Origin of the sequence: Paenibacillus sp. EC2-1 (assembly GCF_049311625.1) — a bacterium.
Lineage (GTDB): Bacteria > Bacillota > Bacilli > Paenibacillales > Paenibacillaceae > Paenibacillus_AQ.
Genome location: NZ_CP186006.1, coordinates 2809118 through 2866788 on the forward strand (window position 1 = coordinate 2809118; position 57671 = coordinate 2866788).

Annotated in this window: 47 protein-coding genes and 1 other annotated feature (2 of these 48 running past the window's edge); of the genes, 5 read left to right on the forward strand and 42 right to left on the reverse strand. The window is 40.6% G+C overall.

Annotation, left to right across the window (positions count from 1 at the left end; all coding sequences use genetic code 11):
- The 17 genes from ACK8P5_RS13310 to ACK8P5_RS13390 all read right to left on the reverse strand — a co-directional run.
- Nucleotides 1–27 carry the 5' portion of a LamG-like jellyroll fold domain-containing protein gene (locus ACK8P5_RS13310; RefSeq protein WP_422656761.1) on the reverse strand. Its footprint begins 2046 nt before the window's first position, so the window shows 27 of its 2073 coding nt (coding positions 1–27); its start codon is at nucleotides 25–27; its stop codon lies off the left edge, out of view.
- Nucleotides 28–224: 197 nt separating this feature from the next.
- Nucleotides 225–1268, reverse strand: coding sequence for a hypothetical protein (locus tag ACK8P5_RS13315; RefSeq protein WP_422656762.1), 1044 nt, complete (start codon nucleotides 1266–1268; stop codon nucleotides 225–227).
- Between the two features lie 77 nt (nucleotides 1269–1345).
- The gene (locus ACK8P5_RS13320) at nucleotides 1346–2149 is read right to left on the reverse strand and encodes an ABC transporter permease (RefSeq protein WP_422656763.1); all 804 of its coding nucleotides are present in this window, start codon (nucleotides 2147–2149) and stop codon (nucleotides 1346–1348) included.
- A gap of 11 nt (nucleotides 2150–2160) precedes the next feature.
- Nucleotides 2161–2970, reverse strand: a complete 810-nt coding sequence (locus ACK8P5_RS13325) for an ABC transporter permease (RefSeq protein WP_422656764.1) — start codon at nucleotides 2968–2970, stop codon at nucleotides 2161–2163.
- Nucleotides 2967–3950, reverse strand: coding sequence for an ABC transporter ATP-binding protein (locus tag ACK8P5_RS13330; RefSeq protein WP_422656765.1), 984 nt, complete (start codon nucleotides 3948–3950; stop codon nucleotides 2967–2969). Before ACK8P5_RS13330 ends, ACK8P5_RS13325 begins: the two co-directional genes overlap by 4 nt.
- 28 nt (nucleotides 3951–3978) lie before the next feature.
- Complete coding sequence (locus ACK8P5_RS13335; protein ID WP_422656766.1) at nucleotides 3979–5154, reverse strand: radical SAM protein; 1176 nt, start codon at nucleotides 5152–5154, stop codon at nucleotides 3979–3981.
- On the reverse strand, nucleotides 5126–6232 hold the full coding sequence (locus tag ACK8P5_RS13340; protein ID WP_422656767.1) for a hypothetical protein: 1107 nt from the start codon (nucleotides 6230–6232) through the stop codon (nucleotides 5126–5128). Before ACK8P5_RS13340 ends, ACK8P5_RS13335 begins: the two co-directional genes overlap by 29 nt.
- Nucleotides 6233–6256: 24 nt before the next feature.
- Nucleotides 6257–7633 carry a hypothetical protein gene (locus ACK8P5_RS13345; protein ID WP_422656768.1) on the reverse strand — a complete coding sequence of 459 codons (1377 nt, stop codon included), beginning with the start codon at nucleotides 7631–7633 and terminating at the stop codon, nucleotides 6257–6259.
- Nucleotides 7630–7905: an acyl carrier protein gene (locus tag ACK8P5_RS13350; protein WP_422656769.1), complete on the reverse strand. Its 276-nt coding sequence runs from the start codon at nucleotides 7903–7905 to the stop codon at nucleotides 7630–7632. The genes ACK8P5_RS13345 and ACK8P5_RS13350 overlap by 4 nt, the downstream gene beginning before the upstream one ends.
- Before the next feature lie 296 nt (nucleotides 7906–8201).
- Complete coding sequence (locus ACK8P5_RS13355) at nucleotides 8202–8564, reverse strand: hypothetical protein (RefSeq protein ID WP_422656770.1); 363 nt, start codon at nucleotides 8562–8564, stop codon at nucleotides 8202–8204.
- A 63-nt stretch (nucleotides 8565–8627) separates the two neighbouring features.
- Complete coding sequence (locus tag ACK8P5_RS13360; RefSeq protein ID WP_422656771.1) at nucleotides 8628–9431, reverse strand: class I SAM-dependent methyltransferase; 804 nt, start codon at nucleotides 9429–9431, stop codon at nucleotides 8628–8630.
- Between the two features lie 187 nt (nucleotides 9432–9618).
- A complete protein-coding gene (locus ACK8P5_RS13365) occupies nucleotides 9619–10320 on the reverse strand; it encodes a thioesterase domain-containing protein (protein ID WP_422656772.1) in 702 nt (233 codons plus the stop codon).
- Nucleotides 10321–10502: 182 nt separating this feature from the next.
- The gene (locus ACK8P5_RS13370; RefSeq protein ID WP_422656773.1) at nucleotides 10503–12593 is read right to left on the reverse strand and encodes a CAP domain-containing protein; all 2091 of its coding nucleotides are present in this window, start codon (nucleotides 12591–12593) and stop codon (nucleotides 10503–10505) included.
- A gap of 139 nt (nucleotides 12594–12732) precedes the next feature.
- A complete protein-coding gene (locus ACK8P5_RS13375) occupies nucleotides 12733–15477 on the reverse strand; it encodes an endo-beta-N-acetylglucosaminidase (RefSeq protein ID WP_422656774.1) in 2745 nt (914 codons plus the stop codon).
- A gap of 198 nt (nucleotides 15478–15675) precedes the next feature.
- Nucleotides 15676–18120, reverse strand: a complete 2445-nt coding sequence (locus tag ACK8P5_RS13380) for a glycoside hydrolase (RefSeq protein ID WP_422656775.1) — start codon at nucleotides 18118–18120, stop codon at nucleotides 15676–15678.
- Nucleotides 18121–18153: 33 nt separating this feature from the next.
- Nucleotides 18154–20469 (reverse strand): glycoside hydrolase family 3 N-terminal domain-containing protein, encoded by a 2316-nt coding sequence (locus tag ACK8P5_RS13385; RefSeq protein ID WP_422661471.1) that lies wholly within the window; start codon nucleotides 20467–20469, stop codon nucleotides 18154–18156.
- A gap of 181 nt (nucleotides 20470–20650) precedes the next feature.
- A complete protein-coding gene (locus ACK8P5_RS13390) occupies nucleotides 20651–21181 on the reverse strand; it encodes a GNAT family N-acetyltransferase (RefSeq protein WP_422656776.1) in 531 nt (176 codons plus the stop codon).
- A 71-nt stretch (nucleotides 21182–21252) separates the two neighbouring features.
- Here ACK8P5_RS13390 and ACK8P5_RS13395 point away from each other — a divergent pair, with 71 nt between their 5' ends.
- Entirely contained in the window at nucleotides 21253–21807 is a 555-nt protein-coding gene (locus ACK8P5_RS13395; protein WP_422656777.1) for a nucleotidyltransferase family protein, read from the forward strand.
- Here ACK8P5_RS13395 and ACK8P5_RS13400 read toward each other — a convergent pair whose 3' ends face one another.
- Nucleotides 21808–22413: a pentapeptide repeat-containing protein gene (locus ACK8P5_RS13400; RefSeq protein WP_422656778.1), complete on the reverse strand. Its 606-nt coding sequence runs from the start codon at nucleotides 22411–22413 to the stop codon at nucleotides 21808–21810. It abuts the gene before it with no gap.
- A 158-nt stretch (nucleotides 22414–22571) separates the two neighbouring features.
- Nucleotides 22572–22806, forward strand: a binding site (T-box leader).
- Nucleotides 22807–22901: 95 nt separating this feature from the next.
- Between ACK8P5_RS13400 and ACK8P5_RS13405 the strand changes: the two genes are divergently transcribed.
- Nucleotides 22902–24251, forward strand: a complete 1350-nt coding sequence (locus ACK8P5_RS13405) for an amino acid permease (protein WP_422661472.1) — start codon at nucleotides 22902–22904, stop codon at nucleotides 24249–24251.
- Between the two features lie 422 nt (nucleotides 24252–24673).
- Here the strand turns inward: ACK8P5_RS13405 and ACK8P5_RS13410 are convergent, their stop codons facing one another.
- The 5 genes from ACK8P5_RS13410 to ACK8P5_RS13430 form a co-directional block, all read right to left on the reverse strand.
- A complete protein-coding gene (locus ACK8P5_RS13410) occupies nucleotides 24674–24820 on the reverse strand; it encodes a hypothetical protein (RefSeq protein ID WP_422656779.1) in 147 nt (48 codons plus the stop codon).
- 14 nt (nucleotides 24821–24834) lie between these two features.
- The gene (locus tag ACK8P5_RS13415; RefSeq protein ID WP_422656780.1) at nucleotides 24835–25323 is read right to left on the reverse strand and encodes a low molecular weight phosphatase family protein; all 489 of its coding nucleotides are present in this window, start codon (nucleotides 25321–25323) and stop codon (nucleotides 24835–24837) included.
- A 28-nt stretch (nucleotides 25324–25351) separates the two neighbouring features.
- Nucleotides 25352–25774 carry a hypothetical protein gene (locus ACK8P5_RS13420; RefSeq protein ID WP_422656781.1) on the reverse strand — a complete coding sequence of 141 codons (423 nt, stop codon included), beginning with the start codon at nucleotides 25772–25774 and terminating at the stop codon, nucleotides 25352–25354.
- A gap of 136 nt (nucleotides 25775–25910) precedes the next feature.
- Nucleotides 25911–26474, reverse strand: a complete 564-nt coding sequence (locus tag ACK8P5_RS13425; protein WP_422656782.1) for a hypothetical protein — start codon at nucleotides 26472–26474, stop codon at nucleotides 25911–25913.
- 106 nt (nucleotides 26475–26580) lie between these two features.
- Nucleotides 26581–27054, reverse strand: coding sequence for an NUDIX domain-containing protein (locus ACK8P5_RS13430; RefSeq protein ID WP_422661473.1), 474 nt, complete (start codon nucleotides 27052–27054; stop codon nucleotides 26581–26583).
- A 174-nt stretch (nucleotides 27055–27228) separates the two neighbouring features.
- On the opposite strand from ACK8P5_RS13430, the gene ACK8P5_RS13435 reads away from it, so the two are divergent.
- Nucleotides 27229–31311 (forward strand): S-layer homology domain-containing protein, encoded by a 4083-nt coding sequence (locus tag ACK8P5_RS13435; RefSeq protein ID WP_422656783.1) that lies wholly within the window; start codon nucleotides 27229–27231, stop codon nucleotides 31309–31311.
- Between the two features lie 352 nt (nucleotides 31312–31663).
- Here ACK8P5_RS13435 and ACK8P5_RS13440 read toward each other — a convergent pair whose 3' ends face one another.
- Together ACK8P5_RS13440 and ACK8P5_RS13445 are read right to left on the reverse strand one after the other, a co-directional pair.
- The gene (locus tag ACK8P5_RS13440; RefSeq protein WP_422656784.1) at nucleotides 31664–34060 is read right to left on the reverse strand and encodes a hypothetical protein; all 2397 of its coding nucleotides are present in this window, start codon (nucleotides 34058–34060) and stop codon (nucleotides 31664–31666) included.
- Between the two features lie 151 nt (nucleotides 34061–34211).
- A complete protein-coding gene (locus tag ACK8P5_RS13445) occupies nucleotides 34212–35489 on the reverse strand; it encodes an ABC transporter substrate-binding protein (RefSeq protein ID WP_422656785.1) in 1278 nt (425 codons plus the stop codon).
- Nucleotides 35490–35806: 317 nt separating this feature from the next.
- Between ACK8P5_RS13445 and ACK8P5_RS13450 the strand changes: the two genes are divergently transcribed.
- Nucleotides 35807–36619 (forward strand): helix-turn-helix domain-containing protein, encoded by an 813-nt coding sequence (locus ACK8P5_RS13450; protein ID WP_422656786.1) that lies wholly within the window; start codon nucleotides 35807–35809, stop codon nucleotides 36617–36619.
- A 92-nt stretch (nucleotides 36620–36711) separates the two neighbouring features.
- On the opposite strand, the gene ACK8P5_RS13455 is transcribed toward ACK8P5_RS13450, so the two are convergent.
- The 17 genes from ACK8P5_RS13455 to ACK8P5_RS13535 all read right to left on the reverse strand — a co-directional run bounded on the left by ACK8P5_RS13455 (nucleotide 36712) and on the right by ACK8P5_RS13535 (nucleotide 55984).
- On the reverse strand, nucleotides 36712–37668 hold the full coding sequence (locus tag ACK8P5_RS13455; protein WP_422656787.1) for a phosphotransferase: 957 nt from the start codon (nucleotides 37666–37668) through the stop codon (nucleotides 36712–36714).
- 107 nt (nucleotides 37669–37775) lie between these two features.
- Nucleotides 37776–39818 carry a family 16 glycosylhydrolase gene (locus tag ACK8P5_RS13460; RefSeq protein ID WP_422656788.1) on the reverse strand — a complete coding sequence of 681 codons (2043 nt, stop codon included), beginning with the start codon at nucleotides 39816–39818 and terminating at the stop codon, nucleotides 37776–37778.
- Between the two features lie 31 nt (nucleotides 39819–39849).
- Nucleotides 39850–40683 carry a carbohydrate ABC transporter permease gene (locus tag ACK8P5_RS13465; RefSeq protein WP_422656789.1) on the reverse strand — a complete coding sequence of 278 codons (834 nt, stop codon included), beginning with the start codon at nucleotides 40681–40683 and terminating at the stop codon, nucleotides 39850–39852.
- A complete protein-coding gene (locus ACK8P5_RS13470; protein WP_422656790.1) occupies nucleotides 40680–41561 on the reverse strand; it encodes a carbohydrate ABC transporter permease in 882 nt (293 codons plus the stop codon). The genes ACK8P5_RS13465 and ACK8P5_RS13470 overlap by 4 nt, the downstream gene beginning before the upstream one ends.
- A 99-nt stretch (nucleotides 41562–41660) precedes the next feature.
- A complete protein-coding gene (locus ACK8P5_RS13475; protein WP_422656791.1) occupies nucleotides 41661–42953 on the reverse strand; it encodes an ABC transporter substrate-binding protein in 1293 nt (430 codons plus the stop codon).
- Nucleotides 42954–43258: 305 nt separating this feature from the next.
- Nucleotides 43259–44833 (reverse strand): response regulator transcription factor, encoded by a 1575-nt coding sequence (locus ACK8P5_RS13480; protein ID WP_422656792.1) that lies wholly within the window; start codon nucleotides 44831–44833, stop codon nucleotides 43259–43261.
- A 1-nt stretch (nucleotide 44834) separates the two neighbouring features.
- Nucleotides 44835–46604, reverse strand: a complete 1770-nt coding sequence (locus ACK8P5_RS13485; protein ID WP_422656793.1) for a sensor histidine kinase — start codon at nucleotides 46602–46604, stop codon at nucleotides 44835–44837.
- Nucleotides 46605–46690: 86 nt separating this feature from the next.
- A complete protein-coding gene (locus ACK8P5_RS13490; RefSeq protein ID WP_422656794.1) occupies nucleotides 46691–47344 on the reverse strand; it encodes a M48 family metallopeptidase in 654 nt (217 codons plus the stop codon).
- Nucleotides 47345–47423: 79 nt separating this feature from the next.
- Nucleotides 47424–48539 carry a GerAB/ArcD/ProY family transporter gene (locus tag ACK8P5_RS13495; protein ID WP_422656795.1) on the reverse strand — a complete coding sequence of 372 codons (1116 nt, stop codon included), beginning with the start codon at nucleotides 48537–48539 and terminating at the stop codon, nucleotides 47424–47426.
- 28 nt (nucleotides 48540–48567) lie between these two features.
- A complete protein-coding gene (locus ACK8P5_RS13500) occupies nucleotides 48568–48801 on the reverse strand; it encodes a hypothetical protein (protein WP_422656796.1) in 234 nt (77 codons plus the stop codon).
- Between the two features lie 8 nt (nucleotides 48802–48809).
- Complete coding sequence (locus ACK8P5_RS13505) at nucleotides 48810–50012, reverse strand: Ger(x)C family spore germination protein (RefSeq protein ID WP_422656797.1); 1203 nt, start codon at nucleotides 50010–50012, stop codon at nucleotides 48810–48812.
- 13 nt (nucleotides 50013–50025) lie between these two features.
- On the reverse strand, nucleotides 50026–51585 hold the full coding sequence (locus tag ACK8P5_RS13510; RefSeq protein ID WP_422656798.1) for a spore germination protein: 1560 nt from the start codon (nucleotides 51583–51585) through the stop codon (nucleotides 50026–50028).
- Nucleotides 51586–51746: 161 nt separating this feature from the next.
- Complete coding sequence (locus ACK8P5_RS13515) at nucleotides 51747–52607, reverse strand: methyl-accepting chemotaxis protein (protein WP_422656799.1); 861 nt, start codon at nucleotides 52605–52607, stop codon at nucleotides 51747–51749.
- A gap of 27 nt (nucleotides 52608–52634) precedes the next feature.
- Nucleotides 52635–54092 carry an aldehyde dehydrogenase family protein gene (locus ACK8P5_RS13520; protein WP_422661474.1) on the reverse strand — a complete coding sequence of 486 codons (1458 nt, stop codon included), beginning with the start codon at nucleotides 54090–54092 and terminating at the stop codon, nucleotides 52635–52637.
- 155 nt (nucleotides 54093–54247) lie between these two features.
- The gene (locus ACK8P5_RS13525; protein ID WP_422656800.1) at nucleotides 54248–54976 is read right to left on the reverse strand and encodes a Stf0 family sulfotransferase; all 729 of its coding nucleotides are present in this window, start codon (nucleotides 54974–54976) and stop codon (nucleotides 54248–54250) included.
- Between the two features lie 14 nt (nucleotides 54977–54990).
- Nucleotides 54991–55587, reverse strand: coding sequence for an adenylyl-sulfate kinase (gene cysC / locus ACK8P5_RS13530; RefSeq protein WP_422656801.1), 597 nt, complete (start codon nucleotides 55585–55587; stop codon nucleotides 54991–54993).
- Nucleotides 55588–55720: 133 nt separating this feature from the next.
- Nucleotides 55721–55984 (reverse strand): CD3324 family protein, encoded by a 264-nt coding sequence (locus ACK8P5_RS13535; protein WP_422656802.1) that lies wholly within the window; start codon nucleotides 55982–55984, stop codon nucleotides 55721–55723.
- Nucleotides 55985–56366: 382 nt separating this feature from the next.
- Between ACK8P5_RS13535 and ACK8P5_RS13540 the strand changes: the two genes are divergently transcribed.
- Nucleotides 56367–57671, forward strand: partial view of an ABC transporter ATP-binding protein gene (locus tag ACK8P5_RS13540; protein WP_422656803.1) — the 5' portion only. It continues 432 nt past the right edge of the window; only the first 1305 of its 1737 coding nucleotides appear in the window; its start codon is at nucleotides 56367–56369; its stop codon lies beyond the right edge, outside the window.

Genomic DNA, 57671 nt, shown 5'->3' on the forward strand with positions numbered 1-57671 from the left:
AAACAGGCTTTTCATAGGTTGCTTCATGAATTCCCTCCTAGGAAAATGTTTTCGTCTCATTAATCCCACATAAAACAAAGTACTATTATTTGTTTTTGTGTGGAATCACTTCCATCTTACGATTCATTTGTAAACTTAATTACTTAATTATTAAAGATACCTGTAAAAAAAGAGTCCTGATAGAAATTCATCAGGACCCTCTATTAAGTTAAATATAAATCAAATCAAGCAAGGAGTAATGCAATCAATTTTTGAAGAAGAATAGGCTCTTCTTCCCGAAACTGTTCGAATCGGAGCTTTAATCTAGGAAATACTTCCCTGTCATAACGAATTTCATGACGAATATACTGATCTCTTAGCTTCTTTGCTCGGTTACTTATATCCTTGAAACCTTGAACGAGTTCCTCATCATATGGAATTACTCCCTCATCAATCAAGTATCCGATTCGTTCACTCATCAATTGTTTGTGTTCCCATAGAACATGAAGATGCCTGACATCATTTCGTCGAACCAGTCGGGAATCGTCTCTCTCTACAGCATCAAAGTACAGTTGGAGATAGTCGTAAATCTTAATTCCGAAAGCTTCATCTTGATCAAAGTTATAATTAATTCGATTTAGATGAGTCTCTCCATTTAAGTAATCACGTAGTTGATCGACCGCAGCCGTCTTATCAAAAGTATAATCTGAATGAGGAATACATTTATATAGATATGTATGGTGATCGAATGTACGCTTACTATCAAGTAACTGCTGCATGGAATGAACAGCTTCTTGAATTTCCCGAAATGGTATCTGTACATTCCGATATATTCCCTGATTGTCAAACATCGAAGCATAAAAGATCTCTTGTTCCCAATCAAAACCATATAGAAGCAGATGATGCGGGAAAGATTCTTTCTGATAGGATGCAGCTAGGGATAACCTTGATTCATCTATAAATACAACACAATAGTACCTACTTCGAATGAGATCTGCGAAAAATTTCGGGAAATCGTCGATATGTAAATGGTCTAGAATCACATAATTGACGGCACAGGTCAGTAGAAATGGATTATTATAATTCAGTTCGTTCGGCTTCCCCCTGAAAAAATCGACATAAAACTGTGTACTATTCTCCAAAAAATCTTTATTGCAAGATAACTGTATAAAATTACTGTAATACCAAGGTTTTGTTTCTTCATAACTACTAGTAATGGATAGCGTGTAGGCCCACCTCAAAAATCCCTTCAGTGGAGGATTCACAATCGGAAGCTGTACAGTGTTCATCGGATACTCCCCTTTTGACAAATTAATACGCATTCTTCCAAGGACATGTATTAGTGGACACTTGCATGATATTTCTCTTAACTGCTTGCACTACTATATCCCTTAACGGCCTGCTTCCAGAGCAGTCGAATAAGAGCAAACAACAAAATTGAAGCAAGCATCGCCAATCCCGTATGTAGCCAATTCAACTGCCCCAGTAGAAACATAGGTCCGAAATTGGTAATCAAGAATAATGGAATGACAAATGTTCCTATTCGGCGGACCCAAGACGGATAAATTGCCATTGGGAAATTATTAGCATCCCATACAGAATGTGAAATCTCCGAAACGGAACCTGTCTGGACGAACCAGAACGAAAGCAGTGCTGGAATAATCATCAAACAGTATGTGATAACTATAGAAACGATTAGCAGTAAAATAATACCGGCCAAGTGTAAAAATGTGAGTGGTATACTCATCGCGTACCAACCAATCCCCATCAAGATAAAACCAACGATAATATCAGGAATTGGAAGAGCCAGATCAATGTAGCGCATCGAGGCCATGAACTGCAGAGAAACCGGCTTTGTGAGCATTAAATCAAGGGAGCCGTCTTTTATATATTCCGGAATTTTCATGAAGTTAGTAAAGAATAGTCCCACATAAATACCTGTCACGACAGTATGCATCCCGATAAATAGAAGTAATCCTTCAGGAGGAATACCATCCACATGCAGATCTGTACGAAACACAACCAGCACATAAAGGAGCTTGGCTATCAAATATACAGATTCGACGATCAGACTCATCATGAAATTGCCGCGGAACTCCATTTGAGCAATAAGGCAGTTTTTGATGAATAGGCCATATAGACGGAAATATTTTTTCGTAATTTTAAACATACGCTCTTCCCCTACCCTCCCACTGCCGAATATTTCTTAATGGAAATTCGCCATGTGAGACGGGATAACCAAAAAAAGAACAGTATCCATCCAAACTGGATGAATAACCCTTCGTTCATTTGGGCTGAATCCATTTTCCCACTCAAAATATTGACAGGAAAATAAATGGTATACGGAAACGGTGTATACTGCAGTACCTTCACGACCGAATCTCCAAATATTTCGAGAGGAAACATGCCTCCACTTAAAATATTGACGAGCAAACTTGTAATCACAAAAAAATAAGATATTTCGTGCAGATAAAAAGCACTAGCACAGATAGAGTAAGCGATCAGAAAATTTAGCAAGAGCGCTCCCCAAAGCGTAAAGGCAAATAAGATCAACCGTATGGCTTGAAGTTCCATTACGCCTCCGGAAGAAGCAATCCATATAATGATAATGAGCAGTAATGCAGTAATACCGTAATAGATCGATTTCTGACCTAAAAAGGACATGAACCGATAACCGAAGTAACTGACTGGTTTGATCAAATACTTATTTAGGCCACCATTTTTAATATCATCAGCAATTTGGTTTTCAAACTGGGTCGCAATCAACTTGGATACAAGTCCTGATAATACGGTATACATAATAATTTGACTGTATGAATACGTGAATAGAGCCGTCTGCCCTGAATGTTCGTAAACGGCGGTCCAGATGAAATACTGAACGAGAATGGGAAAGACAGCGCTGAGTAGTCCAAGAAAGAAGTGAAGCCGATATTCCATCGAATGCTGGACGCCCATCGAGAATACAGCTGTATATAATTTGCGTCGATTCATCCAACCGATTCCTTGCGGTATAACATCGAAATACTCTCCTCGATCGGTACATCCTCAATCGTCCAGTCCATGATCGGGAATGTATCGAGCACAGCTCGTGACACTTCTTTCAAACGATATTTAGGTAATTCAAGTACTGCGTTGTATTCATCAGCACTAATGATTTTTCCGAATTTAGCTAATTTCTGTTCAGCGACAGGATCCGAGAAATGCAACCTTATAATTTTGTTCTCTCCAAAAAGATCATTGATCTTGTGAAGATCCCCATCATATAGAAGATTGCCCTCATTAATAATAATTGTCCTCTTGCATAAATCTTCGACATCCTTCATGTAGTGACTCGTAAGCAGGATCGTTGCACCGAACTGCTCATTATAGTATTTCAGGAACTCTCTCACTTTTTTCTGCGATGGAAAATCCAGACCAATCGTTGGCTCGTCAAGATATAACAGCTTCGGACGATGAATAAGTGCAGCGATCAGTTCCATCTTCATTCGTTCACCTAGGGATAACCGGCGTACCTGTACATCCAATAAATCCTGCACATCGAGCATCTCTGAAAGCTCTTCTAAGCTGCGGCGGTAAAGATCATCATCGATGTCATAAATACATTTATTCAAATAAATGGATTCACTAGCCGGAAGGTCCCACCATAGCTGGTTTTTCTGTCCCATGACAATAGAGAATAACCGTTTAAATTCATTCTTCCGTTCCCAGGGCACATAACCTAGCACATTCGCCTCCCCGCTAGTAGGATATAAAATTCCTGATAACATTTTGAGTGTCGTCGTCTTTCCTGCTCCGTTCGGTCCCAGGAACCCTACACACTCTCCGGGGCCGATATCAAAGGAAATGGATTTGACAGCTTCCTTTACAAGTGACTTCCGAGCAAATAAGTTTTTCAATGAATTTCTGAATCCAGCTGCTTTACGGTAATAAATAAATGTTTTATGCAATTCTCGCACATGGATATAATCCATCTCCACGCCCCCTGATCGTAAGTTCAATCTAGACCCCATTGTTGTATAGAAGCACACATTTCGAGCATATAGGCATTAAACCACAAGCTAAAATTTCACGTTGCTTCTTGAGATCTTCACCATGGAATATGTCTGCGACGCTTTGTTCGTATAGATTACCGACACTGAATTCAGGGAAGAACTTACATGGATTCACTTTTCCGTCGGGCATTACATCCATTCGATTCGAGATCGAGAAACATTTCGATCTGTTCATAGCAGGCTTCTCACTGCCACGGATAAAACCTTCTACTTCTTCGGGTTCAAGCGCAGGCTGGTAACGGATACGTACATTCCATACGCGTGAATTCACTTTTCTGAGTTCTTCTATAAGTGTGTCAAAATTTTCGGGAGAGATATGGAACGTGAAAGAGTGCCAACTATTCTTGTGGTTATCTGTAAAGCGGGAAGTAAGATGCGGGAAGTGAGCATCGAAATAGGTGTCCATTTTCTCAGCGGTATCGGAGGGAATATACCATGGGAAGCAAAAGTAGACGGAATCTACACCCATTTCTTCGAAGTATTCCATAAAGCTATATAACTGGCCGACCATCTGATCATTAACCGTCAAAGCTACGGATACTTTACCTTTATAAAGACCTTGCTGTTGCAGATCCAGGAGAAGTTGTATTGCATGAATTACTTTCTTAAAGGTGCCTTTTCCTCGAATCGCATCATTCTCCTTCTCAAAGCCTTCTAGGCTGATGAGCATGACCAGATTCTCCGACATTTTCAGAATAGAATCCAGCTTCTTCTCAATAAGGATTGCGTTCGTACAGATGGTTGTGTAGCGATCTTCTTTAGCAAGTAGTTCTGCAAGTTCATCGAATTTAGAGTAAAATAGCGGTTCTCCGCCCCATAAGAAGACACGTGATTTATTTTCTCTTGTTTCAGCAAGTAACTTTTCAACGACAGGAATTTCAATCTCGTCATTCTTCACTTCTTTGGCAAAACCATGATGGAAGCCTTCAGGATTCCATTCGAAACAGTGTTTACATCGTAGATTACAACCATTGTTGAGTTTAATTCCAATTTCATAAGGGACTGCTGCTGCATAAGTTGGATCAACACGTCGCTTTCTGCTCGTTTCCGCTAAAGGAACCAAGGTTCTTTTCATATTCCGAAATGTAATTGGATCAAACGTAACTGTTGTTTTTGGCTGCATAAGTTATCCTCCCAAAATGGTTGATTGTTGATCGTTGCTCTAGCAAGCGTCTGCAAATCTCCACCAGTAGATGTCTTGAGTAACCCTGATTTTTCCACTCTGTAAACCGGATACCGAAACCGCAGGATTCCCAATATGCAGCGTTATGTAGCTCATGGTCGCCGAACGGCTCCAACATAATGAACGGGATACTAAACGCCAATGAGTCATTTAATGTTGACCCTCCCGGTTTACTAATAATAGCTGCGTAATTTCGCATCAATTGAATATATTCGAAATAGTCCTGAAGTGGATACTCATGAAGAATACCATCTTCACGAACATAATGGATCATAGGTGGAAAAGTGTGCTGTCCTTGCTCATCTCGGCTCCATGGATCCCAAGAGACCTTGGTTCCATAATATCTTGTAATTCCATCATTCTCTTCGACCTCGGAGGAATCATAGACAATCACATCCAAAGCGTATCCGATTTCACGAAGTTCTGATACGGTGTCTTTATAGGTCCCGATCCCCCACCCACCACCATGAATCAGAATACGCCCAGATCGACAATGATAAGGTAATGGCTCTTCCTCATTAGAGTTAAGGTAACTGTATGGTGACAACTTCGAGGGGTCATAGAACCAGACATTGTTAAATCGCGGGTACAACTGCTTGTGTACCTTAAACGATGGTGTGTCTATGGCATCCATCCTTATCAGTTGAATGTCTACGGGGTTGTCTGCAACTTTTTCATAGCGCATGAGAATAGGTATCCAGAATCCAGTAAATACCGCAAAACAGGTGATTTTTGCTTCCTTCCATCTATTCAAAAGAGTCTGAACAGCTTCTTCATCGAGAGAAGAATCAATAGGTTTGGCCAGCTTATGTCCCATACGAGCAATGTTGAAATCTGAATGGAAGGCCTTTTTAGTGATTCGGATCTTGTCTCTGATTTCAGCATGATACAAATTCTCCAGCACATGAATCTCGGTTTCGATTCCTTTGCCTTTTAGAAATGTGTGAAGGTGCATAGCAGGAATATATGCTCCTAGAGAATTTCCTGACGCCAATAACGCAACCGAAGATGGGTCCATAGATAGCCCCCTGTGTCTTTAAATTTAGTTGTATACTTTTACAGACAAGCTCACAAGCATATGGTGAAGTCTTTCAAATAGCTCATGACGATGCTGATCATCCCGTGCAACCACAGATACATACAGCCGTCCTTTCGGAATGCCTTTTTTCAACTGTAATCCCTCTGAGATGCGTCGACGACGTATATTCTCATTCACCATCATGGTATTTGAGGATAAAGGAACGATCCCATATTCTCCTGGAACAATTAATAGAAGTCTGGATTCACGCATCAAGTGGAGTAAATTCTCGAATTCGAAGCCTTCTGGAAGACCGACGGACACATAAGTGAGCCAGCTATGAAGGCCGTATGGGTGCCAATGCTTATCCAGATACGCATTGATGAGACCCATAGACTTTCGAGCGTTAATCTCTACAATAGGTACAATTTCACCATTCTCCAGAATCATGGAGTCAAAGCAGACATAACCGTGATATCCATCCTCCACCAAAACCTGGAGTGCTTTCTCAATGACTTGAAAGTATCCCTTGCTAGATAATTCAACTCTAAAAGCCTCATCTGCATGAATAGATCCACCGTAGTTTTGAAGATGATTCATCATGAATTGAACGGAAATAAGCTCTTTATCTCCGTTGTTCTGAATGATCCAGTGTGAACTGAAGTCTGTTTTTTTGGTTAGCAGAGGCTCTAGCAGGAATAGAGATCGGAGTCCTCTATCCTCCTGAGTATGTATGTGCCTAGCAATTCTTTGCTGCATAGCCTCACTATCAATGAGTAAATTACCCTTACCAGAAACACCATAGGGATCTTTCAAAAGATATGGCCCTTGCATCAGAAGTGTGTTACCAATCGCCACCATTTCTTCTGCGGTATTCACCTCAGTCCCATAGCATTTCTGGTTGATATTGTCCAACAGACGATTTGAATATATCTTGGAGTTTACACGTACCACCGTCTCTAGATCTGGCAAAGCACCTGATAAACCCATAACTTGCAGATACTCCTCCGTACCCGCTGTAATCGCAAATGGAGAGAGAGCCTTAGCTTTATAGTTTGCAAAATGGTTGGCATGAGAAGTCGCCAGCTTAAAGATGCATCGATTAAATAAATTTAATTCGGGCAACGGCTCCTTCTCATTGTTCAAGTCATAACGATATTGGGTCTGAAAGGAGAAGCCTAACCCGCTGAGATAATCATGTAATGCTGGATTGATCTTGCATCGTGTGTATAAGACATCTCCATACTCGCAAAATGTAAAAAGTAACTCATCCATGCAGAGTACAATTGATTCCCGCTCCTTGTCAGGTACAGATGGCAGCTTTGTTAGATCCAAGTCCCGCCAACTTGTTTCGGGATCGAAGTTACCCATCACGATTTTGGAAACTTCATGAAGTTTCATGGGTTGACATTTTCGTACATTGGCAGCTCTTGCTGCTGACAGTGATTTAGGAAAGTAATAAAGGTTTGGATGGATTGGAGATGTTCGTAATCGAAGTTATCGTAGTCAATGATTAAGTTTAATTGTTCTTCAACTTTGAGCATAAATTGAATCATTTGGAGAGAATCGAGGCCGATATCGTTATTCAGATCGGTTTCAAGGGATAGCGATTGACGGAGTTCTGGTTGATCTTCTTTGATAGAGCACAAAATGTCTACGAGTTTATCGTACATAACTACACTCCTTTAAAATATTTGATGATGAATGGTTCACAGAATTCATATGATATTTATTCTATCTATGGCAAATGTCCGACCCCTCCTCATCCCATATTTACAATTATTATCTTTTTATAGTTAAAAAATGTCAATGATAAATGCAACAAAATGCTATTTTTAACAAAAGCGCGAATTCATACTTAAATAAGTAATAAAAAAAGTCGCTATATGGAACAGCTACATCTTAATGTTAGACTCATAATCAACATTGAAATGTACCATTCTTAATGGCGACTTTTTACTATAATCATTCATTTGATAGATTCAGAGATATGCCAGCACACTCCAGCGGGATCAATCAGGTTAATCTCCCGTTTTCCCCAGGGATATTGTTTAGGTTCGGTTAACTTAATCGGATATTTCTTCATTGAGTAAACAGATTGTAAGAGCGACCACCATTTATCTAAATCCTCAACTATAAGTTCTACCATGTAATTATCTTGAAACTCTTGATTAAAAAAGTTTTGGAGAAAGAATTCTTGTTCATCCATTTGAAAAATACTTAATCCTTCGTCCGAGTATATCTTCACAAAACCTAGATCTTCAAAAAAACATTGAGCCAGTATATAATCTTCGCCTGATGGTATAAATGGTCTAAGATTAGTAACTTTCATCTCATAATTTCCTCCTAAATGGAATTTATACTTATATATTAACTATACATGAAGACTGTCTCGTTAGGTATGTTTAGCCGCCTTTATCGATAACCATTGAGGAAGAGCTGCCAAAGGGTTCCGTTGCCAGTCACATAATTTATCAAGCTGTTCTTGTTTATGTATACCGACTGTATATTCAGATTCATCAACCCAAAATGAGCCATCTTCAGCATACATTTCTTCAAGTTGATGTATGCAAAGACCCGATGATATCATCGCATTCATTAAGTCCTGCATACGCCAAGTAAACCTAGGTACATTCTCGATTAGAATAGGGCCTGTTGAATTGTAAGGTCTAACAACTGTTAGTTTCTCAATATCATCTCCGAAGGGGCGGGTAAAAGGATGTACATCAAACATTAAGTAGTTCCCATTGCTTTTAAGAATTCGATAGATGTTTTTATACATCGAATTTAAGTCATCAATCCATATATGAACTCCATTTGAGGTGTAAACAAAATCATATTCATTACTTGTTATAGTCCCTAAACACCTTGTATCATCGCATACGAACTCGATGTCCCAACTATTTTTATTAGCTATTTCAGCGCTATGTTCTAATTGCCTCTCAGAAATGTCGACAGACGTAACGGATGCTCCCATTAAGTGAAATGCAAACACAGCATGATTATTACCGCTTGAAGGCACGCAAATTCGCTTACCGTTCAAATTTGAATATGTTGATTTAAGCATCGCCCATGTAATCGGGTGGAACACGGACTCGGGATTGTTAATTATTTTCGTAATTACCTCTTCTGTTCTATATTTTTGATACCATGTTTCAGACCAATTATTCCAAATATTCTTCACATTAGAATTATCCATTTCAACCCCCAGTACTATTGATATAAGGAGTGTAACAAGCTCAGGATATTGATAGTAGATAATTTTCTATTTAGATTAATCTTTTACACTAGACCTATGAATGCTACTATATCACCCCATTGAGTCTATAAAGCATATTTCTATAGCCAATAAGTTCAGAAAGTAAACCGGAACCGATCATGAAACGTTAGTTCCCCGGGTACAATTCATGGATTTTGGTGATGAGATCTGTAGAATTGGTATGGAACATTTGGTTCGAATCCGTCCAGACAGACTCCAGAAAATACGATGCATGAAATCTCCACCCTTGATGAATCGGATTAAAATCCATTTGAATTTCACGCCCCGGCTTTCCTCGGTACTGTCTAGAGCCAGGCATGCGCCAGCTACCAATTCTTGTGATTCTATCTGAATTCTGACCCGTGATGTATGTAAAACGGTCATTGTATGGAATGTCCTTCAGGTAGAACTTAGGACATCCAATAGCAAATATTTGAGCCCTTCCAACTCCATATTTCTCTTCTAAAAGAAGTCCGGTTCGATAGGCTATCACACCACCCGCACTGTGCCCAATAAAAAGTATATTTTCCGCGTCTTCGATATGCTCGCGGATGATTTGTGTTGCACTAATAACCCGCCGTGATCGGTCGCGAGTTAGGTCATAGCCTACTTGAGATAGCTGTTTAGTTAACAAACGGATTAACGAAGAACCCTTCTTCCCATTTGCCATTCCATACGGAAAGATCGTAACGATTTTGACATTAGCATATCTTAAAGCAATCTCCCTAGCAGCCGCTTCGAAATTATTTCGATACGTTAGGATCCCAGCAAAAAAGTAAACAACTGTGCGACAATTTACTGTACATGTGCTACTGGAGGATATAAACATTGTAATCAGATTTCCCCTCCTTCTTCCTAAGAATTGTGCGTTCGATAGCTACTAATACATGATTGTACGCGACATGATTCTTCGAAACAAGATTCATAGAAAAAGCCTTGACTGCTGGGCAGCCAAGGCACTTCAAGATGAAGTCTGAATATCAGCGGTACTCAGACAAGATTTGAAATAGATTATAATGAATACTTTTGCATATTAATGGTTCCCCGATTCACTTCGATGCTGTAATACGTGTTAATTTTTTTTACTTTAAGGTAAATGACCAACATCTCTTCCTGATACGGGGCAGCTGATTGGTAAGAAAACTTACCTTGTTCGTCTGCAGTAATCTCAAAGTCTTGAATGGCCTTCATCTTTCCAGTTTCGGGATCTTTTGTTTGGACCATTAATGTATGGGTTTCGCCTGCTGAGCTTTGAAATTTCCCTTCTACGTTCAATTTTCCTTCAGCTGTGTACTCTACAATTATCGATTTATCTTCGAGCTTTGCAGGCTTTTGATAATATTCCTGAACAGGCATTTTGGGTAACGCCTCATCTGCTGTTTTAGACTTAGGACGTCCCTTGAGCTCTTTTAACTTAGGCTGAAGATAATGCAGTAATACAGCAGCGTCCGCGCGCGTAAGAGCTTTATTGGATTCAAACCCTTGAATGGATCTTGAAGTCACGCCACGCATATAATCCATAGCCAGAACATACTGAACCGAAGCACTAAAGTTCTTACCATCTGCGGCTGTAATCATATCTGCGGCTTTCTGCCTCGTCATGTTTTGATTTCTTAACTTCACATCTTTGATCCCTGCCAAAGGAATATTCCGGCTCTCAGCGATCTGATAAGCACCATCCGCCCAATTCGTAGATTTCGCCGGCTTGTAAGCATCATAATGGATGTTTAACATTTTCAAGAACATAACCCAAAACTCTGCCTCGCTGACTGTTTGCTGAGGTTTGAAACTGCCATCCGCGTATCCGGTCATGACTCCTGATTGAAGCGCCCATTCAATCGAAGACTTTTGGTCATGCTTTTGAATATCCGCATATTTAGCTGCATTTGAGCCCATGTATTTTTTCATAATTAGCTTTTGTAGAACTGAGACTTTAATTTGGGTTTTTGCACCTTTAGGTGTACGAACCGTAACGGTATAGACCCCTGGACTTTTCCCCGTAACCAAACCTCCATCCGTAATACTCAGGCCACTATTCTTACTGCTAGTAAAGATAAGACCTGCAGGGTTTGTTTGCGTTGTTCTATCATCATACCTTCCTTGTATGTACAGCTGTTCCGGACTATTCGTATTGATAATAAGTTCAGGATATAGCGTATCTATATATTGCAGCTGCCTTCCTTTCCCCGTCTTAAACGACCAGGAACGGTTCAACTTTTTACCAGAATCGGCAAGCACAGCTTCTATAGAAACTTTGTAGGTATGATAACCTTCTAGTATCTCTTTAGGATATAAGAAGATTTTCTTACTCGCATATAATTCATGAAAATGAGGGACAACTTGTCCTTTCTCATTCTTAATAACTGCGTTATACGAGGCTATTTTCTCATTCGCAACTGCCGAAATAATGGCACCTGAAAAGTCAACGCCAAACTGCTGCAAGGGGTTAGGGATCTCATGACCGTAAAACCCAACTACAGAGTCCGTCATTCCATCATACGGATAGACCGTAAGGTCATTAGTCACTTGAGGTGTACTTTGATATTCACTTACTAGATCGACCACTGCCGTACCATCCACTAAGCCGATCCCAATCTTCTGATAGCTGGAGTCCAGAATGATCACGCGATGGTAGGCAGTATTCAGCCACTCTTTCATGGCGTCGGTGCTCGTTTTCTTTTGAAAACCCATCACTTCTCCGTATCCAAATCCAAACCGGCTCGGCGATTGATAACCGGCAGCTTTTATGCGATCTGAAGCGCTCTTCCCTGTAAATCCTGGTTTGCCTTGCACCTGCTGATGTGCACTAAGAGAAACTTTCTCTTCTTTATTCTGGTTATAGTATTTTGCATGAGCAATTGCTGCTTGTGTAACATGTGGATCCAGCGTTACCGGTTTAAGACCGGCTTTGGATCTCACCATATTCAGATAATCTAGTGCCTCAAGCTGATCCTTGGAGTATGATGTTACTCCTGATTCAGCATATGCTTGATATGTATCCGCATATAAGATGCCATAAGAACTATGTAGTAGAATGCAGAGTGCTAGTACTCTTCCCATCCACCTTAATCGTGTTTTTCTTCTGTCTAATGATGACGCCACCTACAAAACCTCTCCTCTTGTGAATTGTTTACTGTATACAATTGCTTCCAGCTATGTACAGGTAATATATCGGTATTTCAATGTGCTTTTCTTAGAGAAAAAAGCATAGAAAAAAGCCGCCATTAAGGCGACTCTCTTTCTACAAAATCGTAATATTACGGGTCTCGGACATATTCCCCTTATAATCCTCCAGTGTAATACTTAGGATTGAACCCTTCTCAGGAACCGGGATTCCAATCAAATCATGAAAACCCCGAATGAAATAATCGGTCTCCATATCATTATACTTCTTCGTGGGTTGAAAGACTTCACCATTGATTGTAACGTACATATGCCACCAATCTTTGGAGGAGGGTACATCAATACCTAGTGTATCTCCGTCAATATAGTAACCGCCATCAAACGGCTCCGAATACATATCTAGCATTTTCCCTGTAAAGCTGACCGTGTCAATGAATGAATCGTCCACTTCAAGACTGGATATTTTCAATAGATATCGATCATCGTCTTTGACAGGAACTTTAAATGTGGCAGAATACAAGTTCATTTCAACAATCTGTGTGTAAGTATCTTTCCGGCCATCGGTAAAACTTAAATCGAATCGAATTTTGCTGCCGTGCGTTTGTTCACCCCATTGAATTAAAAAGCCTTCGCGATTCTCGTTAACGATCACATTCGATAAGAAGTATTCGCGATGAAGAGAAATGATAGCTGGATTACTTTCCGAATGATCAGAACCAACAGCCGTTAATTTGAGAGCTACAGCTTGTTCATCAAGGGATTTCACGTAGAATTGATCACCATATAATCCACCCAAAAACTGCTCACTGCCATCCAGCAGCTGTGCATACAGGTGATATTGCTTCACTATATTGTAGTCTTCACGATTCCATATCAGATTGAACTCATTGGTATGGAACCGATTCTTAATCGCGAATCCTTCAGGTGTGCTTGGTGTATAATCTTGTCCATCTGTAATTTTAAGTTCACCGACATTCACTTGATAGCTAAATATCGTCTCCCCTTTGGGATCAAAAATGAAACCGATTGCAGCAATCGCACGATTCGCATAAACACTTAAATCCAATTCTGCAGTTTTGTATCCATAGGTTTTTATCCCGCTGCCTTGTATAGAAATGGCTTCAACATGATTTGGGTCATCTTTGAAGATCAATCCTAACTGAATCTCCGAACAGTCTTCCACTGATGTTTTATTGTATGTAATTAACGCAGTTGATGTACTTTTAACGTCCAGATCTGTTTTATAGAGGCGCAGGAAGTTCTTCGCATCTAAAGTTCCATTCACAACAAGTGAACAACCACCGCGATAGGCGCCAATACGTTGATAGTTGAATTTATCGCCATTTTCTACAGCGTCCCCATAATCAAAATCGACTTGTAGCTTCGTTCCAACTGTATCAATCCACCACTGCCAAGTTGGAAGAATATCTTGTAAATTGATGTTTGACCATTTCTCATCATTCGAAACGGCTGCATTCACATAATACTTCATGCCATGACCCGTATTAAAGTTCGTTACGAAGGTACTTCCGTGAATGACTGAGCGTTCCGTAATATACCTGGATATCCCATTCCATTCAGAGGCATCTTCCACACCAATATCTGGCCTTGCATATCCAGGCTGTTTCTCTGTATTGGTTGGGTCCATCTTAACACCTGTGTACCACATGCGCTCACGCTCAGCAATTTTCCACTGATTATCATCATTTCTATTATTGTCAAGCGCAGACTGAACGAAATTACCTCCCAGAGTAGCGATAGAAGTCAATGGATTACCTGTCTCTGGATCTAGAATTACGTCCATATTTCGTGTTGAGTTATGTGAACCTCCAAATCCGCCCATACCTGCCTCAACACCGGAAAAGACTGTTTTCACAGGATCAATCCCTCTACGGTGTGCTTCTTCGACGGTTTTCATGATGTAAGATTGATCTGTACTTGGTCCATTATTCCAACCATCTGGCGAATTCCAATTGTAATTCATAAAGATAGAGTGACATAGAACCCCACCCATTTCGTCATCTCGAACGAAAGAGCTGTGAGAAGGAATCAGTGAAGGTTGATAGGTCAGTTTCCCATGCTCATCATCCACCGTGTCATACCACTGCGTATATAAACCTGAATCGACTAGAGTTTTTGTAAATGCTTTATAAATCTTAATATGTTCAGGCTTAATAGAGGTTTCCTGATTAATGAAATACCCGTCAAAGCCGAAGTACTCTTTCATTTCAATGAGCTTCTCTGCTACGGGAAACGTTCCATCTTCTCGCTGTTTTAACAATAGATCATAAGGCTGTCCACCACGGGGTATAAAAATACAACCTACGGATTTCACTCCATTCTTATGTGCGGCATTCGTATAAGCTGGATTAGGTAAATCTACAATGCCAAATTCAAATATTTTCTCCTCCCCGGTTTCCGAAGGGTCATATAACATTGGAGGTACATCTTCTGTTACCGTTCCATGCCATCCGCCATAATAATCCGTGTATTGCCAAAAGTTAAACAAGTAGTTCGAGAACTCGTTATTATAAGGCGTTGAACCTAGGAAATAAAAATCATAATCCCCTGTTAAGTTATAAAACTCGGTATCCGGACTAAGTTTGGGATTGGCCTGTGTTGCTGCGAATGCATCATTTCTTTTTTGCAATGGTACAAATGCTCTTAAGCGCTCGGCATTCGGATCAGTCTCTGGATTCCAATGCTCAATGTCCACAGCTCGATATCCATGAGTAACCGGTTGATTCTCCCCAAAGATCACCTCTCTTGTTGGTCCTTTGTTATCTTCTGTCATCTCTTCTAACGCCAGATTTGAAAGCGTACTCAAAACTGAGTTTGAAACTACTGAATCTCTATGTTCCATGGATCGTTTCCTCCTATTAAAGTCAATTTGATTGAGTCTAACCCCTAACCTTCCTCAATGACTATCAAACTCATATTCAACGTTAACCGCTTAAATCCTCTTCATTTGTTACTAAAGATATATCTAATAAAAAAATGGCGGCCTCGTGGGCCGCCGTTTAAAAGTAAATTACGTCATCTCATCTACCACATTAATCAATCAGGATTCTTTAATCCGCCAAGCTAGAATACCAGCGTTCATACTGCGGCATGTTTCAAGCGCAGAAACAGGTTGTGATAAATCTTCTCCCCAAGAAACAAAGTACCGGAATTCGTAAAAACCACCCAGTGTGGCACGGAAATTTGTTTCCCAATAGTTATTCATCGGCCAAGCGTACAGATGTGCTGGATCATCTTGCATACCTTCATCATCTTGCAGCATACGGAATTCATGCTTCAAGGAACCCAATTGAATAAGTGGTGTATCCGGCATCGCAATAGCGACTCCTTGATTCGCTTCGGTATAGACCGCTCCTTCACCCAAGCAATAGTAGTCTATTAAACTACCCGGTAGTTGGTCGATACGCAACCGAGTGGGTGCTTGAAGTTTATCTACCCAAAGTTCCTGTTGCCCCTCATCGATCGGTCCTCCGAATGGTATCGAGATATACATATTTTCTGGATCCCATACACTGTTCTTATGCATACGCACGGCAACATCCATACGAGGTTTATTCGCATATGCAGTCACGAGCAGTGAGTAGTGTTGACATCCGTCTACTTCATAAGTCAGTCTTACACTTGTGTATAGCTGACCTTTGTCTGCGACTTCTGCTTTTACCAGTTTGCCAACTGAGACCCATGCATCTGGACCTTTACGATTGCGACCCATCTTGCGCCGAATATCATTCATTTCCTCCACTTTAGCCGCTTTTGTAACGTCGTAGACTGGGCTAAAAGCATGATGATTACGGTCTGCACGCAGCATCTCTTTACCTGTTTTCTTGTCCATCCATGAAACAATACCGTCTCCCATACGCCATTCCATCCGTACAAACGGTGTTTCAAGCGTTGTGTAAGTAACTTTGATATCAGAAGTATCATTCGGGTCCGCAATGTCCGTTACTCGGTCTGATCCAAGTAAATCCGAACCGAATGCCGTGCGGTCTGCAGGTTTCTGAGCGGCACGAATACGCATTGTACGTTCTTCTCCAGGCTGCAATTTAACAGGAACCGTAACGATTGCACCTCGATGTGCTACGCGAAGCTGGGCTGGATAAATATCACCACTGACTTCATCGTATACTTCGAATCCATCACGGATTTCATCCAAATGCCAAAACTCCATTATAAAATGAGCGTAATCTTCTTGTACAAAAGAATACGGATTGTGAACACGGAAGCGCATTGGACGATTTGGTGCCAGCAGAGCATCACCTTTTGCCTCAAGTATGTCGTAGAGTGCTGTATGTGCCAGTGTACTTGCATTCGCTGCAAATGCATCTTTACGAACGCCAAGCTCCTGTACGAACGGATTCCACGGTTCGGAAACGGAGGAGTGATACCCCCAAGTATGCTCAGCGAACAGCATCAATTCATTCTCCATTTCCTTTATTGTCGTCTCCGATACAATTTCGCAAGCAGGGTCTAAGCGTCTCACTTTCTCGTAAACGCGCTGGGCCTCGCGGAATACTTGAACATGCATTGGTGTCGATCCTGTTCCGTCCGTCCACCAGTCTGGCCAGTCACCACGATAAACTGGAATATCCTCCGAATGTTTCCGTACCTCCTCAAAGAAATCATCTAGCGTTGCAGGTTGAATACGAATTTGATCGCCATGTTTCTCGTTCCACTTGTTTACAAAGTCCATCATTTCTGCATTTGGCGAACTGTTGTCAGTTGGTAGTCCAGAGAGCATGACTGGAATGAACGGGTATGGGAATCCATCCTGTTGAAGGCGATAAAGATAACGGTTAATTCGAATCTCTGCCATCTCAAACGTTACGCCGCCTTTAGAAGTGTCCATCTCATCGCGAATCGTATAGTTGCCACCCAAGCCCGGCTGGATGCCGAGGTCATTACCGAACACGTAATGCTCACCGTTCCAGATCAGAATGCGGTCACCTTTTGGTGTCTCCCACCAAAAAGGCGTCTGCTTCTTACGTAGAGGAAACATGGAGTGATGCGTATGAATACAAGTAATCATGTTGCGAATCCCCATGTCATGCAGTGATTGTCCGTAGCCCCAACTAAAGCCAGTAATGTCTGCTGTCATGGCAGATTCTAGCTTCACATTAATTGATTTCGCATAGCTTCGAATTCGACCAAGCATTGAGTCGAGTAATTCTTTACCAACCAACTCACTCATATTTAGATAGGTTCCTGATAGACCGAAATCGCCTCTACGGAAAGCTTCAGCTAGCTCCTCGCGTTCTGTCTCGGTCGCTTTCTCCAAGAAGGTTTCAATCGGCCAAAACGTTTCACATACCCATTTATATCCTTTCCAGTCTGGTCGATTACCTGATCGTATTTCTCGAATAATACCAAGGGCTTGACGAATAAAATCAACATGATATTGACGGATCTTCTCTTGGCGCTCGGTGTAGCCTACATCTGTATGTGAGTGCTGTATCGCGTAGATCGTCCATTTAGCAGATTGTGTCATATGAAAAATCTCCTCTTATATAGGTATGGGTTGCTATTCTTTCACTTTGAATGGAACCATAAGCAATTCTTCTGTATTGCCACCGACCATCAGCTGAAATGTACCTGGTTCAACGACGCGCTTCAGTTTCCTGTTCACCATTTGAAGTTGTTCCTTGCCAATCTTGAAATGAACTGTTTTCGTCTCACCTGGGTTAAGTTCGATTTTGCTAAATCCCTTAAGCTCCATAATGGGTCTCGTTACAGAACTGACCTCATCACGAACATAGAGCTGAATGACCTCTTGCCCTAACAAACTACCTGTGTTTTCCACATCAACGGATAGCATAGCCTCACCACAAGTTGTAATTTGTTCTGGAACGACTTTTAGATTGGAATAAGAAAATGTTGTGTAGCTTAAACCATGTCCGAAACGATACAGAGGGTCGTTATCTATCTCTAAATACCGTTTCCCGTTTGTACGACGAACCTGGTAATATACAGGCAGTTGTCCAACATACTTCGGTACGGAGATCGGCATTTTCCCGGATGGGTTACACTCTCCGAACAGTACGTTCGCCACAGCATGACCACCTTCTTGCCCTGGGTACCACGCTTCTAATACGGCATCAATATGATCAGCAATCCACGGCTCGCTAACCGGTCTTCCGTTGATATAGACGACTACAACTGGAACTCCCGTCTCATGCACAGCTTTAACAAGTTCCAATTGCACCCCTGATAATGTCAGATCGATTCGGTCCACACCTTCACCTGAGTCCATGTCCGAGTCGCCTTCTGTTACTAAATTGGCTCCGGTTACTAGATCAATGGTATTATCGCCAAATTGCCTAGCGCTCGAACCTCCGACAACAACGACTGCAACATCTGCAACGCGGGCCGTCTCAACTGCTTCGGCAAAGCCGGAACGATCATCACCAAGAATGCGGCATCCTTCCGCATAACTCACATCAATATCTGCACCTACTTTTTCAGTTATACCCCGCAAAACCGTGACAATGGCCTCAGGAGGCTGTGGCGAAGTATAATCTCCGAGCTGATTATATCTATTCGATGCATTCGGTCCGATGACGGCGATACGCTTAAGCGATTTAGATAAAGGAAGTAAACTGTTATGGTTCTGAAGGAGCACGATTCCTTCTTCCGCTACTTTCCGTGCAAGTTCCCGATGGGCATCATAACCAACGATTTCAGACGCACGTTTCGAATCTGCATACGGATTTTCAAATAGTCCCAATCTGAATTTGATCGTCAAAATACGAGCAACCGCTTGATCTAAAATTTCGGTTGAGACTAGTCCAGATTCAATGGCGGTAAGTAAGTGGTTCTTGAATACCTCACCTGACATTTCCATATCAACACCAGCTTCTAACGCTTGAGCAGCCGCTTCCATATGATTAGATGCTACGTTGTGACCACCTGCAAGCATTCCCAGTGCACCGCAGTCTGTAATAACAAATCCATCAAAGCCCCATTCTTTACGTAATAGGTCGGTCAATAGTTCGCCATTAGATGTACACGGAATTCCGTCAATTTCGTTGTACGCCGTCATCAGCGACATCGCACCGGCTTCTACGGCTTTTTCAAATGGAAACAGGTCCTTTTCTAATAGTTCAATCGGTCCAATCGGAGCAGGGGCACCGTTACGTCCCCCGATCGAAGCACCATAACCTACGAAATGTTTAATTGTCGCTGCGATGCCGCCTCCGGAAGTATTGTCCTGTAATCCGCGGACCGCTGCCATACCCATCTCTGCGCATAGCACAGGATCTTCACCGAACGTCTCCTCCGTTCTTCCCCAACGTGGATCTCGTACAACATCGAGTATTGGAGAGTATGTCGCTGCACCACCACGGGACCTTGTTTCCTCAGATACAGCCCTATTTGCCTTTTCAAAAAGATCCGTATTCCATGTACTTGCTGCAGCAATAGGAACGGGGAAGACGGTTCCGCCTATAGACATATGACCATGAGCGCACTCTTCACCAAATAATATAGGAATACCAAGTCTTGTATCTTCTACTGCTATACGCTGTACTCTATTCACTGCCTCTGCACTCTCTTCAGGCAGCATACCCGTCTCCAAAGTAACGCCCGTCCACGGATCTGCCCGCAAGAAGCCATAAAATGATCCGACTTCTCCTTTTAAGATCATTTTTTCAAATTCAGGTTCTATACGTAATTCCCCATCTGTCCGGGTGTAAGAATGCCAACCGAACAATTGAATAAGCTGGCCGATTTTTTCAGCTGTTGTCATCCTGCCAAGGAGATCATTCACTCGTTCTACTGTAGGCAATGATGCATTGCGATATAGATCATCCGTCACAGCTCGCCCTCCAATGTAAGCCATAATTTTAATAGTTATCATACATTGTACTGAACTAGCTGGTACCATTCTTTAAAAAGTTAAGCCATTTTTTTGTACAATAAGGACATAATTTATAAGGAACATACAAATGCAGGCTAAACATAAGAAATAAAAAGAGCCACCCTTTTGCAGGCAGCTCATACTTCGTGAATATCTATTGACCTTATTCAGCAGTGATCGCAAACAAACAGTGATCTTCCCATACACCATTAATCTTTAAGTAGTTGTGTGCAAGTCCTTCGTGTCTAAAGCCTGATTTTTCTAGTACGCGAATCGATGCTGAATTTTTGGGCATTACCCCAGCTTGAATGCGATGCAATCCCAGTTCGTAAAATGCCTTGTTCACACACATTAGGACAGCCGCTGAAGCATAGCCTTTGCCATTGTGCTGCTCATCAATGAAATAGCCCAGATACGCATTTTGGAAAGGACCTCTAGCGATGCCCGTGAGTGCAATTCTTCCTATCAGTTCATCTTTCTCTTTCATGAAGATACCGTATGTATAGCCCGAATCTTGTAATCTGGATTGAATTCCAGCTTCGATTTCTCGTAGCTGTCCTTCTAGTGTATAATGTATTTCTTCACGAATTGGTTCAAACGGTTTTAAAAAATCACGATTTCTAAGCCTTAATGCAAGAAGATCTTCTGCATCTATTAATTCAAGACATTTTAAATAGATGTCGGATTTGTTCATTTCATATCATTCCATTCAAAGGTGAGTATAATATTCTATATACAGTGTGATTAAAGGAAGGAGTTTTTAATGTGACGAATTACGAAACCCAATTGATCGACATTATTAAGAGAGATCAATACATATTTTCAGTACTCGAAGCCGTTGAAGCACTAAATATAAACGATGCTTGGGTTGCTGCTGGAATCCTTAGAAATAAAGTGTGGGATGTATTACACAACATACATACACCTATAAACGACATTGATGTTATATACTTCGATAGCACAGATACCTCTTGGGAAACTGAAAAGGAATTGGAACAAATATTAGAGACATTAATACCAAATCAACCCTGGTCTGTAAAAAACCAAGCACGTATGCATTTGAAAAATGGATTCGATCCTTTCCAGTCCTCCTTTGACGGAGTTGCTCATTTCACTGAAATACCTACCGCAATAGCTGCCAAAAAGTGCAATAATGAGATGATAATCATGGCCCCCTATGGGCTTGAGGATCTGTTTAGAAAGACGGTTAAACCTACCCCTTATTATCAGAAGAATAGCCAATTACATTCAATTTATATAGAACGTATGCAAGAGAAAAAATGGGATGAAATTTGGGGAGATCTATCGATAGAGGTGTAATTAACCTATCTTTGCCCCATATGAAAGTGCAAACAACACAGCCTGCTCCCTGTCCATTTTCAGACCATTCACTGAGAAAGTTTTAAAATCCACACCTTCCATCTTCGCTCCTCTAACATCAGCATTCTGCAGTTTAGCTTTTGTCAGGACCGCCATGGTTAGGTCACAGTCTCTTAGATCAGCTTTTTCCAGATTGGCTCCCGATAAATCCGCTTCATAAAACTTAATCCCGCGTAAATCTTGTCTCACTAATCGGGTATGTCTCAAATTGGTATATGACCAGTCTCCTTGGACAATGGACAGGCCATCCATATTGGCTTCAGTAAAGTCTGAGCCAGTCATTTTACATTCCTCGAATTTGGATACAAATAGATTGGCACCATTGAAAATGCAATTCTCAAATGCCGTTTCTTTATGAATAGATCCATTTAATGTTGCTCCACGAAAGTCACATTCAACAAACCTACAATTGCTAGACGTAATTTCATCAAGTGAACCGTTACTGAACGAGCAATTCTTGAATGTACAACTGATGAGATCACCATATCTTAAGTCTTGTGTTCCAAAGTCGATACCTGAATACTGCTGATTACTATATTCAAACATTTGTTGCCTCCTAGAAAATGTTAGTCATTCTTCACTTATGATGCCTTTTCTTACTATATCATACGACTAAAATGTACCTTATCGTAAAATTATCATTGACTTTATAAATACATATTCGTATAGTACTAAATATTATAAAGATTACTACAACTCATATAGATAACACAAAGATAGGGAATAGTAAGAGTGAATTATTAGGCAAAGAGAGCTGCGATTGGTGTGAAGCAGTCCAATAATACTCTGAACTCGCCCAGGAGTGGTAAGACAAAAAGAATTGTTCAACTATTCTCTATGTTTTAACGAGTAACCTTCGTTACAAGGTTTAAGAGCTGAGTTCATTCGTGAACCAACAAGAGTGGTACCGCGGTTTGCTGAAGGCATATCGTCTCTTCTTTCATAGAAATATGAAGGAAGAGACGATATGCCTTTTTCTAATGCGAAGATCATTTGAATTTATATGCAAAATTATGATTGTTGGGGGAATTGTTATGGAGAGAGACAACCAGAAATTACAGCGTACAATGACTTCTCGTCATATTATGATGATGGCTTTAGGCGGAGCTATTGGAGCTGGCCTTTTTAAAGGAAGTAGTTCAGCTATTGATATGGCAGGTCCATCTGTCATTATCGCTTACTTAATAGGAGGAATCGTTTTACTATTCGTTTTGCAAGGTCTCGCCGAAATGGCTGTACGCAATAGTAATGCTAGAACATTTAGAGACCTAGTAGAGTCAATCTTAGGAAAGTACCCCGCTTATTTTTTGGACTGGATCTATTGGAAAATGTGGGTGCTTAATATTACAGCTGAAGCCATCGTTGCAGCTATTTTTATACAGTACTGGTTACCAGAATATCCGATTTGGATTCTCGCTCTAATTGTATCCGTCATCGTAACCGCAATTAACTTACTATCCGTTAAAGTGTTTGCTGAAACAGAGTACTGGCTGGCTTTAATTAAAATAACGGTTATTGTTGTATTTATTATTGCAGGTTTTATTCTTTTACTCGTCAGCTTTGGTAATCATACAGCTGTTGGTTTTTCTAATTTAACAAATCATGGTGGATTCTTTCCGAACGGTCCTAGCGGTATTATTACAGCAATGCTTGTTGTCATTTACTCCTACGGAGGTACAGAAATCATAGGTGTTACTCTGGCAGAAACAAAGAACCCTGAAAAAGTTGTGCCTAAAGCGGTTCGTAATACGTTATTCCGGATTATTTCCTTCTATATTATTCCGTTCTTCATCATTGTCAGTCTAATCCCATGGACAGAAGTTAATGGCGTACCGGAAAGTCCGTTTGTGATGGTGTTTAACATGATAGGAATTCCTGGTGCGGATCACATTATGAATGCCGTTATCCTGCTCGCCATTATTTCATCGATGAATTCCGGTCTGTATGGTGCATCCCGTGTACTCTACACTCAAGCGATGGATGGACTGATCCCATCAATCTTTTCGCGTCTATCTAACAAGAGGGTCCCTGTGTACGCCATTTTAATATGCACTTCTTTTTTATATATTGGCGTGATCATTTCCTTGTTTGCAGGTAGTAAAACATTCGACTATTTAATGGGATCCCTTGGGTATACCGTGTTATTTATCTGGTTAATCATAGCGATTGCTCATCTGAAATCACGTAAGAAAATGCCTGAACATACTAGTGGCTATAAAGTAAAATTCTTTCCGTATACAACTTGGATCGCCATCATCGCTTTATGTGCAATTCTAATCGGTATTGTGTGTACGACATCGATCATTGTAACTAGTATTACGCTAGCCATTTACATCATCATTACGCTAACTTATATTTTCAAAGGACGCTTTCAGAATATTTAGAGAAATGTGTCTCTCAGTTAATGTAGAATAAGGCAGTCACTCCCTCAAATCAGGGAGTGCTGCCTTATTTCATTGAGTGGATCTTACTTAAATTTAGAAGACCTCGTACGAAGAAGCACATACTGACAGCCCATACTACGCCAATCCAAGCAAATGATAACGAGTTATACAATGAGCTAGTTAGTGCCCTTGTCTCGAGTATACTTATACTTGCCAGTGCGCAAATACTGAACAGAACAAAGTGAGCTAGAATCCATCCATATCCCATTTTCTTATGTTTCATCATTAAAGTAATAACCACTATGATTGTAGGGACCATAACAATGAACAACCCAAGTCTTAAGAATAACAAGACCTCTTCCTCCAATAACAATTCCTTCACCTCATAATTAATGATAATGCGATAAGCGATATTACATTACTTATCTATTCTTCGTTGACATTTTAATTGCTATGTACAATAGAAGCCCAAAGGTAGCTCCTCCAAGCAATACTAAACCAATCTCACCTAAGAATAAAAGAATAAATGAAATACCCATGCCCATAATAATAAACCATAATATCTCCATCCATAATTCCCTCCTTAATTAGAGTCTATTAACGGGTGAGTTTTAGTTCTAAATTCCTCTATGTTCCGAATCATTAGAGGCGTTGATTCATAAAAGAAATGGACCAGCTTATTCATTTGTTCCAAAAAGTCTTTTCTATCGGGTGGTCCTATATTCACTGAGGTTTTTTGACCTTTATATATTTCATTAAATAATGGAACATCACGATTGTATTGCTCTTTTATATAAGTACGATGCAAATCACTCATAGCAATGATTACGTCATATTCATTAAAGAACTTACCATCAAACATTGTCCTGGTGAAACCAGTGGTGTCTATATTCAGTTCCTTCATTATCTTAAAATGAATATTTGAATACTTGCTAATATCATTATTTGCTTGTATACCCGCTGAAGTAACCTTTATTGAAGTATTATTACATCTGCGAAGAAAATCCTTCATACAAAATTCAGCTATTACACTTCGAGTAAAATTATCAGTACACACAAACATAATATTCATTGAATGCAACTCCATTCTACTAATAAGTCTAATTGACAAGAATTTCGATCGGATCCATAGTTAAAGAGCCATTATGTGAACTACTAAACCCATCAATATTCACAGATAGATCGTGTTTACCTTTTTTCGTGGCTATAAATTCATCTGCCACCTCCACAATTTGACCTGACTTAAACTCCGTTAAGTACCCCTTATCCATATAATTACGCTCTTCGTTACTACCTGAGAAGTAAAAGCGAATGATTGGCTCTCCGTGAGTAACTTTTATGGGTTTAACTCCCATATAGGTTAGAGTTCCTTTCACATTTAGTACATCGCCAGTAGCTATAACTGTTGACGTCGTTACTTCGAGAACAAAATCAGATACTTCTATACGCTGAGTTATAATATGTTCCGTTTTATCTGTTGAAGAACATCCTGCAAATACGGTGGAAACACCTATTACCAACATCAAGATGTAACTCCTAATATTCGCCACATATATCACCTCTCATTCTACAATGAATAATAGCTACCATGCATGATGGTAGCTATTTATATTGACTATGCATCCTTATGAGGCGAAGAATCATATTTTTCATTGCTAACTAATTATGTTCTATTAAATTTCCTTCGTTATCGTAATATTTATACTCAAATGCATACCTTCCATCTTTTGAGTCAGGCAAATCGATCCAAGCAACTGATTTCTCATGGATATTAAATTTCTGCAGTATTTCTTGTTCATTTACTTGTAAGCGCATTTTAGCAATATCATTTGCTGGATTTGTAACAATCATGAAAGACATCGCATTGGATATATCTTTCGACTGGCGCACTAAAAAAGAAGCAAATGATTGATTCGAATTCTTCTCAATGTGTTTCCATTCGTAATTACCTTTTTGATTTTTGGTGAATTGAATATATGCAGGATTATTATCTATTAAAAAACCAACAACTCTAATGTCATTTATATCTTTAATTTCTAGTATTTCTATCGAATCATTTTCGTATCCTTCGATCGAGGTTATTACTTTTTTTATGGATTCTTCATCATTTCCATATTGTCGGGTCGACCAATCCGAAGTGAAATAGACTAACAACGCTATCAAGATTAGAATCGTCGCTATAAATATAATGCTATTCGTTTTTGGTTTCCTTGTGAGCTGCATGTGTCCCCTCCTGTATCCTATCTAATAGTAACTTCCACAGAGATAGCTTAAGTTACATAATAGACGAAGTACTCATGAAATAGTTGCATGATGAATTATTTGAGGATTATTCAAACAAAGCCCTGTCGCTATGCAAATATTTCATAAATAGCTCTTTAGGATATTGAATTGCTATTTCCGGAATTTCTTCTTCTGTAAAAAATCGAAGCTCTACTGCTTCTCCATCAAGTCCATTTAGTTCCCCATCAATAATTGAACATTCAAACACCGTTACAATATATTCAACTTGATGACCATTACGATATGTATATCGGTATTTCTCTCCACCAAAAACACCAAGAATAAGCTCAGTACTCACATGCAATCCCGTCTCTTCATATACTTCTCGCTTCACCGCTATAGACGGTGTTTCACCCATTTCTATAGCACCCGCAGGTAGCCCCCAAGTAACCTCATTTTCCTTACGTATAAATAAGATCTCATTCTTCTCATTTCTTACAACTGCTGCAACAGATGGCATAAACAATAAATCTGGTCCTAATTTCTCTCTTAAATTCTTATAGTAATCTGACATTGGCATATTTCCACCCACCATTCTAATTATTGTATCTGCTAACTTCAATTATAAGATAAAAGCAATCTTATTGTTGTTAATTTTATACAAATAGCGATCATCCATAATACTCTAATAACAAATCGTTGCTATGCTTCTGAAAGAAATACTATTTTTTCTCAACAAAAAAGGAGTGTATTCATGTTTAACAAACGGTTGAAACAGGGCACAGCGATGATTCTTGCACTAGCTCTACTACTTGGGTTGGTCGTAATCCCGAAAAGCGCACCAGTCTTTGCTGAATCATTAGAAGATTGGGATATCTTATTGGAAAAGAATTCGGAATGGAAATTCAATGACCAAGGAAATGACCTTGGCACTGTTTGGCAAGCCACCTACGATGATTCAAGCTGGAGTCAAGGAAAAGCCCCATTCGGCTATAAAGATAATGGCAGTATGATCGCCACAGATAAGTTTGGGCCACTACAAACGACCACTAGTTACGGCAGTGACAAAAAAATGAAGCCACGCACTACATATTTCCGCAAAAATATAACTGTGAATGCGGAGCAGGTTCAAAACTATGGACAAATCCTCGGAACCTTTGCCATCGATGATGGTGCAGTCCTTTATGTAAATGGTCAAGAAGTGACTCGTTTCGGAATGCCGGATGGTCCGATCGACTTCTATACAAAAGCTATTTCGAGTAAAGATCTTCCCGTTATTTATTCAGATATCGATCTGACGAATTCTCTTAAAGCTCTACTTCGGGATGGAGATAATGAGATCGGAGTAGAAGTTCATCAGCAGAGTGATGGTAGCTCGGATTTGTACTTTGATATGCGTCTGGATGCACATGAAGATGCTCCACCTGTGCCTACGACTGAAGTAACAAAAGTTACGGTTACTTTTAAGGGTGACCCTAAAACTGCCAAAGGATTTACATGGTTCACTCCTAAGCAATCGGTAAACAGCGATCTTCAAGTTGTTCCAAAAGGAAGTGATCTACCTGATTTTAATTCCGCCATGAAGTTCGTAGGTAGATCAGAATCAGCAAAATACTCCGATGAAATTTCACATAAAGCAGAAGCTACAGGACTACAACCCAAAACTTCTTATTACTATCGTGTGGGAGACGAAAGCTTAAATATATGGAGTGAAGTCGGAGTATTCACAACGGCACCAGAGAGCGGAGCCTTTACTTTTGTCGATCTATCCGATACCCAAGCTCAGAATGAAGAAGAAGCTGCACTATCTGCAGCCACGATCTCTAAAGCTATGCAGACCGTACCTGAGGCAGAATTCTTCATGCTAAACGGCGACATTGTTGAACGTGGTTCTAATGAACAAGAATGGGACTGGTTGCTTGGCTTCTCGCAAAATAGCTTACTTAATACAACCATCGCTCCAGCAACAGGAAATCATGAGAAAGAAAAGTATTCTTTCAACCAACATTTCAATATATTATCTCCTCCAGGCTCATCTACTGAAACAGGTGAATACTATTCATATGATTACAGTAATGCTCATTTTATCGTACTGAATACGAATGAGAATTCCTCGGATTTTCGTAATTTCTCTCCGGAGCAAGTTGCTTGGCTTAAACAGGATGTCAGTGAGGCAAAGGCTGCAGGAGCCAAATGGATTATTGTCAATTTGCACAAAGGCCCTTATACAACAGCTAGCCATGCAACGGATAGCGATATCATGGGACCGGGTGGAGAACGTACGACGATTGCTCCTTTGATGAATGAGCTTGGTATCGATCTTGTACTCCAAGGACATGATCATATCTATGCAAGGTCTAAGCCGATTCTTGCAGATGGTACCGCTGAGAATGTAGAAAAAATCACCGAAACTTATCAAGGACATACTATTGAATATGCCGTTAAACCTAACGGAACAATCTATTACATCCCTTCTACGGCGGGTGCGAAAGTCTATTCCAAAAATAAAAGCTCTTCCTTGGGAGAGAACTACTTCAATTTATTTGAGCGGGCTGAAGAAAACCACGCCTTTAAGAATGGAAGTCTTCAGCGCGGACTGGTTCAGAATTTTGCAAGCATTACAATTGACGGCGATAAACTTAGTGCATTAACTTATGAAATCGATCAAAGTGTTAACAATGCCACCCCTTTTATTGTAGATCAGTTTGGAATTACCAAACAGGATGAACCGGATTACAGCAATGAGAAGATCAGCAAAGTAACTGCTACTTTTTATGGAGATACGAAATCTTCTAAAGGCTTTACATGGCATACGTCCACAAAGCTAACGGATTCAACTATTCAAATCACGAAAAAAACGGATTCAGAACCTGATTTTAGCAAAGCAATTATATTTACAGGCTCCTCTGCTCCATCTAGCAATTCCAGAGACGAACTCGTTCATAAAGCGGTGGCCACTGGACTTGAAGCGAATACTACGTATTATTATCGAGTAGGAGATAAAGCACGCGGGGTTTGGAGTGATGTTGGCACCATTCAAACTTCAGCAGCAAGTGGTGCTTTTACATTCATTGATCTTGCAGATACACAAGCTAAAACTTCAGATGAAGCTGAATTATCTGCACAGACACTTGAAAAAGCACTTCAAACCGTCAAGGATGCTCAGTTTGTCGTTCACAATGGAGATTTGGTGGATAAGGGCACTAAAGAAGAACAATGGGACTGGTTGCTTGGCTTCTCTCAAAAGAGTCTATTAAATACGACCTTCGTACCTTCTGCTGGTAATCATGAGGACGAGAATTTTGCTTTCTACGAGCACTTTAATATTAATGAACCTAAAGGTTCCGCTACGGAAACTGGAGCTTACTATTCCTATGATTACAACAATGCTCATTTTATCGTACTGAATTCTAACGAAGATTCAGAAAAATATGCAAACTTCTCCGAAGAACAAATCGAATGGTTAAAGAAAGATGCCATTGCAGCCAAAAAAGCAGGTGCGAAGTGGATATTTGTCAATATTCATAAGGGACCTTATACGACCTCAAACCATGCAACTGACTCTGATATCATGGGGGCTAACGGAGTTCGACAGCAGATTGCACCCCTTATGGCTGAACTGGACATTGACTTTGTTATGCAAGGACATGACCATATTTATGCACGCACCAAACCCATTACTAAAGATGGTAAAGCTACATCTCCTACGAAAATAAAAGAATCCTTACATGGAGAAACCATCGAATATAGTGTTAATCCAGATGGTAGCATCTATGTCATCCCTGCAACAGCAGGTCCAAAAGTATACTACAAGAACCCTAGTGATAAACTTGGGGAAAGCTATTATAATCTCTTCGATCGAGCCGAGGAAAATCATGCTGCTATCTATGGTCCAGATCCAAGTGATAACCGTAGACCCAAACGGAGCCAGGTTCAAAACTTTATGGGTATTACAGTAGACGGTAACAAGTTTACAGCTGTTACTTATGAAATCGATCAGAATAAAAATGATGCGAAGCCATTCATTGTAGATCAATTTGGTATTATCAAAAAAGATTCGGAGCCTTCTACACCGGGCCCTGGAACAGGTACGGACAATGGTAGTAATCCCAATACCCCAGGTTCTGGTTCTAGTGGCGGAAATTCTTCCGGTGGTGGAAGTAACACCGGATCAGGCAATACGAATGGCAACAATTCTGGTTCGAATAACAACAATAGTGGAACCAACAGTTCGAACAACGGAAATACTACTGGAAATGGAAGTAGTTCTACAGGGAATGAGGGAACCGGCACCACTCCAGTTTTACTTAAAGACATTTCAGGACACTGGGCAGAAAGCGCCATTCAAGCCGGTATTACAGCGGGGTACATTTCGGGTTACAGCGATCAGTCGTTTAAACCGAACGCAACTATTAACCGCGCGGAGTTTATTACGATGTTAGGTCGTGCCTTAGGGATGAATAACCAGGTAAATAACCTTACATTTAAAGATGTGAAGAATATCCCAGCTTGGGCTAAGCCTTATGTTTCTTCCGCTATCGAAGCAGGAATTGTTAGTGGTTATGCGGATGGTACATTCAGAGCAGATAAGCAGCTTAATCGTGCAGAGGTAACCACCTGGATGGTTCGTGCTGCAGGACTAAAGGTAAATGCTAATGCACCCCTCTCCTTCTCAGATCGCAAATCAATCCCAGCTTGGGCGGTACCTTATGTTGCAACAGCTGTTAAGGAAGGTCTTGTTGGCGGGGTAGGTCAGAATCGATTTGCTCCTCAGCAGATTGCTACTCGCGGCGAAGCAGCAGCCTTTATCGCGAAACTGTTAAAAGTAAAGGCATAAAACTTTCATGTAGTTTATCTAAACTAAGCCCTCGATCTCATTTGAGACCGAGGGCTTTCATCTACACTTGATAATCATGTTTGTTTGTATCGTCATTTTTGCTGCAACCAGCTCTGAAGACTCGGCGACGATGCATAGTTCCGACACCGATTAAATCGCCCGGACCATACAAGGTGAATACCACTTCAAACCGATTGATATACTCGCATCACTTACGCTTCCATTCACATCCTTAAATGTTGCTTCACAATCGATCGCATCTTTTTTACTCTCAACACTTTTCCTTGATAAATTGATACTCCACAAAGAATCACACAGAAGAAGCGGGTATTCACAGCTGGGTTCTACCCAATCATATTTCGCCGACCGTTTCTGGATCGCCCCAAGTAAATATTTTCACGCTTATAGACGGTTTTGGATCGCCCTCAAATTTACAACTGAATGAGACCGTGTGCCCACCATTTCGTATGATTGGCGCATCTGCCGATGCTTGAACCGTCTGTAGAAGGTTCCAGTTTTGATCATAGATTTTTCCGGTTCGCTCTCCATCGCATACAAGATATTGATTAGCCATAATTTCCGTTTCGAATGACATGTAGACCCCGCTTGTGTAAAATGTAGGTCTCTTCACAGATGCGTCCTCGTTACCATAAGATGGCATAACACGCAGAACAAACTTCAGCGGTTGATCCGCATATTTATTGAAATATGCCCAGTCGGCCCCTCCCGGTTGCCCTGGCTGCAGTTCTGCCGGATTGCATACAAGTGGCTTCGAGATATGAACGGGATACAGGTTCCAACGATTCTCATCAATCGGTTTCAAGTGCCAGTCGCCCTTCGGCTCACGTAGCCGTTCGCGCTGTTCCGGCGTAAATGCTTCGGTCCGTCGAGCTTTTTCCCATTCGTGTACCGCCGTTAACAACATCTCAATATTGCCATTTCGCTGTAGCACTGCCGAATCGACGCACAGAGCAAATCCGGCACCGAATCCGGCCGCTTTCGACAACACCCATTCGATTTCATCCGGCGCTGTCGCTTCGAACCTGTCGGAAGCGGATCGAACTAGAAACCATCCGAGCATCGGTGGTATAAAGTTACGGGTAAAGTAACGCTGATTACTTAGTCGCCACTCAAGTTGGCCTTCACGTGTTGCCGCACCCCAAGGCTCTCCCCAGTTGAATCGAGTAAATACATGCCATAAATAATTAGAAACAACGATGCTTGCATCATTGAGCACTTCATCACCCCAACCGTCATAGCACATCTTCACAAACCGATTGACGCCATATGCCTCATGACCGGTTGCGTACAAGCCTTCCAAACCATCGAATGAAATTTGCTTCAAGCCGGTCGTCTTGAACAATTCAGCAATCCGTTTACTATAGTTATCTTGCAGTACGATATTCGGGAAAAAGACGTCGTAGGGGTGATCCCATAACCGACCGATCTCCGCACCCGCTTCATGCTCAGCGACTACCGTACCATTAACGCCTCGTCTTACGCCTAGCAATTTCCACGGTGCATTCTCGGTCACGGTGTCATATTCTATCAACTCGCTGCCAATCCTCACCGAGTTACGGAACAAATTCTGTGCAAAAGGGGCTGGGTCGCTCACTTCGATTTCCTGTTCCTCCGTACCTAGTGACATCACCAGACTAGCCGTTCCCGCCAATTGCAGCCGTTCGTCTGGCGCTGGTGTAACATATGGGTCATTTAGTGTAGTAAAGTTTGAGAGTGTATGTACTCCGACATGAACACCTTCGCTTTTAGCAAGCTCAACGCATGCTTTCAACCCTTCGTCGCCGTTCGGAAAACTTCTACGTTTCAACGTAAAATGACCCCAGTTCACGAACGGGTCGGGATGGTACACATAGTTTAGACCAGCCATCTTCGTGTATCGGACCGCGTCAGCCATTGTTAATTCTGAAAAATCGGTGATCAAATACGATTGGTTCGCTGCCGGGGATATTTTACCCCACATACCTTCAATCATCGGATGAGGCAGCCCTTCACCAAGTTCTATCGCTTCAATTGTCTCAAGCACCCGGTCTACCGTGCAGCCGAACAAAGCGATCTTCGTACCGACGATTTGCGCATCATCACCGGTGAGCGGAGCGACTTCAACGTTAGGTAAATTCCATACCGGACGCGTATCCGCATTGGTGCGATTTCTTGCATATGCTTGCAGCATACTCCCATCAATAGTCGGCCACGCTGCACAAACGTCGTATTCAAACTTGTTATCAGAAGGAAGCTGGCTGTCAGGATCTGGTTGCCCATGGTGCGAATACGTTGTTTGGACATATTCCCCTCTATCGAGTTCTAATGGCCATCCGCCGATGGTTTTCATATTCAACGCCTGTATGCCAATGGCAAATGATCCATTATGCACGACTCCAACTGACTCTCCAATTGAACCGTCAATTGTCGTGATGTAAGGTCCCCAAATGATGGCATCCACATGACCATCTATACTTTGCACTTCAAATGTTGCATAAAGCCCTTTTTCTTCGGTCAGAACATTCACAGTTGCTCCACATTGAGTAAACTTCAACGTCACTATGCCAGATTCCGCATTGTATTCAGCCTGCGATGGTACCTCCATTCGACCACCAACGATAACCTGAACTAGATATGTCATATGTATTTCAGATTCATATCGTTTGGCGATTGTAGTTTCAGTCAGTCCAACCACATTGCCTTTTTCATTTATTTGTATTAACAGATTTCCCGCCGAAATATTGAACATCCCATTCTCATCTCCTTAATATCTATTCGAATTGTCAATCATGATGAGTGAACTGCATCCTGTGATTTTTGGATATACCCATTGTTCATCCTCCTCTTACGTAGCCAAGAATACTATGCGGCCTTCTAATGAAGACTGCTCGAGTCTTATATTATTCGGGTTTATCCGCGAGCATCTTATTAATTTCCTCTTCTGCTTCTCTTAAAGCTGTATTCAAATCTTTTCCATTCAAATATTCATCGAATTTTGTATTCGTAATCTCTAAAGCAGCACTATTGTATGTTGAAAAGACAGGTGCCGGTGCAGGTTTACTTTTGAATACTCCAGCGATATTTTTATCCTTAACATGTGGATTATCGGCACCGAAAGCATTTTGGACTTCTGGATTTTTTAGAGCCGTTACGCGCATCGTTTTCGAAGCACTCAACTTCTGAACTTCATCAGAGGTGATGACACTGATTGCTTTCGCTGCTTCATCTGGATTTTCGCACGTAGTATTGATCGTTAGAATGTGTGCATCAACCATTCCGTACGTATTTTCATGGCCTGGAAAACTTGGATATTGCACAACATCCCAATTCGTAAATCCTTCGTCAGACATTGCGGACATGTTAGGAAAAATGTTCATCGCAGCAATCATCGCGCCTGTCTTGTTCAAAAATGCCCACGCGGTATCTTTGTCATTACCAGGTATTTCGAGAATGTTATGAGCCGTTTGGAAGACTTGCTTCCACTCATCGTTATTAACGCTGGCTTTATTCGTCTTCGAATCAACCGGAACGATGCCTAAAGGGAAAGATAACCTCTCCAGATGTTCATAACTTAGACCACTATATTGCATTCCATCGATTTTACCTGTAACTTTCTTGGCAAGCTCTGTTACTTCATTCCACGTCATTCCGTCTGTGGGATATGGAACACCGAAACTATCAAATATTTCTTTGTTATAGTAAAGTGCATTTAACTGCATAGCGAACGGCAGACCATATAATTCACCGTTATCCGAAACATTTCGTACCGTTTCCAGAACGACATCTTCAAAACGATTGATATCAACACCTTGCTTTTCTATAAATGGAGTTATATCTTGAAATAGTTCAAATCCTTTAACTGAAGGCATTGCACCGTTCCATATCAGCATCATGTCAGGTGTGTTTTTGGCTGCGATGAGTTCCTCTATTCCTGCTCCATCTGGCCCTTTAAACAATTCTAATGTAATGTTAGGATATTTCGCTTTAACAGGTTCAGTAAATAAAGTATTGAAGTCTTCTTCACTAATTCCAACTGACACTGGCATAACCGTAAGTGTAACCGGTTTTGCATCTTGTACTGGATCAGTGCTTGTTACTGTTGTATTATCTATTTTGTTGGAACAAGCAGTTGTGAATATAAAAATTACGAATAATAGAATCGTTAATGTTCTTTTCATAAGAACCCCCAAATTTCATAATTTCTTCACATCTCAAACACCCTAGAAAATGATAGCGCTTGCAATTTAATTTTGTATCCATATCACCTTTTGAGTCGTCAATCAGTATACAATGCATCCCCTTTTCCATTAGTAAATAACTGTTCACTTAGAATATATGCGTCTCCATCACCCTTTCCTTTTTTGTAAAATACTTCATATTAATATTCCCTAGAATACAGTGATAGCTATATAAAAACAATGGCTGTAATTTGCATATATGTGTCTCAAATTGATGTTTTCAAGTATTTATACAATCCGTAGAATAGGAGGAGTGCGTGTTGTCAAATTCAGTGCTGTTTAACTTTGAATCCATAAGATACGCATGGGCTGGGTCTATAGTATATCTTCCAGGTGGGAGTTACGGCCCCAGATATCAGCAAGATATTCAGCTAGTTATGTTGTACACAGGAGAAATGAACGTCAACATTGACGGGCGTGAGCTCCATGTTTTGCCGGGAAATGTCGTGTTGTTAAAACCAGGTCATGTAGAAACATTTACTTTTTCTAAAACTGAAGAAACTTGGCATAGATGGATCGCCGTAGGTATACACCAACTTGAACCGAATCTGATCGAGCATTTGTATACGCTACCTGAGCTCCTCCCGTTAACGGATGAAATGAACAAGTTGATTGAACTCATGCTGAATATTCAGCGCTACGCCGATGCCTATGATCCCGCGCTTCTTAGTTTGGGGATGGCATCAATTCATTTATATCCTTCCGAGATGTTACGAATGCACCAGCAGCAGGAGAAGCATCCGGCGGTTTACAGCACACTCGCTTGGGTTAGAGATCATTATACAGAGGAGCTCTCCCTCAAGGACTTAGCTTCCCTATCCGGTGTCTCTCCTGAACACCTAGTTCGCTTATTCAATCGTTCAGAAGGGGTTCCGCCGATCCAATATTTATGGAACTATCGCATCACGAAAGCAATCGAACTGCTCACGAATACAGGACTCACAGTGAGCGAGATTGCTCTCCGCTGCGGTTTCAAAACGTCACATCATCTTTCACGCCTCATTAAGAAATCAAGTGGAAGAACTGCAACAGAGATTCGCCGAGTGGCCTTCACTGGAATGAAAAAATAAAAAAGAGCCGAGAGACATGCTCAAAAGCAGTTTTCCCAGCCTTTTTATCCTATTGATAAACTTTGAATGAAGTTAATCCAAATGTATTCGCGCTACAAAGAGACGATATTATCTTGTTGGTTGACGAAGTTGTTTCCAACAACCATATCTAAATATTTCTTAAGATCATCTTTTGCTTGCCTATTGCCAGACCACGCTCCTAAGTTCCAACTCATATATTTAAGACCTAAATAGCGAGAAGCTATCGTGAATAGGTGTCTAAAGCGTCGGTCGGAATACACAATCCCTTGATCCGCTAGAAATTGTCTATATTTTTCTACTTGTTCAGAGTTAGTACATCGCAAAGGAAAATCAAGAAACAGTGAACCGTATCTAGCATCTTCCCAATCAATAAAAAATACATCGTTGTTATTATGTACTAATACATTACCTGGATTTAGATCATTATGTATTAATGTATGAGTACTCTCTTCATTGATAACATCGATAATATCTTTAAAAATTGTGGATGCAGCTGCTTCTACCCATGGAATATAATCACCGAATTCAGTAACAAAGCAGTCATCTTTTAAAGATGCCTGCCATTGTGGTCTCCATCTTGTGTTAATCATCGTTTCAATATGATGAATATCTACCGGAGACAGCCATCTTAGATCTTCTACTCGTCTTAAATTTGAAGCGTGAATATGCCATAGAGCTGGCAATTCTTTTTGCTGAAGTGCTGCAATATTTAGATTGGAGTAATCAGTCTGATAATCAACATCCTGTAAACATATAAGTGCCCTCTCTTCATCCGCAGAGCTATCTGTTAAAAAGAATGGTACATTTGCTCCTTGAGAATGAAGTCTATTTAGCACTCTACGTTCTATTATGGATGCGTATTTTGTAATTAAAGATAGTTGGATATTCTCTGATTTCTTTAGATGAATGGTATGACGATGTAAGGAAACTGCTTGGAGTCCGATATGAATTGGTTTACTTTCAATACTCTTAATTTCCGCACTAGGATCGATAAATTTTCGGATTGTCTTTAATAATATTCTTTCCAAGCAATCAGCTCCTACTAAAATCAATACATTGATTATAAACGTTAAAAGACCCAAGGTGGATCCTTTTCTCAAAGAATCCAGCACTCGGGTCTACGTTTCAAATTCATTTATTCTACAAAAGTGATCTCCCGCATTACGATTTTGTTCTCCCATTTCGTATTGACGGATTTGATGTTGATTTTGATAGCAGAACTAGTTAACGGCTGTTGTAGATTAACCCTTACCGTTTCACCTGCTTCACGATCACCAACACTTGTCCAAGGGATTGTATACTCTACGCCTTGGTCTATCCAACTACTGGTCTGTGCATCCCACGATGAAAGTGTGAACGAACGAATGCCCTGTCCATTCCCGTAATTAGCTGAGAATAACATAGATGATATCGTCTTTTGACTGCCGAAGTGATAAGAAATGAAAGCATTGACTGGAAGTGGATTCATAACAGCCGTCCAAGCCGACGAAGTCGAAGTGGTATCACCATCAAATAAGAGATCTAACTTGTTCGGATTTAGATTCGTATCCCAAGAGGTAGGCTTAATCGTCAAAGTAGGTGTGCTCAATCCTTGCGTATTGGAAGGAATATTCGGGAGAACTCCATTCTTAATAACACTCTCTCCCCTAGCTAATTTCTCCAAATCCTGAGCTGTGATTGGATCCCATCGAACAAATTCCTGAGTAACGACTCCATCATTATAAGTAACATCCGTGTATGACTTCGTTCCAGGTAAATTCGGTTCTGTAAAGGTCTGTCCTTCTTGTCCAACCACGGCAGAGGTATAAGATTTTGGTGTGGATGAAGGAGGTACTGACATCGTAACATTCGCTATATTAGTAATAGCAAGTTGTTCGGGCGGCAGTGCTACATGACCTTGAGGAATCGGCTTGTATACACGTACATAGTCTATACGGAATGTATTTGGGTATGGCTTACTCACCCATGGTCCTGTCCATCCCCCCGCTCTCTTCTCATATAATGAGAAAAGTTGAATCAGTGGATAGCTAATATTCACGTTTCTTTCGCCTGTCTTTACACCATCTACGTAAAACTCCATTTTGTCAGGCTGGTTTCCACTTCCTGCACCCTCGACCCAATTAAAGCCGTACGTATGAAATTCATTGTGAAAATCCTTATTGTTGTTCGTGTAAGTAAAGCCATTGCCCTGCGGCGCATCAGGATCACCCCAGCGATGAAAGGCAACGGGTACTTGATGAGCATTCAAACCCAAAATTTCAAAAATATCAACTTCTGCAGATTCTATCGGTGTATCTTCAAATCCTAGAAGCCACCAAGCAACATGTCGTGATGAGCCAGGCTGTCCCATCGCACGAATCTCATAATAACCATACTTATTGATATGTGTTAACTCAGTCTCCAATGGATTTCTAACAACATTGTTTCCATTCCAATTATGAAGTCCATTCCGGTTTCCTGTTGTAAAGCCTGATACTACGGTTTGTCCATCAAACTCAGGTGCCCACGGTTGAGTATTAGCCATGATTTGCAGTTTCATGAGACCATTCTCCATCACGTATGTCGGCTGAGCCCTCTGAGGGGTCTTTGTCCATGAAGATAGATACTTGTCTACCCACTTCTGTTCATCTAAGCTGTTACCCTCAAATTCCTCCTGAAATATCAGCCGGTAACCCGGCTTCTCTATTGGAGACGGAGATGATTCACGAAACGTAATATAATCAAGACCAGGACCATTCTGTCCCGTAGGAGCAAAGAATTTAATCGTATTTTCCTGTCCCGCCGTAAGTTTCACTGGAAGTATCTCGGTTGTAAATGTGCCCCATCCGCCACTATTCAGAGAGGATATATGCTGCGGAGCCTGCTGATTAACAGAGAACATTAAATTTCGGATCTCTCCTGATCGGTAACGAATGCTCATGTCAAAAGTTGTACCTTGTGGAGGCGTGACTCGAACAGTTAAGCTATTCGCTTCTCCGTTATCAATAAAACTAACGGTTTTCCCCGAATTCCCTACTACAACTTCCTCTTTTACTGTACCTGTCTTTGATCCACTTTCGGCTTCGACTTGCTGGGACCATTCAGTAGCTCCGTGAGCTAATGTTGCAGGAACCAGTCCTGCTAATAATACTAGCGACACTGGAACTCTGAGTACATTTGTTACCGATCTCCATGACATTTAACTTCCTCCTTAGACGAGTTCAAATATATTATCCTTTTACTGCACCAGCCACTACACCATCAATAATGCTTTTCTGCATGATGAGGAAGAAGATGACCAGTGGTAAAGTGGATAACACCAACATGGGGAAAAACGATGTCCAATCCGTAGAGAATGGACCGACATTTTTGTAAACCTCTTGAAGCAAGACCGCTTTATTCGGATCCTGTAAAAACAAGAGAGGTGTTAAGAAATCGTTCCATATGGCTAATGCATCCAAAATCGCCACAGTAGAAACAATCGGTTTCAGAAGCGGGAATATAATGCTCCAGAAGGTTCTAAATGTACCGTATCCGTCAATGCCTGCTGCTTCTTCGAGCTCGATAGGGACTGTGTTAATGAATCCGCGAAAAAGGAATATGGATAAGGGAAGATTGATACAAAACACATCAATTAATATGACACCAGGCAGTGTATTCATTAAATGTAAACCCGCAATGATTTTATACAGCGGGATGATCGCAATTTGAAAAGGGATAATGAGTCCAACCATAAAGATGGCGAACATCCATTTAAAGATCCGCTTGTTGCTTCTTGCAATAACATAGGCTGCCATTGAAGAAATCAGCACAAGGACAACAACGGCAATACCTGTAATCAAAAAGTTGTTCATAAAGGCCCGTGGATAATTCATGGCATTAAACGCTTCGATATAGTTGCCTAAACTTAAGCTTTTAGGAAGTCCAAGCGGACTTTCTGTCGCTTCAGCGGGTGTCTTAAATGTAGTTACAAGCAAGTAATAGATAGGGAGCAGCATGACCGCACCGATGATTGCATACAGAAGGTTCATGCCCATAGATTGTAATTTTCTCGTTTGGCTCATGCTATTTTCTCCTCCCATTTGTTTAAGAAGAAGGTGATTAATTGGGTCAGAACGAAGACGATCACGAAGAAGACGACGGCAAATGCCGAAGCATACGCGGTACGTCCGGAATTAAAACCTTCCCGGATCAGCGTGGTCATGATGGTTTCGGTTGCATACCCCGGTCCACCTTTTGTCATCGCGAATACGACGTCAAACACCTTTAGACCACCAATTAGACTCATAAGGATATTGAATGATGCCGCAGGATATAACAGTGGAAGCGTAATCCTACGAAAAGTCTGAATCTTACTAGCGCCATCAATGTCTGCAGCTTCATAGAGCGAAGAGTCGATGCTTTTTAGATTGGCGATATAGATAACCATGCTCCATCCTGTCCACTGCCATACTTGAGTGGCTAACACGGAATATAGTGCAATCTTTCCATTTCCAAGCCAATTGACAGGCGCACCTCCAAAAAATTGGATGATATTATTTAAAAGTCCGTAATCGGCAGAAGTCATAATATATTGGAACAGAAAACCTACCACGAGAATACTGAGCACTGCAGGTAAGAAGAAAATCGACTTAACCATGTTAGCCATGATCCCTTTTCGGTTAAGCAGTACTGCAAATACGATGGCAAGACCATTTTGGATGACGGTAATGACTAAAGCATATGTGACGGAATGCTTGATCGCCGCAATATTCTTCGTGTCATTAAATAAACTTACGTAGTTATCCAAACCTACAAAATTATAATTTGGCTTATATACGGACCAATTGGTTACGCTGTATCCGAAACTCATGACCGTCGGTAAAATGAATAACATTAGAAAACCGATGAAAGCCGGGAGTATCATTAATAGGAAAACTCTGTCTCTTCGTTTAGCATTCACTGGTGTCTCTCCTCCCCTATTTAAGCCAGAGAGAAATAAAAACCGGGTAGCTCTGATTCAAGCAGCCGGTTTCTATTTCGCACAAGGCTCATTCTCTCTTTATTTGAGCGATTCGCGCATGGTCTGATTGATATTATCAGCATCTCCAAGCGCTTGTTTCACCGTTTTAACGCCGGCTACAACTTCTTGAAGTGACTTTCCATAGCCTTCTACCACGGGGTTACCTGAATCCCATGCTGCTGTCCATGGAGCGTATACATTACCCGCTTTAAAGGCTTCTTCACAATCAGCATAAATCTCACCTAAATCTACTTCTACACCTTTCAAGAAAGAGCTACCCGCATTGTCTTTAATTAGTGCTTGTTGCGCTTCTGGTGTTGCTGTTAAATCTAGAATTTGAAGCACCTCTTCTTTATGCTCAGTATTAGCATTTACTGCAAAAGCAGATCCAGGTCCTCCTACAAGCCAGCCGGGACCTTCTTCTGAGCCAGGGATTGGGAACATACCTAGTTCGAAATCTGGACTTTTCTCCATAATCGTTCCGACAGCCCAAGGACCACTTTCCCACATCGCTGCTTTACCTGTTGCAAATTCATCTAGTGCTTGGTCATAACTTAATCCGAGCATATCCGGTTTCAGAATACCTTCCGTGATTAACTGAGACCATTTCTCTACAGCAGGGAGCCATGCGTCTGCAAGTTTGGCTTCTCCTTTATTGAATTTCTCGTCAAAATCCTTGTTATCCGGGTTGGAATAAAAATCATTGTTTACAAGCCCAATACTTTGTTTCATCATTGGTTCCCAAGATTGTGCGCCCATCGTCTGTGGTTTAATGCCTTTATCCGCTAACTGCTTATGGATTTGAATGAACTCATCAAAGGTTTTCGGTACTTCGATTCCATGTTCCTGGAACATCTTTTTGTTATAGAAGATACCTTCATACCAACTCTGAAGCGGTGTAGCATACACTTTTCCATCTAGAGAGTATGGTGCTAAACCAGCATCCGCATACTTCGATGTAAAGCTTTCGTTCGTCAGGTCCATAAGGAATCCCGCGTTAGCTAGTAACCTAGTCTCACCACCGACTTCAATAATGTCAGGACCTTGTCCAGCTTGAAGCTGAGAATTTAAGACGTTGTTGAAATTATCAAGTGCGACAAATTCAAATACAATCTTAATGTTAGGCAGCTTCTCATCTAGCATTTTTAAATAAGTCGCCCGGGTAGATTCCGCATTGTATCCCATGATCCGAATCTCAACCGGTTCCTTCACTTCCTTATCCTTCCCATCCGAGCTGGATGATTCACCTTTTGGTGTGCCACTTCCACAGCCAGCAATCAGAGCTGGAATCATGGTCAAGACTAGTAGCATAGATAACCATTTTTTCTTCATGTGTTGTATCCCCCTTTTAAATGCAAACCGTGTTTCTTGTTATATCATACCAGTGACACATTGATGTTCGAATAAACTGTATTCCGTTTGTATAGCATTAAATTAATGTGTTTTGGCAAGTTGTAAGCTGTTATCGACCGAAAAATGAAAGCGATTGCAGAATATTACGCCTCCTTTATCGTTTCTATCACTTTATTACGATCTGATTCAAATCACAGAAAAGGCTTACCCCGAGGTCAAAAGCTTAGATTACCGGAGGGTAAGCCTTCATAGGATTATATATTAGCTGTTTCAGTAGCACTCTATTACGTTTCTGCAGCCCGGTATTCATTCGGTGTCTGCCCGGTGCTTTTCTTAAATAACTTCGAAAAATAACTAGGATTGTCATATCCGACCATATAGGCGATCTCATAACTTTTATAATCGGTTGTTCGCAGCAACTCTTTGGATTTCGTTAGCCGAATTTCGGTCAGATACGCCCACAGATTCCAGCCTGTCTCACGTTTGAATAAATAGCTGAAGTAATTTTTACTTACAGAAAGCTCTGAGCATATCTCTTCTAATGAAAGGTTACGATCAAAATTATCATTCAAATAATGAATACCTGCTTCCACTAAGTCACTATACTGTGGCCGGATTGTCTGCGAAGTCTCGCTCGAAAGAAGCTGTAATATTCGGTTCATGAACCGGCTCATTTCATCAGCTGTAGATATATCCGATATATCCTGATAGCTCATATTAAGGATATATTGTTGTTGCTCTTTTAAATGATTTTTCTTAATAAGTCTCTCTCGAATCGCACAAAAAGCGTTGTAGTAGAAATCAATAAACAAATGAAGAGAGGCAGGGTCCGATTTACAGGATAGTAACAAGACCTCCTCGATAATGCGTGCGGCTTCTCCCGCTTCGTTCTGATTCAGATATTCGCCCAACTGCTTCGTATAAGCTAAAAAATCTATCTTCTGAAATGTTGTTTCGACGATATTGTAGCCGTACCCGAGAACATGCTCTTCTCCAATATAAGCACTATATCGGTTTAGATCTTCTAAACGTTTATACGCCTCAGGAAGTTCACTCAGCAGAGAGCCACGAGAACTGAAGCACACTCGAACATCCATACGAATATCCTCTGCGAAGAATGCTATCATCCTCTTTGCGCATTCAGCCAGCCATTCATAGGAGTACTCACCAGTAAGAATTGCTGACCAAGCATAATCCTTGTAATCAAACACAATAGAAGGACCGAACTTATCCATAACATTGGACATTCGATCCATGATGAACCCCATCTGTGCGTCCAGCTGCAAACCATTCTCGATATAGTCGTTCATCGACTGGTCTGTCAGATTAAAGCTGAACAACGTGTACGATTTCAAATCTAAACCGAGGCTGCTCACGCTTTTTCCTGCGGCAAGCAGGTTGGCTCCATTGGTCATAAATCGCTGTATGACTTGTCTGTCATGTTCCATACGATAGTTTACCGCGTTCTTCTCCGCTGTTTTCTTGTCACTGATCTTAGCAATGATCTTCTTTAAGGTCTGCTCAAGCTCAAGTTCATCAATCGGCTTCAAAATGTAATTCGTACATCCGAGCTCAATTGCTTTTTTCACATAATCAAAATCCGCATAAGCGCTGATTAGAACGAATTCAGCTTCAGGATTTGTAACTCTAGCTTTTTTTATAAATTCCAGTCCATTTAGATTAGGCATTTGAATATCCGTAATGATAATGTTCGGGTCATTCAAGTGACATAGATTGAGCGCTTCTAATCCATTCTGGGCTGTACCTACGATACGGATGCCAAGACTCTCCCAATCCAGAATATTCTCCATCATTTTAATCGATAAAATTTCATCATCTGCAATGATCGCTGATAGCATTTTAATCCTTCTTTCGCTTCGGTATTGTAATGACAATACTTGTATTCATGCCCTCTCTGGACAGCATTTTGACTCCAGCTTGCATACCAAAACAGCTTTTCAATCGTTGATTAAGATTAAGTAGGCCGATACTCTTGTTCTGTTTGTATGTATCCTGACTTGCTAGGATATTGTTGATGTGTTCTACTTCGGCTGAATTGACAACAGAACCATCATTGGTGACAGCTATATAAATCTCATCGCCTGCATCTTCTACAACGATCGATAGATTGCCTTCCCGGCGATCCTCAAAACCATGCTCAATAGCATTCTCAACTAAAGGTTGAATCATCAGTTTTGGAACCGGATAATGGTCGAGATCATCATCACAACTCAAGCTGTAAATAATCATGCCATTAAATCGAATATTTTGAAGAGCTATATAATTTTCTGTATAACTTAATTCCTGTTTCAGTTCCACAAGATCATATGGATTGTATACGGAATACGATAATATTTTTCCGAGTAAAGTCGTTGCCTTTGAGATTGATTCGGTATCGCCGCTGATCGCCATGGATTTAATGGATTGTAGTACATTATTCAAAAAATGAGGATTGATCTGATGCTGAAGCACCTTGAGTTGCTCACTTGCCAGACGTTTCTGCTCCTCAACAATATCGTCAGTTAATTGATTAATGTTCTTAAGCATATGTTCAGCTGTTTCAGATATTAGGTTAATCTCCATACTCTTTGACTCTTTGAAGGAAATGTCCCTTCTTCCAGAAGCAATCTGATTGAAGCGCTGAAGCAGACGCTGCATAGGGTTTAGTATAGATTTTGATATAAGTCCAGACAACATAATGACCAATATGCAAGCGATTACAATCATAATGATAACAAAGGTCGTATTGGTAGATTTCATATCCTCTATTTCCGTAAGCGGCATAATCCCTAGAATCGTCCAGCCTGACACTTGTGAAGTTTCGTTAACGACTAGATATGATACCGGATGTACATCACTCTTGGCAACTGTAAAAGACTTATCTCCATTAGCTAGCCCCTCACTGATTCTCTCTTTCTGCACGCTTGAAAGACTACTGTTGTTTGAAAAATAGACAGGATTTATTCCATCATAGATCGCGATTTGCATATTTCCTTGTCCACTTTTATCCGAAATAATAGGGTCAATATTAAAATCACTCATTAAAAAGGCACGACCCGCTGCATAATACTGATTCGCATTTATAATCGGTGTAATAACGGAAACGGTATTTCGGTTGTTATGATCCAATAGGTAATCTGCTGGGTGAAAATTCGTAAACCGTATATATTTCGTATCAATATAATTGGCGTCATTGAACCATTCTTGTTGATCAAAACGGTACCCACGAACAGGTGAACTTCCATAGTAGTATAAATACTCATAATCATTACCTATGATCAATGCGTTCGTTATATTGCCTAGTACATCAAGCTGCTTAATCTTGGATGAAACTTCTCGTTGATTATAGAGTTCAACAGCATAATCTACTTCCTGCACACTGTTGCGATAGGTTACCGCTTTTATGATGTCCTGGTCGTTAGCTACAATTTTCGACACCGTTATAAGCTGATCCAAGTAATTATCAATTAATGAGATATTCGCTTTGACTACTTTGTTGATCGAATCATAACTCTGATTCTGGTAACTCGATATATTATAGTTCAAAATTAAGCTACCAAAAATCACAATCAAAACGATAAATACGGCAGAAAAGCTGATTATCATCTGCTGACGTAATGATACTTTCACTCTATGCCTCCCCCCTCATATGCAACATAAGAAATAGAAGACAGATTCCTGCCTCCTTATCCATTTTAACAACAGGTTATTGAAGATTATAATGTCATCGCCTGACCATACCTAGCCAGGTATTCTTCTTTTGATTTATAATCCTTCATTACACTTCCAACAAGGCGCCAGAATGAACGATCGTGATTCATATGTAATAGGTGACAGAGCTCATGAATGACCACGTAGTCAATGACTTCTACAGGGGCCATGGCCAGACGATAGTTAAACGTAAGGTGCTTAGCTGAGTTACAACTTCCCCACTTCGTCCTAGATTCCTCAATTACGAAAGATTTAGGGGTAACTTTCAGTTGTTTTTGATAGATTTTGATGCGTTCCCCAATAATTTTCTTACAGCTTGCGAAGTAAAATTTCTTTAGGTCTCGTTGAAGCTCTTCGATACTCCGATCGCTCGTTTCGATCAATTCATGAAGGGCATAGTACTTTCCTAAATGAAGGAATTTCCCTTCTGACTCGTATTCTTTTATTAGTGTAACTGTGCGAGCAGCTTCTAAAGCTTGTAATTGCTTCAAAATCTTATCTGCATGTTGTCTTACTGCATTCATTATCACTTCATCAGCTGTTCGAGTTGGCGCTTTCACCGTAACCCAGCCATTAGGATCGATATGAATGGATAATTTCTTTCGTGAGCCGTACTCTACATGAAATTGAATTTCTTGTTGTCCTATATTTATTTTCATGATCAACATCGTTTCTATAAGGTTTTTCTTCTATTGTAGCAGAATTAAGAAAATTGTCCTTATCAGATCGTAACGATGGTTAAACAGATTTGTTTTTCTTTTTTTGATGTCGATCTTTCAGAAGTTTTACAACCAGCAGAAATAACGGAAGAATTATGCCTACACAAGTGATTGATGCAATCCAATCCGAAGAGTTGAATTTAGCTTCATAAATTGAATTAGGGAATATATCGACGGATATAATCAATAAAATAAACCCCAACGGCAGAAGCACAGCACGATCACTCTTCAATTTAGCGATATGAACAAAACCGGAGACAGAGGCGAAGAAATAAAGCGACAATTTTACAAACGTCGTGATAAGCCACATAATAGCTACGATGGCCTCGACCCTTTCTAGAAATTTTCCAACGCTAATCTTTTGAGCAAGATAGTACACAGGAAATTGTTGTATAGAAGTTATGTTATATCCTAGGACCAATATCGTTAACGCTACGACAATGAATGTAATTCCTCCACCCATGAACACAGCTCGATAGAAACCTTTGCGCCCTGATTTTGGCTTCTTCAGATATCTCGGGATAACAACTAAGAAAACTACCAGTGGTGTATATGTAATACTAATGACCAGTAAAATAGAGTAGATTAAATGATTGGTTTCAAAGTTAAAGAAGGGTTGAGCTTTCTGAAAATCAATCTGAGGCGACAGAAATACAACCATTAGGACGAAGAAAAGCACAAACATGGGGAAGAGCAACTCCACCATGCGAGCAAATATATTCAGACCGCATCGTATGGCAGTGACGACAAGTATTGCGAACAATAAATTGATAAATAAAATGGGGGTTTCCGGCATAATAACTGTCGTAATAAATCTTCCTACATCGTATAGTACCATGGCTGAAGCAAGAAAGAAGAATCCACTCACAAGAAAGGTAACTACTCCTCCGATCCACTTTCCTAATACCGATTCACATAATTCGAATAGCGTTACTCCAGGAGCTACCTTGTTAATTCGATTATATAAAAACACAATGAGTAGCCCGGGTACCAATGCAATCAATGGCGCAAGCCAAGCATTTTCTTTCAACTCTGTGGCTAGTGCTGCAGGCATAATTAGAATCGTTGTACCTATGGTATATAAAACAACCAGTATTTGAAACTGGCGGAAACTAAGTGGTGATGGTTGTTGCATACAAAGACTCCTTTCTTAGAATTTCTTATTACTGAAGCATTCGTATCAGATCACTGATGGGTTTAAACAACCCGCTAATCAAGTACAGTGGGGTTGTATGATATACTTTAAAAATTTTTGCCAAGCCTAAGACAATAGCTACCGCCAATAAGCTTATAAATATGAAAATATCCTTCTTTTTTCTTGTGTTTCGAAGACCAGGCATTTCAATCCAATATAAGAATCCTGCAGCCACAATAAATCCAATCACTTTAATTGTCATGATACGCCTCACTCTTTTATCTTCTCTAAGAAGGAGCCATCTGTCTTACCTGTATTACTTAATTTAACAGAAGCTTTAACCGTAATTGGAATTGAACTCAGTCTTTCTCCCCAGCCCTCTTTATATCTCTTCCAAGTGCTAGGACTGGCGCGATTAATATCCATACCCAAGCCGATAAAATCAGACTTAAGCAAGTTCGCTTTAGCAAGTGCTTTATTAACCTTATCTTCAATATTTTTTTCGGTTAAATCCTCTAATTGGGAAATTGTATCTACCTTAGTAAGATCTATACGTCGGCACAAGACTTCTCCAACATTTCCTTCAGCCTCTACTTTGATAAGGATTTGAAACGATTCATCTTTCTGTTCTACTTGAACCTTACTTATAGTTCGAACAAGCTCAATGGACAGTTCCCCATCCTCTTCAGGGCATGAGATTGCTTTTACGGTACCCTTTGTTTTACCTGTGATATAGTTATATCCTTTGCTCTCATCTTCATCGAGCCATCCAACTAATTTATCCCCGCGGAACACGGCAATCCCCTTGTACTCTAGTTGAGCATAAGGCTCGGTCACCTCTAAATTTTCCTTTTTATTTGCTTTCTCTTTGTCTCCAATATATTGAATACCTGTGATGGCAGGAGATTTCCCCTCTGTCACAAGATCAGATACCAGATCGTCTATTTTGTACGTTTCAGTGGCAGCGAAGAAACGGCTGGACATTTCAAGGGAAGTAAATAATTTGTGAGCTGGAATATTCTCAATCGTCGTTAGCCCCTCTAAAATTTCTTTGGCCGTGCTATGTCTAGCGATTGCAATAAAGTAATCAGCTCTTAACTCATGATCACGATATAAAAATTCCGTCACATTAGCGATCCCCTCTGTTTTTGCGGTTTCTTCTCCGACAATAAACATACTTAAATGTGAAAAATAAATTTTACGCGCTGCCACCGTTGTCATCTTCCTTAGAGCTGCGAAAATAGTCTCCCCTGTCTCTGAATAGATCGTTACAGGTGCATGGCCACTTCCTTTTTTCGCCGTAATTTCACCTGGATCTACAACTTGTACCGTAACCAAATATCCTTCATCTACTTTGTCGACCCCCATTCCCGCTGCAATCAATAAATCATTGACTTCTCTTCGATTCCAACACCCTGTTAAAACAAGCAATACACAAATGGATATGAAGATGTTTCGGATCCGTTTAGACACCAACTTTATCTCCTTATCTTCTTTTGAATTTCTTCCCGATGGATTGCGATTGCATCCGAAGACCTACTTTAGGCAGCCTAAATAAACTATCCTTTTGATCTTCTAGATTAAAGGGGGCAAACGGAGCCATATAGGGCATACCAAACGACTTGAGACCACACAAATGGATGAGGATTAAACCAATTCCAATAAAAATCCCATATAAACCAACAGCTGCCGCTAACGCCATTAGCGGGAACCTTAATATTCTTACAGCAATCCCAAAATTATAAGAAGGCATTGCGAAAGAAGAAATAGCCGTAATTGCAACAACGATAACCATTTCAGGGGATATTAATCCCGCTTCTACAGCTGCTTGTCCGATGACAAGTGCCCCCACAATTGACACGGTCTGTCCAATCGCTCTAGGCATCCTTACGCCTGCTTCTCTTAAGATTTCAAATATCGTTTCCATAAGCAGCGCTTCAATAAATGCTGGAAATGGTACTCCTTCTCTACCTGCAGCAATGCTGATAATTAGAGGTGACGGAAGCATCTCCTGATGAAACGTAGTTATTGCAATATATAGGGATGGCCCAAGCAAGGCTATACAAAAGCACAACGCGCGAAGCAATCGAAGTAAACCAAAGTCAGCACGTTGATAGTAGTCTTCTGCTGCTTGAAAATACTGTATAAACAGAGCCGGAACTAACAGAACAAACGGAGTACCATCCACTAGGATAGCTACCCTTCCTTCCATCAGTCCTGCAGCGATAACATCTGGACGCTCCGTATTGTATATCGTTGGAAAAGGCGTTAGGGTTCGGTCTTCTATCAATTCCTCAATATTGCCGCTCTCCAAGATCCCGTTAATATGGATATCGTCCAATCTTCGAGTGACTTCTTCCACCACTTTGTCCTCTACGATCCCTTTGATATACATAATGGATACACTTGTTTGAGATATCGTGCCAATATTTTTAGTTTGTAACCATAAGTTTGGATTTTTGATTTTTCGTCTAAGTAAAGCTGTATTTGTTCTTAGGCTTTCAGTAAAGGCGTCTCTCGGTCCTCTAACAACAGTCTGGTCTTCCGGTGCTTCTACACCTCGTCCTTCAAATCCTAATGTCCCAGCAGAAATTCCGAGGTTATATTGATCAATAAGAATGACTGTATTACCATTTAATAATGAAGATAATAAATCATTGAAAGTCGACAGTTCTTTAATCTCTGCTATCGAAACCGCATGATTTTTCATTTTCATATAGAGATCTTGAGCATCTGAGATATCTTGATTCTCACCCATAACGTCCTTACTGGTAAGTGTGCGAATAATAAACTCTTGTATCATCGTTGTGTCTGCTAATCCATCAATAAATAGAATGGCTGCTTGGTGTTCTGAGCCTTGGATTCCCACATTGAATTTTCTTGTAATAAGATCTGTGCTATTTCCTAAAGACTCCTTAACAAATTGTAAGTTTACTTCAAGATTTTCAGAGAATTGTTCACTTTGCTTCATGTTGCTGCAATAGTCAGAGTTGTTAGAAGGTTGTGCTTTTGTCTTGTTCTTCCTATTTTTTGTGAATAATCTCAATGAAAATCCCTCCTGTTTACCTTTCAGTATTTCCTTCAGTCATGAAACTATGCGAAATTATTCCAATGTTCACTTAGAACTTGATAAAAAAAAGAGCCGCAAGCATGCGGCTCTTAAATAACAATTAGATGATTACTTCTATATAAAATGTAATCCTTACATTAACTCCTTGTATCTTCTGTATATAAGGTTTCTTCTGCTACTTGCGCGAGTTCTTCCGCCTTATGACTGATTTCCTCTATTGTTGACGAGAATTCTTGAATTGCTCTTGACTGATTACCGGTTAGCGTATGAATATCGGAAAAAGCATTGTTTAGGCGGAGTAACAGCTCCTGAATATTTTTAGTGATACCATTAATTTGATCGACGTTATCTTTAGAACTCGTCGCAAGCTTCCGAATCTCATCCGCTACGACAGAAAACCCTCTTCCAACTTCCCCCGCTCTAGCTGCTTCAATAGCAGCGTTAAGACCTAGCATATTACTCTGATCGGATATCTCTTTAACGACAGTAGAGATCTTGCCGATCTGTTGCGCACTGGTGCTTACATCGTTCATTTGATTGGTTACATCCGTAACACAGTTTGTCAGATGAGATACAGATTGACTAATCTCCTCAATGGAAGCCGTTGTTTGTTCAACAATTGCAGAAAAGCTCTCAGCCATTTCGAATAGCTTGTTTGCTTTCTCCAGGCTTGTTCCCATGCCTACACCGCCGATCACATTGCCTTGATCATCGTGCAAAGGAATAGCTCGGGCTGCCAGCGGAAATCCGAACAATTCTTTCGGAACGACCGCAGTCAACGAAGTATTGTTTCGAATAGCATTCGTAACAATATCACCCTCTACTAAAGGGTCCCCTGGTGTCACATTCAGTGAGAACGTTTTGCCTGGTATATTGATGATTAATTTCTCCGTGTCATAGATACCAATCGTAATATCATCATTCGTGAGGTTATTAAGCAGTGGTGCTATTTGTACAAATGCTTTAATAAGGTCATGCTGTGTTTGTTCTTCGGTCATGTCAATCACTGCTTCCTCTCCATCCTATTAGTACGGAAGTTGTCTCTGTCCGTAGTTTACTGAAATCCATTTCATCGTAGTGAACTCATCAAGACTCCAAGATCCATTCAACCGGCCTAGACCTGACTGCTTCTCTCCACCGAAGGCAACAATCGGTTCGTCATTAATAGTTACATCATTAACATGGATCATGCCTGTCTGAACTTTTTTGGCCATCTCTACACCACGTTCAACATTGGATGTATGGATCGCTCCACTTAGACCGAAACGCGTATCGTTCGCTATATTGATAGCTTCTTCCTCTGTTTCGAATGGGATAATGCATACAACTGGACCGAATAATTCTTCCTGTGCCACAGTCATTTCCGGCTTAACATTCACGAGAATAGTTGGTTCGACCAATCTGCCACTGATTTTACCTTTAACTAGAGGAACAGCACCTTCCTCAATTCCTTGGGCGATCAGTTTCTCCAAGGTATCTGCTTGACGGTGGTTAATAACGGGACCAATAATCGTTTGCGGATCACTTGGATCACCTGTAGTAAGTGTTAACACCTTCTCCTTGAACTTATCTACGAAATCCTCGTAAATCGTCTTCTGAACGAGAATCCGATTAGCAGACATGCAAATTTGCCCCTGATGTGTAAATCTGCTGAATGTTGCTGCTTGAACTGCGTAATCAAGATCTGCATCATCCATAATAATAAAAGCACTGTTTCCACCTAGTTCAAGTAGTGGCTTCTTAAAGTTTTTGACCGCCAATTGACCAATATAACTTCCCACCTTCGTTGAACCTGTGAAGGAAATAATTCTCGGGATCGGATGCTCGACGAACGCATCACCTATCTCCTTAATATCAGTTACCACAATATTCAATAGACCTTTTGGAATACCCGCCTCTTCGAATATTTTACCAATCAATGTCCCACCCGTGATCGGTGAATCTTCATGTGGCTTTAACACGACCCCGTTACCAGCACCTAATGCAGGAGCTACGGATTTCATAGACAGGAAGAAAGGGAAGTTAAATGGACTGATGACCCCAACAACACCTGCAGGGAATCGATATAAGCGGTTCTCTTTACCATTCTCTGTGGAAGGTAATATCTTACCTTCCATTCGGAGTGGGAACGTAGCTGCTTCTTTGATCATATTCTTAACAAGACCTATTTCAAAAGCTGCCTTAAGATACGTACCGCCTAACTCCTGAACAATAATAGATGAAATTTCGGACTCATGAGCTTCAATATATTTCACAGCGTTCTCAAGGATATCCCTCTTCTGATAAGGATTAACCTGATCCCACGCAAGCTTTGCTTGTTGAGCAGCCTTATAGGCATCATCGATATCATCGACATTAGCAATTTGAAATTCAGTAATGACTTCATCATTATAAGGATTGATATCCACCATTCTAGTGGCGCTTCTCCCATCTCTCCATTCTCCACCAATAAATTGCTGACCAAGCTTTGAGTAATCCATTATATAACCCTCCTAAGTAAGTGAAAACATATGTCCATTCCTACTATTATTTATCGACTTTCTACCAAATTTTATAAAGTGATTTCCCGAAACAGTATGTAAAATAAATGAGAATTGACAAAAAACCGCCGTAATGACGGTCTTCTATTATGATTATTTTACCAACGTTCATTTTCCCATTGATGCTGGTTATCTCTGCGAAACCGCTGGACCCATTCTTCGGCTACATCATCTGCCAGTTTATCTAAAGCCGGCGGGGCAACGCTGACACAATCGGATGGAATATTGAGAAACTGGAGTACTTTCATGACCGTCCTTTCATAATCTTGAATAAAATCCTCGTATACGATTGTCAGCGGGATAATACCCGATTCCGTTAAGAAATCCTCGATTGCTGCTTCGCGCATCATGCTCTCGTTGGCCAAATGCCGGATTGCTTCATAATTGTACTGATCAGATATTTCATGTTCCTTCGGTATATCTCCAAGCTCTCGATGCCATTCACCGGAGACAATTGCACGCCACCATGAAACAGCTAATCTAACTTTGTTACGGCGTGTCATATAAATATGCTTACAATTCGGAAATGCTGTACTCCACACTTCTGCACGTGATGTATGTGCCGGAAGTTCGAACATCGTGCGAAATGCATCGATCCATTTCTGCTCAAAACTCATCTTTAAACCGAATACACCATTCGATGTGGTTCCACATTCCCATATTTGTCTAAGATCATCTATTTTTAACGTATCGGGGTTTTTATGCTCAAAATGTAGCCATTCATTAGGGTCTCCTGCCACTCCTGTTGAGGCTAGTGCCTTATTCAAAAGTGTACTTCCAGTCCGTTGAGAGAACCAGATCGTATAGCTTAATTTAGGTTGTGTCATATTAATCCTCCTTCTCAAACATCCTGAATCGCAAACTTATTAATAATGAGTCCAGTAAGTTCAGTTACGCATACATGGATAGATTTATATTCCGTGTCTATGGTCAATTCAGACCGTGTGGGCACTTCATAAATAGCATCAATACCTGTGAAATTTCGTATTTCACCCCGTCTTGCTTTATGATAAAGTCCTTTGGGATCACGTCTTTCACATGCTGTTAATGAGCATTTCACATAGATTTCCACATAATCTTTTGGTTGATATCGAAGTCTAATCTTCTCTCTTACTTCACTTGAAGGTGAAATCAAGGGAAGAAGAACGATAAAACCAACACGTAAGAACATTTCGGCTACTTCGGCAGCTCGGCGCAGATTTTCTTCTCGATCTGCCTCCGAAAAGCCAAGGTCTCGATTTAATCCAGCTCTTAAGTGATCTCCATCGATAACAACACATTTAAATCCTTGGTCGATTAAGTTCTTCTCAACATTTTGACTAAGTGTTGTTTTACCAGAACCAGACAAACCGGTGAACCACACGATCCCTCCTCTGTGTCCGTTCAGGTGTTCATGCACTGCTCTCTCTATTTCAATCCCCCCTAGATTAGAAGACATCTCTCTCACATCTGATCAAATAAATTCTAATATCATTCATCGCTCTAATATATGTAATGAACTTTTAGGAATCATTCTTCACATAAAAAGGGCAACATTTGGATTCATATCCAATGTGACCCTTACAAGATTATTATGATTTAGAATATACAATTTTCTTAATGCTATCATTAGAAAGAAAAAAGCTTTCCGTGAGCTGATCTATCGTAATACCTTGTGCAAATTGTTGACGAATTTCTTGATTTCGTTGATTTATGTGTTTCCTACTGCCTGAATTTACGCCCCATCCCTTACGCTCTCCATCAGGTTTAGGAATATATATGGTGACTCCCTGAATATATTTCTGAACTTCCCTTAGCAGTTCCTCTGGTAGTATATCAGCCTTTACATATTTCATGATTACTCTACCCCTTAAATAATGAATTCTAAGGTAGCAAAGTCTTCATATAAACTGATCTTCCCATTGTAGGACTCCGGCGGCTTAATATATAGCTTTATGCAAACAACCGCCGTTGTTTATAATACAGACTCTGCATAAAGCTTATACTCTTTCTCGTCCAACATACCTATTCTCCTCCTTCAACTAAAGTAATGTTTCAAGTATAGCATGATATCCGTTCCATAATAATCCTTTTAAAGCAATGACTATAACAATTACTTATTGAATAACTTCTCTAAGATAGGCTCTATCATCTCATTATTTCTTTGACAACTCCTTCAATCATGGATTAACTTGGTATTTAGCTAAAATTAATTATCAAAGAAGGTGTTGTGGACTCTTGCTTAAGCTATTTTCTTATTTACGACCCCACTGGGCTGCTGCTCTACTCGCCCCGCTCTTAATGCTACTGGAAGTCGCCATGGATTTATTACAACCTATATTAATGGCAAGCATTATCGATAAGGGTGTTAAGCAAAATGATCTTTCACACATTCAAAGTATAGGCTTTATGATGGTCTGTGCAGCAATGATCGGGCTCATCGGCGGTGTTGGATGTACGATATTCTCCTCTATTGCTTCACAACGCTTTGGTGCTGATCTCAGGGATGATCTGTTCCGTAAAGTCCAGACATTATCATTTCGCAATCTGGACGAATTGTCGACGGGCTCACTAATTACTAGACTCACTAATGATATTGTACAAATTCAAACAATGATCCAGATGCTCTTACGTGTTTTTGTACGTTCACCGCTCCTAGCCATCGGAAGTATTATCATGGCAATTATTATTAGTCCAAAACTGGCCATTATCCTAGCCTTGGCAGTTCCTTTATTGTTTATTATCATGTTCTTGCTCATCCGAGCTACACTCCCGTTGTTCTCAGTCATTCAGCAAAAGTTAGATAAAGTAAACTCTGTACTGAAAGAGAACTTAGCAGGCATTCGCGTATCCAAAGCTTTTGTGAGAAGAGATTACGAGAATAGACGTTTTAACAACGCTAATGAAGACTTCACACAAGTGTCTGTTAAAACCCAACGGATCGTAGCCATCAATATGCCGATTCTAACGATGATTTTAAATATAAGTATTGTTGCTGTACTCTGGTTCGGAGGTAAGGATGCTATTGACGGTTCTTTCGAAGTCGGAAATCTGATCGCATTTATTAACTATGTAACTCAGGTTCTCTTCTCCGTATCTTCCGTTGCCATGATGCTGGTTCGGATTTCAACAGCTAAAGTTTCAGCGGACCGGATTCAAGAGGTGTTATCGACAGAGTCCGAGATCAAGACACCTATCTTTCCTGAGAGGGATGCTTATCATCATGGTGAGGTCACATTCGATCAAGTTAATTTTTCCTATCAGCCGGGTATCCTTGAGCCCGTTCTCCGCAATCTTAATTTTACAGCTCGGCCAGGTCAGACGATAGCCATTATGGGTGCAACTGGAGCAGGTAAATCATCACTCGTTTCTCTGATTCCTCGTCTATACGACGTGAGTGAAGGTCGCATTCTGATCGACGGTACGGATGTTCGTAGCTATGATCTGTCCGCACTCCGAGGTTTGATAGGAATTGTACTTCAAGAATCCATCCTCTTCTCCGGCACGATTGCGGAAAATATCCGCTACGGTAAACCCGAAGCG

What these genes read in the sequence shown, in the direction of transcription:
- ACK8P5_RS13315 (WP_422656762.1), bottom strand. Translation starts at nt 1,268, where the DNA reads ATGAACACTGTACAGCTTCCGATTGTGAATCCTCCACTGAAGGGATTT.
- ACK8P5_RS13320 (WP_422656763.1), bottom strand. Translation starts at nt 2,149, where the DNA reads ATGTTTAAAATTACGAAAAAATATTTCCGTCTATATGGCCTATTCATC.
- ACK8P5_RS13325 (WP_422656764.1), bottom strand. Translation starts at nt 2,970, where the DNA reads ATGAATCGACGCAAATTATATACAGCTGTATTCTCGATGGGCGTCCAG.
- ACK8P5_RS13330 (WP_422656765.1), bottom strand. Translation starts at nt 3,950, where the DNA reads ATGGATTATATCCATGTGCGAGAATTGCATAAAACATTTATTTATTAC.
- ACK8P5_RS13335 (WP_422656766.1), bottom strand. Translation starts at nt 5,154, where the DNA reads ATGCAGCCAAAAACAACAGTTACGTTTGATCCAATTACATTTCGGAAT.
- ACK8P5_RS13340 (WP_422656767.1), bottom strand. Translation starts at nt 6,232, where the DNA reads ATGGACCCATCTTCGGTTGCGTTATTGGCGTCAGGAAATTCTCTAGGA.
- ACK8P5_RS13345 (WP_422656768.1), bottom strand. Translation starts at nt 7,633, where the DNA reads ATGAAACTTCATGAAGTTTCCAAAATCGTGATGGGTAACTTCGATCCC.
- ACK8P5_RS13350 (WP_422656769.1), bottom strand. Translation starts at nt 7,905, where the DNA reads ATGTACGATAAACTCGTAGACATTTTGTGCTCTATCAAAGAAGATCAA.
- ACK8P5_RS13355 (WP_422656770.1), bottom strand. Translation starts at nt 8,564, where the DNA reads ATGAAAGTTACTAATCTTAGACCATTTATACCATCAGGCGAAGATTAT.
- ACK8P5_RS13360 (WP_422656771.1), bottom strand. Translation starts at nt 9,431, where the DNA reads ATGGATAATTCTAATGTGAAGAATATTTGGAATAATTGGTCTGAAACA.
- ACK8P5_RS13365 (WP_422656772.1), bottom strand. Translation starts at nt 10,320, where the DNA reads ATGTTTATATCCTCCAGTAGCACATGTACAGTAAATTGTCGCACAGTT.
- ACK8P5_RS13375 (WP_422656774.1), bottom strand. Translation starts at nt 15,477, where the DNA reads ATGGAACATAGAGATTCAGTAGTTTCAAACTCAGTTTTGAGTACGCTT.
- ACK8P5_RS13380 (WP_422656775.1), bottom strand. Translation starts at nt 18,120, where the DNA reads ATGACACAATCTGCTAAATGGACGATCTACGCGATACAGCACTCACAT.
- ACK8P5_RS13385 (WP_422661471.1), bottom strand. Translation starts at nt 20,469, where the DNA reads ATGGCTTACATTGGAGGGCGAGCTGTGACGGATGATCTATATCGCAAT.
- ACK8P5_RS13390 (WP_422656776.1), bottom strand. Translation starts at nt 21,181, where the DNA reads ATGAACAAATCCGACATCTATTTAAAATGTCTTGAATTAATAGATGCA.
- ACK8P5_RS13400 (WP_422656778.1), bottom strand. Translation starts at nt 22,413, where the DNA reads ATGTTTGAATATAGTAATCAGCAGTATTCAGGTATCGACTTTGGAACA.
- ACK8P5_RS13405 (WP_422661472.1), top strand. Translation starts at nt 22,902, where the DNA reads ATGGAGAGAGACAACCAGAAATTACAGCGTACAATGACTTCTCGTCAT.
- ACK8P5_RS13410 (WP_422656779.1), bottom strand. Translation starts at nt 24,820, where the DNA reads ATGGAGATATTATGGTTTATTATTATGGGCATGGGTATTTCATTTATT.
- ACK8P5_RS13415 (WP_422656780.1), bottom strand. Translation starts at nt 25,323, where the DNA reads ATGAATATTATGTTTGTGTGTACTGATAATTTTACTCGAAGTGTAATA.
- ACK8P5_RS13420 (WP_422656781.1), bottom strand. Translation starts at nt 25,774, where the DNA reads ATGTTGGTAATAGGTGTTTCCACCGTATTTGCAGGATGTTCTTCAACA.
- ACK8P5_RS13425 (WP_422656782.1), bottom strand. Translation starts at nt 26,474, where the DNA reads ATGCAGCTCACAAGGAAACCAAAAACGAATAGCATTATATTTATAGCG.
- ACK8P5_RS13430 (WP_422661473.1), bottom strand. Translation starts at nt 27,054, where the DNA reads ATGCCAATGTCAGATTACTATAAGAATTTAAGAGAGAAATTAGGACCA.
- ACK8P5_RS13435 (WP_422656783.1), top strand. Translation starts at nt 27,229, where the DNA reads ATGTTTAACAAACGGTTGAAACAGGGCACAGCGATGATTCTTGCACTA.
- ACK8P5_RS13440 (WP_422656784.1), bottom strand. Translation starts at nt 34,060, where the DNA reads ATGTTCAATATTTCGGCGGGAAATCTGTTAATACAAATAAATGAAAAA.
- ACK8P5_RS13445 (WP_422656785.1), bottom strand. Translation starts at nt 35,489, where the DNA reads ATGAAAAGAACATTAACGATTCTATTATTCGTAATTTTTATATTCACA.
- ACK8P5_RS13460 (WP_422656788.1), bottom strand. Translation starts at nt 39,818, where the DNA reads ATGTCATGGAGATCGGTAACAAATGTACTCAGAGTTCCAGTGTCGCTA.
- ACK8P5_RS13465 (WP_422656789.1), bottom strand. Translation starts at nt 40,683, where the DNA reads ATGAGCCAAACGAGAAAATTACAATCTATGGGCATGAACCTTCTGTAT.
- ACK8P5_RS13475 (WP_422656791.1), bottom strand. Translation starts at nt 42,953, where the DNA reads ATGAAGAAAAAATGGTTATCTATGCTACTAGTCTTGACCATGATTCCA.
- ACK8P5_RS13480 (WP_422656792.1), bottom strand. Translation starts at nt 44,833, where the DNA reads ATGCTATCAGCGATCATTGCAGATGATGAAATTTTATCGATTAAAATG.
- ACK8P5_RS13490 (WP_422656794.1), bottom strand. Translation starts at nt 47,344, where the DNA reads ATGAAAATAAATATAGGACAACAAGAAATTCAATTTCATGTAGAGTAC.
- ACK8P5_RS13495 (WP_422656795.1), bottom strand. Translation starts at nt 48,539, where the DNA reads ATGCAACAACCATCACCACTTAGTTTCCGCCAGTTTCAAATACTGGTT.
- ACK8P5_RS13500 (WP_422656796.1), bottom strand. Translation starts at nt 48,801, where the DNA reads ATGACAATTAAAGTGATTGGATTTATTGTGGCTGCAGGATTCTTATAT.
- ACK8P5_RS13515 (WP_422656799.1), bottom strand. Translation starts at nt 52,607, where the DNA reads ATGACCGAAGAACAAACACAGCATGACCTTATTAAAGCATTTGTACAA.
- ACK8P5_RS13525 (WP_422656800.1), bottom strand. Translation starts at nt 54,976, where the DNA reads ATGACACAACCTAAATTAAGCTATACGATCTGGTTCTCTCAACGGACT.
- cysC (WP_422656801.1), bottom strand. Translation starts at nt 55,587, where the DNA reads ATGTCTTCTAATCTAGGGGGGATTGAAATAGAGAGAGCAGTGCATGAA.
- ACK8P5_RS13535 (WP_422656802.1), bottom strand. Translation starts at nt 55,984, where the DNA reads ATGAAATATGTAAAGGCTGATATACTACCAGAGGAACTGCTAAGGGAA.